45 protein-coding genes and 8 pseudogenes (2 of these 53 running past the window's edge) are annotated in these 57098 nt (G+C 73.7%); 25 read left to right on the top strand and 28 right to left on the bottom strand.

Annotation, left to right across the window (positions count from 1 at the left end; all coding sequences use genetic code 11):
• A protein-coding gene (locus KIF24_RS07885; protein WP_221083474.1) for a leucyl aminopeptidase crosses the window boundary here: on the bottom strand, positions 1 to 916 show its 5' portion. The gene continues 656 nt to the left of window position 1, outside the view; the window shows 916 of its 1572 coding nt (coding positions 1-916); the start codon lies at positions 914 to 916; its stop codon lies beyond the left edge, outside the window.
• A 161-nt stretch (positions 917 to 1077) separates the two neighbouring features.
• Here KIF24_RS07885 and gcvT point away from each other — a divergent pair, with 161 nt between their 5' ends.
• Positions 1078 to 2202, top strand: a complete 1125-nt coding sequence (gcvT, locus tag KIF24_RS07890) for a glycine cleavage system aminomethyltransferase GcvT (protein WP_221083475.1) — start codon at positions 1078 to 1080, stop codon at positions 2200 to 2202.
• 4 nt (positions 2203 to 2206) lie between these two features.
• Here gcvT and KIF24_RS07895 read toward each other — a convergent pair whose 3' ends face one another.
• The 4 genes and pseudogenes from KIF24_RS07895 to KIF24_RS07910 form a co-directional block, all read right to left on the bottom strand.
• Entirely contained in the window at positions 2207 to 3496 is a 1290-nt protein-coding gene (locus tag KIF24_RS07895) for a DUF2314 domain-containing protein (RefSeq protein ID WP_221083476.1), read from the bottom strand.
• Between the two features lie 65 nt (positions 3497 to 3561).
• On the bottom strand, positions 3562 to 4335 hold the full coding sequence (locus KIF24_RS07900; protein ID WP_221083477.1) for an adenosylcobinamide-GDP ribazoletransferase: 774 nt from the start codon (positions 4333 to 4335) through the stop codon (positions 3562 to 3564).
• Positions 4325 to 6326, bottom strand: a pseudogene (gene cobU, locus KIF24_RS07905) (bifunctional adenosylcobinamide kinase/adenosylcobinamide-phosphate guanylyltransferase). Before cobU ends, KIF24_RS07900 begins: the two are co-directional and overlap by 11 nt.
• A gap of 75 nt (positions 6327 to 6401) precedes the next feature.
• Entirely contained in the window at positions 6402 to 6608 is a 207-nt protein-coding gene (locus tag KIF24_RS07910) for a hypothetical protein (protein ID WP_221083478.1), read from the bottom strand.
• 164 nt (positions 6609 to 6772) lie between these two features.
• Between KIF24_RS07910 and KIF24_RS07915 the strand changes: the two genes are divergently transcribed.
• Complete coding sequence (locus KIF24_RS07915) at positions 6773 to 6973, top strand: hypothetical protein (RefSeq protein ID WP_221083479.1); 201 nt, start codon at positions 6773 to 6775, stop codon at positions 6971 to 6973.
• The gene (locus tag KIF24_RS07920; RefSeq protein ID WP_221083480.1) at positions 6973 to 7764 is read left to right on the top strand and encodes a site-2 protease family protein; all 792 of its coding nucleotides are present in this window, start codon (positions 6973 to 6975) and stop codon (positions 7762 to 7764) included. Before KIF24_RS07915 ends, KIF24_RS07920 begins: the two co-directional genes overlap by 1 nt.
• A 75-nt stretch (positions 7765 to 7839) precedes the next feature.
• Here KIF24_RS07920 and KIF24_RS07925 read toward each other — a convergent pair whose 3' ends face one another.
• Together KIF24_RS07925 and KIF24_RS07930 are read right to left on the bottom strand one after the other, a co-directional pair.
• The gene (locus KIF24_RS07925; RefSeq protein ID WP_221083481.1) at positions 7840 to 8838 is read right to left on the bottom strand and encodes an aldo/keto reductase family protein; all 999 of its coding nucleotides are present in this window, start codon (positions 8836 to 8838) and stop codon (positions 7840 to 7842) included.
• 85 nt (positions 8839 to 8923) lie between these two features.
• A complete protein-coding gene (locus tag KIF24_RS07930) occupies positions 8924 to 9580 on the bottom strand; it encodes a TetR/AcrR family transcriptional regulator (protein ID WP_221083482.1) in 657 nt (218 codons plus the stop codon).
• 108 nt (positions 9581 to 9688) lie between these two features.
• Between KIF24_RS07930 and KIF24_RS07940 the strand changes: the two genes are divergently transcribed.
• A complete protein-coding gene (locus tag KIF24_RS07940; protein ID WP_331461038.1) occupies positions 9689 to 10582 on the top strand; it encodes a cupin domain-containing protein in 894 nt (297 codons plus the stop codon).
• A gap of 131 nt (positions 10583 to 10713) precedes the next feature.
• A complete protein-coding gene (locus KIF24_RS07945) occupies positions 10714 to 12279 on the top strand; it encodes a hypothetical protein (RefSeq protein ID WP_221083484.1) in 1566 nt (521 codons plus the stop codon).
• Between the two features lie 54 nt (positions 12280 to 12333).
• Here KIF24_RS07945 and KIF24_RS07950 read toward each other — a convergent pair whose 3' ends face one another.
• Together KIF24_RS07950 and KIF24_RS07955 are read right to left on the bottom strand one after the other, a co-directional pair.
• Positions 12334 to 14190, bottom strand: coding sequence for a WG repeat-containing protein (locus KIF24_RS07950; protein WP_230415373.1), 1857 nt, complete (start codon positions 14188 to 14190; stop codon positions 12334 to 12336).
• Between the two features lie 102 nt (positions 14191 to 14292).
• Positions 14293 to 15375 (bottom strand): hypothetical protein, encoded by a 1083-nt coding sequence (locus tag KIF24_RS07955; protein WP_221083485.1) that lies wholly within the window; start codon positions 15373 to 15375, stop codon positions 14293 to 14295.
• Between the two features lie 598 nt (positions 15376 to 15973).
• Between KIF24_RS07955 and KIF24_RS07960 the strand changes: the two genes are divergently transcribed.
• Positions 15974 to 16399, top strand: a complete 426-nt coding sequence (locus tag KIF24_RS07960) for a hypothetical protein (protein WP_221083486.1) — start codon at positions 15974 to 15976, stop codon at positions 16397 to 16399.
• A gap of 483 nt (positions 16400 to 16882) precedes the next feature.
• Here the strand turns inward: KIF24_RS07960 and KIF24_RS07965 are convergent, their stop codons facing one another.
• The 3 genes from KIF24_RS07965 to nadA all read right to left on the bottom strand — a co-directional run bounded on the left by KIF24_RS07965 (position 16883) and on the right by nadA (position 20315).
• Positions 16883 to 17479 carry a DUF3043 domain-containing protein gene (locus tag KIF24_RS07965; RefSeq protein ID WP_221083487.1) on the bottom strand — a complete coding sequence of 199 codons (597 nt, stop codon included), beginning with the start codon at positions 17477 to 17479 and terminating at the stop codon, positions 16883 to 16885.
• 78 nt (positions 17480 to 17557) lie between these two features.
• Positions 17558 to 18913 carry a UDP-N-acetylglucosamine 1-carboxyvinyltransferase gene (murA, locus tag KIF24_RS07970; protein WP_221087243.1) on the bottom strand — a complete coding sequence of 452 codons (1356 nt, stop codon included), beginning with the start codon at positions 18911 to 18913 and terminating at the stop codon, positions 17558 to 17560.
• A gap of 226 nt (positions 18914 to 19139) precedes the next feature.
• Positions 19140 to 20315 carry a quinolinate synthase NadA gene (gene nadA, locus KIF24_RS07975; RefSeq protein ID WP_221083488.1) on the bottom strand — a complete coding sequence of 392 codons (1176 nt, stop codon included), beginning with the start codon at positions 20313 to 20315 and terminating at the stop codon, positions 19140 to 19142.
• A gap of 68 nt (positions 20316 to 20383) precedes the next feature.
• Here nadA and KIF24_RS07980 point away from each other — a divergent pair, with 68 nt between their 5' ends.
• The 3 genes from KIF24_RS07980 (at position 20384) to KIF24_RS07990 (ending at position 23179) form a co-directional block, all read left to right on the top strand.
• Positions 20384 to 21523, top strand: coding sequence for a glycerate kinase family protein (locus KIF24_RS07980; protein WP_221083489.1), 1140 nt, complete (start codon positions 20384 to 20386; stop codon positions 21521 to 21523).
• Positions 21524 to 21674: 151 nt separating this feature from the next.
• Positions 21675 to 22043: an iron-sulfur cluster insertion protein ErpA gene (gene erpA / locus KIF24_RS07985; protein WP_221083490.1), complete on the top strand. Its 369-nt coding sequence runs from the start codon at positions 21675 to 21677 to the stop codon at positions 22041 to 22043.
• Between the two features lie 158 nt (positions 22044 to 22201).
• On the top strand, positions 22202 to 23179 hold the full coding sequence (locus KIF24_RS07990) for a carbohydrate kinase family protein (protein WP_221083491.1): 978 nt from the start codon (positions 22202 to 22204) through the stop codon (positions 23177 to 23179).
• A gap of 12 nt (positions 23180 to 23191) precedes the next feature.
• Here the strand turns inward: KIF24_RS07990 and KIF24_RS07995 are convergent, their stop codons facing one another.
• Positions 23192 to 23449 (bottom strand): sulfurtransferase TusA family protein, encoded by a 258-nt coding sequence (locus tag KIF24_RS07995; protein WP_221087244.1) that lies wholly within the window; start codon positions 23447 to 23449, stop codon positions 23192 to 23194.
• 2 nt (positions 23450 to 23451) lie between these two features.
• Positions 23452 to 24603, bottom strand: coding sequence for a cysteine desulfurase family protein (locus KIF24_RS08000; protein WP_221083492.1), 1152 nt, complete (start codon positions 24601 to 24603; stop codon positions 23452 to 23454).
• 195 nt (positions 24604 to 24798) lie between these two features.
• Here KIF24_RS08000 and ctaC point away from each other — a divergent pair, with 195 nt between their 5' ends.
• A complete protein-coding gene (gene ctaC / locus KIF24_RS08005; protein ID WP_221083493.1) occupies positions 24799 to 25770 on the top strand; it encodes an aa3-type cytochrome oxidase subunit II in 972 nt (323 codons plus the stop codon).
• Positions 25771 to 25780: 10 nt separating this feature from the next.
• Positions 25781 to 26209: a cytochrome c oxidase subunit 4 gene (locus tag KIF24_RS08010; RefSeq protein ID WP_221083494.1), complete on the top strand. Its 429-nt coding sequence runs from the start codon at positions 25781 to 25783 to the stop codon at positions 26207 to 26209.
• A 99-nt stretch (positions 26210 to 26308) separates the two neighbouring features.
• Here the strand turns inward: KIF24_RS08010 and trpD are convergent, their stop codons facing one another.
• From trpD to KIF24_RS08025, 3 genes are all read right to left on the bottom strand, one after another.
• Complete coding sequence (gene trpD / locus KIF24_RS08015) at positions 26309 to 27358, bottom strand: anthranilate phosphoribosyltransferase (RefSeq protein WP_221083495.1); 1050 nt, start codon at positions 27356 to 27358, stop codon at positions 26309 to 26311.
• Positions 27359 to 27442: 84 nt separating this feature from the next.
• Positions 27443 to 27838 carry a response regulator gene (locus tag KIF24_RS08020; protein WP_221083496.1) on the bottom strand — a complete coding sequence of 132 codons (396 nt, stop codon included), beginning with the start codon at positions 27836 to 27838 and terminating at the stop codon, positions 27443 to 27445.
• An 81-nt stretch (positions 27839 to 27919) separates the two neighbouring features.
• Positions 27920 to 28864: a cytochrome c oxidase assembly protein gene (locus KIF24_RS08025; protein ID WP_221083497.1), complete on the bottom strand. Its 945-nt coding sequence runs from the start codon at positions 28862 to 28864 to the stop codon at positions 27920 to 27922.
• Between the two features lie 97 nt (positions 28865 to 28961).
• Here KIF24_RS08025 and ctaE point away from each other — a divergent pair, with 97 nt between their 5' ends.
• The 5 genes and pseudogenes from ctaE to KIF24_RS08050 all read left to right on the top strand — a co-directional run bounded on the left by ctaE (position 28962) and on the right by KIF24_RS08050 (position 34028).
• Positions 28962 to 29561 carry an aa3-type cytochrome oxidase subunit III gene (gene ctaE / locus KIF24_RS08030; RefSeq protein ID WP_221083498.1) on the top strand — a complete coding sequence of 200 codons (600 nt, stop codon included), beginning with the start codon at positions 28962 to 28964 and terminating at the stop codon, positions 29559 to 29561.
• Between the two features lie 73 nt (positions 29562 to 29634).
• Positions 29635 to 30473: pseudogene (qcrC, locus tag KIF24_RS08035) on the top strand (cytochrome bc1 complex diheme cytochrome c subunit).
• 11 nt (positions 30474 to 30484) lie between these two features.
• Positions 30485 to 31567, top strand: coding sequence for a cytochrome bc1 complex Rieske iron-sulfur subunit (gene qcrA / locus KIF24_RS08040; RefSeq protein ID WP_221083500.1), 1083 nt, complete (start codon positions 30485 to 30487; stop codon positions 31565 to 31567).
• Complete coding sequence (qcrB, locus tag KIF24_RS08045; protein ID WP_221083501.1) at positions 31564 to 33183, top strand: cytochrome bc1 complex cytochrome b subunit; 1620 nt, start codon at positions 31564 to 31566, stop codon at positions 33181 to 33183. The genes qcrA and qcrB overlap by 4 nt, the downstream gene beginning before the upstream one ends.
• Before the next feature lie 167 nt (positions 33184 to 33350).
• Entirely contained in the window at positions 33351 to 34028 is a 678-nt protein-coding gene (locus KIF24_RS08050) for a DUF4142 domain-containing protein (protein ID WP_221083502.1), read from the top strand.
• A gap of 71 nt (positions 34029 to 34099) precedes the next feature.
• Here KIF24_RS08050 and KIF24_RS08055 read toward each other — a convergent pair whose 3' ends face one another.
• From KIF24_RS08055 to KIF24_RS08075, 5 genes and pseudogenes are all read right to left on the bottom strand, one after another.
• Positions 34100 to 34387 (bottom strand): Lrp/AsnC family transcriptional regulator, encoded by a 288-nt coding sequence (locus tag KIF24_RS08055; RefSeq protein ID WP_221083503.1) that lies wholly within the window; start codon positions 34385 to 34387, stop codon positions 34100 to 34102.
• A gap of 191 nt (positions 34388 to 34578) precedes the next feature.
• The gene (locus KIF24_RS08060; RefSeq protein ID WP_221083504.1) at positions 34579 to 35433 is read right to left on the bottom strand and encodes a nucleotidyltransferase family protein; all 855 of its coding nucleotides are present in this window, start codon (positions 35431 to 35433) and stop codon (positions 34579 to 34581) included.
• On the bottom strand, positions 35430 to 35972 hold the full coding sequence (locus KIF24_RS08065) for an NUDIX hydrolase (protein WP_221083505.1): 543 nt from the start codon (positions 35970 to 35972) through the stop codon (positions 35430 to 35432). Before KIF24_RS08065 ends, KIF24_RS08060 begins: the two co-directional genes overlap by 4 nt.
• Positions 35973 to 36025: 53 nt before the next feature.
• Positions 36026 to 37813, bottom strand: a complete 1788-nt coding sequence (locus KIF24_RS08070) for a RelA/SpoT family protein (RefSeq protein ID WP_221083506.1) — start codon at positions 37811 to 37813, stop codon at positions 36026 to 36028.
• A gap of 129 nt (positions 37814 to 37942) precedes the next feature.
• Positions 37943 to 39696: pseudogene (locus tag KIF24_RS08075) on the bottom strand (DEDD exonuclease domain-containing protein).
• Between the two features lie 127 nt (positions 39697 to 39823).
• On the opposite strand from KIF24_RS08075, the gene KIF24_RS08080 reads away from it, so the two are divergent.
• The 3 genes from KIF24_RS08080 (at position 39824) to KIF24_RS08090 (ending at position 43780) form a co-directional block, all read left to right on the top strand.
• Positions 39824 to 41266 (top strand): NYN domain-containing protein, encoded by a 1443-nt coding sequence (locus tag KIF24_RS08080; protein WP_221083507.1) that lies wholly within the window; start codon positions 39824 to 39826, stop codon positions 41264 to 41266.
• Positions 41267 to 41393: 127 nt separating this feature from the next.
• Positions 41394 to 42653, top strand: coding sequence for a M48 family metallopeptidase (locus tag KIF24_RS08085; RefSeq protein WP_221083508.1), 1260 nt, complete (start codon positions 41394 to 41396; stop codon positions 42651 to 42653).
• Positions 42650 to 43780 (top strand): glycosyltransferase family 4 protein, encoded by a 1131-nt coding sequence (locus KIF24_RS08090; RefSeq protein WP_221083509.1) that lies wholly within the window; start codon positions 42650 to 42652, stop codon positions 43778 to 43780. The genes KIF24_RS08085 and KIF24_RS08090 overlap by 4 nt, the downstream gene beginning before the upstream one ends.
• Before the next feature lie 18 nt (positions 43781 to 43798).
• Here the strand turns inward: KIF24_RS08090 and KIF24_RS08095 are convergent, their stop codons facing one another.
• From KIF24_RS08095 to KIF24_RS08115, 5 genes and pseudogenes are all read right to left on the bottom strand, one after another.
• Positions 43799 to 45448: a putative bifunctional diguanylate cyclase/phosphodiesterase gene (locus KIF24_RS08095; protein ID WP_221087245.1), complete on the bottom strand. Its 1650-nt coding sequence runs from the start codon at positions 45446 to 45448 to the stop codon at positions 43799 to 43801.
• Between the two features lie 79 nt (positions 45449 to 45527).
• Positions 45528 to 46337: an SAM-dependent methyltransferase gene (locus KIF24_RS08100; protein WP_221087246.1), complete on the bottom strand. Its 810-nt coding sequence runs from the start codon at positions 46335 to 46337 to the stop codon at positions 45528 to 45530.
• A gap of 201 nt (positions 46338 to 46538) precedes the next feature.
• Positions 46539 to 47206 (bottom strand): annotated as a pseudogene (locus KIF24_RS08105) (response regulator transcription factor).
• Between the two features lie 7 nt (positions 47207 to 47213).
• Positions 47214 to 48908, bottom strand: coding sequence for a sensor histidine kinase (locus KIF24_RS08110; RefSeq protein ID WP_221083510.1), 1695 nt, complete (start codon positions 48906 to 48908; stop codon positions 47214 to 47216).
• Positions 48909 to 48922: 14 nt separating this feature from the next.
• A pseudogene (locus tag KIF24_RS08115) lies at positions 48923 to 50721 on the bottom strand (AMP-dependent synthetase/ligase).
• A 146-nt stretch (positions 50722 to 50867) separates the two neighbouring features.
• Here KIF24_RS08115 and KIF24_RS08120 point away from each other — a divergent pair.
• The 6 genes and pseudogenes from KIF24_RS08120 to KIF24_RS08145 all read left to right on the top strand — a co-directional run bounded on the left by KIF24_RS08120 (position 50868) and on the right by KIF24_RS08145 (position 56098).
• A complete protein-coding gene (locus KIF24_RS08120; protein ID WP_221083511.1) occupies positions 50868 to 51323 on the top strand; it encodes an SRPBCC family protein in 456 nt (151 codons plus the stop codon).
• A gap of 40 nt (positions 51324 to 51363) precedes the next feature.
• Positions 51364 to 52039: pseudogene (locus KIF24_RS08125) on the top strand (hypothetical protein).
• A gap of 70 nt (positions 52040 to 52109) precedes the next feature.
• Positions 52110 to 53057 (top strand): ROK family glucokinase, encoded by a 948-nt coding sequence (locus KIF24_RS08130; RefSeq protein WP_221083512.1) that lies wholly within the window; start codon positions 52110 to 52112, stop codon positions 53055 to 53057.
• Positions 53058 to 53760, top strand: a pseudogene (locus KIF24_RS08135) (endonuclease/exonuclease/phosphatase family protein). It abuts the gene before it with no gap.
• 92 nt (positions 53761 to 53852) lie between these two features.
• Complete coding sequence (locus tag KIF24_RS08140) at positions 53853 to 55259, top strand: flavin-containing monooxygenase (protein WP_221083513.1); 1407 nt, start codon at positions 53853 to 53855, stop codon at positions 55257 to 55259.
• Positions 55256 to 56098: an alpha/beta hydrolase gene (locus tag KIF24_RS08145; protein ID WP_221083514.1), complete on the top strand. Its 843-nt coding sequence runs from the start codon at positions 55256 to 55258 to the stop codon at positions 56096 to 56098. Before KIF24_RS08140 ends, KIF24_RS08145 begins: the two co-directional genes overlap by 4 nt.
• Before the next feature lie 17 nt (positions 56099 to 56115).
• Here the strand turns inward: KIF24_RS08145 and KIF24_RS08150 are convergent.
• Positions 56116 to 57098, bottom strand: a pseudogene (locus tag KIF24_RS08150) (alpha,alpha-trehalose-phosphate synthase (UDP-forming)) (it continues 431 nt past the right edge of the window).

The following is a 57098-nucleotide window of genomic DNA, read 5'->3' on the forward strand; positions in this document are numbered from 1 at the left end:
TCATCTCCCACATGCCCTGCGCCGGCTTGATCGAGATGCCGCCGGTGTCGAACGTGATGCCCTTGCCGACCAGGGCGACCCGCTTGCCGGTGCCGCCTCCGGCCGGGGTGTACGTCAACTTGACCAGACGCGGCGGTGCCTCCGAACCCTGCCCGACCGCGGTGATGCCGCCGTACCCGCCCTCGCGCAGCGCGACCTCGTCGAGCACCTCGACGTCGAGCCCCGCCGCCCGGCCGGCCTCGGCGACCGCGTCGGCGAAGGCCGGCGGGCGCTGCTCGTTCGGGGCGGTGTTGACCCAGTCCCGGGTGCGCCGGACGGCGTCGGTCACCGTCCGCGCCCGGGCCAGTTCGGCCTGCGCGCCCGCGTCCGCGGCGTCCGGCACGGCCACCAGCACCTCGGCCACCGGCTCACGCCGGGTCGGCTGGGGCAGGGTCTTGTACCCGGCGAAGCGGTAGCCGCCCAGCAGCGCACCCTCGGCGGCAGCGCGCAGCGCGTCGGCCGCGTCGGCGTCGTCGGGCAGCGGCAACGCGAGCGCCACGCGGGGCGCGCCGGCCAGGGCCCGGACGGCGGCTCCCGCCGCGCGGCGCAGGATCTCCGGCGCGGGCGCGGCACCGCTGGGCTCCGGGCCGAGGCCGACCGCGGCGACCACCGGAGCGGCGATCGTGCCCAACGTCGCCAACTTGATCACCTCGCCCGGGCCGCCGGTCGCGCCGAGCAGCGCCAGCGTCTCGGTCAGCTTGCCGTCGAAGGCGGCGGCGATGCTCTCGGCGCCGCTGGCGAGCAGCAGGGTGCCGGCGAGGCCGCCGGTGGCGTCCTGCTCGCCGGTCGTGCTGTGCACGCCGATCACGATGGCGTCCACGGCGAGTTCGGCGGGGTCGGTGTCGACCAGGCTCAGGATGGTGCTGGGCGATGTCACGGAGGCTGCTCCCGGGCGGGCCGGGCCGGTCGCGGGTGGCGTACCGGCGGTGGAGTTCACCGGCGGATGATTTACCCGCCGGATGTCGATGCTGTCCCGCCGGGTCGTCCGGCGGTCCCGCCGATGCTAACCAGCCCGGTGCGTCCCGGTAAGTTCCACCCATGACCGACGTGACCACAGACGCCGCCGCGACCCGGCTGCGTCGTTCCCCGCTGGGCGAGCGGCACACCGCGCTCGGCGCCAAGTTCGCCCCGTTCGGTGGCTGGGAGATGCCGCTGGAGTACGCCGGCGGCGGGGTGCTCCGGGAGCACACCGCGGTGCGCACCGACGTCGGCGTGTTCGACGTGTCGCACCTGGGCAAGGTGCGGGTGACCGGCACCGGGGCGGTGCAGTTCGTCAACGCCTGCCTCAGCAACGACCTGGACCGGATCGGGCCGGGCCGGGCGCAGTACACGCTGTGCTGCGACGACGCGACCGGCGGCGTGGTGGACGACATCATCGCCTACCGGTACGCCGACGACCACGTCTTCCTCATCCCGAACGCCGCGAACACCGCCGAGGTGGTGCGCCGGCTGCGCGCCGCCGCGCCGCCGCAGGTCACGGTCACCGACGAGCACGAGGCGTACGCCGTGCTGGCGGTGCAGGGGCCCCGCTCGGCGGAGCTGCTGGGTGGCCTGGGCCTGCCCACCGAACACGGGTACATGAGCTTCACCCCGGCCCGCCTCGCCGGCGTCGAGCTGACCGTGTGCCGGACCGGCTACACCGGTGAGCTGGGCTACGAACTGGTGGTCCCGGCCGGTGCGGCGGTCGCGGTGTGGGACGCGCTGTTCGCCGCCGAACCGGCACCGCGGGCCTGCGGGCTGGGCGCCCGGGACACGTTGCGCACCGAGATGGGGTACCCGTTGCACGGCCAGGACCTGTCGCTGGAGATCACGCCGGTGCAGGCCCGGTCGGGCTGGGCGGTCGGCTGGGACAAGCCGTCCTTCTGGGGCCGCGACGCGCTACTCGCGGAGCGGGCCGCCGGTCCCCGTCGGACGCTGCGCGGGCTGGCAGCCGTGGACCGGGCCATCCCGCGCCCCGGTATGGCGGTCTTCCACGGCGACACCCGGGTCGGCACCGTCACCAGCGGCACCTTCAGCCCGACGAGGAAGCAGGGTATCGCGCTCGCGCTTGTCGACACCGCCGCCGAGCTTCCCGACGGCGCCGAGCTGCACGTCGACGTCCGTGGCCGCCGGGGTGCCGTCCGCCTGACCCGCCCGCCCTTCGTCCACCCCTCCGTCCGGTGACCCGTCAGGTGGTGGGGGTTTCGCCGGCGTCGAGGACGGCCTGGGTCCAGCCGCCCTCGATGACGCCGGTGCCGTCGAGCACCGCCCAGTCGACCACGTCGGCGGTCTCCACCACCACGGGGGAGCCGATCCGCACCGTCGGGTCGGTGTTGGCGTCGCTGGCGCTGTCGCCGACGATCCGGTCCGGGGAGTCCCAGGAGGTCACCCCGGCCCAGACGTACTCCGGGCCGTCGTCGCCCGGCAGGCCGTACTTGACGACCAGCTGGGTCTCCGGCGGCAACTGCCCGTCCCGGAACCGGACCCGGACGTCGTCCAAACCGGCACGGGCGGTGGCGATCGCCCGGCTCATCGCGTCGCCCGGCCGGGCGTAGCGCACGTCGGGCTGGATGCCGGCGAACAGCGTGGCGCAGGCGGCGGCGAAGTAGCGCCCGGCCGGACCGGGATGCCCGGCCGGCGGACGCAGGCTGAGGAACGAGTCGGCGTCCGGGTCGGTCGCCGGGTCCAACTCCAGCCGCAGCAGCACCGGCGCCGTGGCACCGTGCTGCTCCGGATTTCCGTACGCCACCGCGATGTCGTGCCCGGTCACCGTGGCCAGCACCGGCAGCGGCACGAACGCCGGCACCTCCTCGCCGGTCAGCCCGTCGGTCCAGTCCCGCAGCAGCCGTCGCGCGGCACCGGTCATCACCGCGCCCCAGGCCCGGGTGAGATGGTCGGGCACACCCTGGGTCTGCAACTCCAGCAGGCCGAACCGGCGTAGCCCCTTCGTGGTGAACCAGAGCCCCTCGGCGTCCGACGAGTACGGCACCAGCACCCAGTCGACCAGCCGGACCCGGCCCTGGGCGTCGGGCAGCGACCGCAGCGCCGCGGCCGGGTCCAGGAACTGCAGGCCGAAGACGTCCACCACGTCGCCGCCGACCGTCTCGGCCACCGCCGCGGCCACCGCCCGGGCGGCCCACTCGTGCGCCGGCGGCCAGCCCGGCCGGTACTCGGCCTGCACCACCACCAGGTGGCTCGCCGCGGCCAGCCGGTCCAGCTGCGTCTCGCTGGCCCCGAACGCGCTGAGCAGGTCCGGCGGCAGCTTGGGGAACTCGCTTACCGGGCGGACGTCGACGCTCATCAGCGGGCTGTCCAGCATCTGCCGGGCCAGCCCGTGCACCGGCTCGGCGAGCCGGCCGGCCAGCCCGGCCACCGCCGTCCGTGCCGTCACCGACGGCAGTCCCACCGTCGGCACCAGGTACGTCGCGCTGAGCGACTCCGGAACCGGAACGGGCAGGAAGTCGTCGGTGATGAGCATGGTTCCCCCGGGTGGCCGCGCCGGTGCTGTCGTGGGAGAACGCTACCCGGCGGCGGTCGCCCGGCTCAGCCGGACAGCGCCAGTCCCAGGTAGACCAGCGTGGTGACCAGTTCCACCGTCGCGCCGAGCACGTCACCGGTGATACCGCCGAGCCGGCGTACCACGTGCCGGAGCAACCCGGCGGCGACGGCGAGCGCGACGAGCACGGCCAACGGCCCCTGCCACGGGCGCTCCGGCACCGCCGCGACCGCCGGCACCGCGACGGCGGCCGTGCCGGCGAGCAGCGCCACCGGGCCGATGGTGCCGGCCACCAGTGCGCCGAGACCCTCCGGGCGGGCCGCCGGCACACCCCGCCGGCAGGCCAGCGCGACCCCGAGCCGACCGGCCGCGGTGGCCGTCACCACGGCCGCGAACACCGCCGGCCGGGACCGGCCGGCCAGTTCCGCCAGCGCCGCCGCCTGCACCAGGAGCACGAGCACCAGCGCGACCACCCCGAACGGCCCCACGTCCGGCTTCTTCATGATCTCCAACGCGGCCGGACCGCGCCGGTACGAGCCGAGCGCGTCCACGGTGTCGGCCAGCCCGTCCAGGTGCAGCCCCCGGGTGAGCAGGGCGCCGGCGGCGACGGTGATCCCGGCGGCGACCAGCGGCGCGGTGACCGTGTCGAGCAGCAGCAGTACGCCGGCCAGCGGCACGCCGAGCAGTGCGCCGACCGCCGGGGCGAGCGCCATCGCCGTGCCCGCCGTGCCCCGGTCGATCCGGCCGGCACGCATCGGCAGGATGGTGAGGGTGGTCAGCGCCAGCCGCGCCCCGTCGCCGAGCCGGCGCTCAGCCGGCACGGTCCGCCGGCTGGGGCACCGGTTCGGCGGTCGTCGGTCCGGGCCCGTGCGGCTCCGGCTCGTGGAAGTCGGGTTCGGTCTCCTCTACCGGCCCCGGCTCGCCGTCAACGCCGCCGCCGGCGCCGTCAGCGTGGCCGCCGTCAGCGCCGTCAGCGCCGTCAGCGCCGTCAGCGCCGTCAGCGCCGTCAGCGGCGTCGGCGGCGGGCGGGTGGGTCGGGCGCTCCGGCAGCGCGGCGGCCAGCGCCAGCACCGAGCGCAACAGCGGCAGCACGGTCAGCGCGTTCGCCCCCTCGCCGAGGTCGAGCCGCAGCTCCGCCAGCGGGGTCAGGCCGAGCACGTCGGCGGCCAGCTGCACGGCGGGTGCCCGCCGTGGTCGGCCAGCAGGCACCAGTGTCGGGCCTGCCCGGCCAGGTCCCGGCTGACCATCGCGGCGGCCACGCCGACGGGCCCGTCCAGCAGCACCGGGATCCGGCGGGCGGTCGCGCCGAGCAGGATGCCGGTGGCGATGGCGATGTCCCCGCCGGCCAGCTCGGTCAACACCGCCTTGGCGTCCCGGGAGGACCGCCGGGTGCGGTGCAGGGCGTCCCGGACCGCCGCGCAGCGGGCCATCCAGGCCACGTCGTCGATCTCGCCGCCGGTGGTGACCACCCGGGCGAGCACCGCCGGGGTTCGGCGCCGGCGGTCGCGGCCAGCACCGCGGCCACCGTGGCCTCGGTGCCCGCCCCGCACGCCGCCAGCACCAGCAGCTGCGTGCCGGCGTCCGCGGCCTCCTCGGCGAGCCGCCAGCCGTAGCGCAGGGCCGACTCCACCTGCTCCCCGCTGAGCGCCGGGCCATGCTCGATGGGTGCGGCGGCCGGGGCGTCCACCACCTGGAGGCCCGCGCCGCTTCCGGCGGCCAACCGGGCGAGGACGCCCTGACCGGCACGGGCCTGGTCGGCCCGGCGGGTCGACTCGCCGGGCACCGTGCCGGCGGCGACGCCACCCGCGTGGTCGCCGCGCAGCAGCAGCACGCGCACCGACTGCCAGGATGCCGGGGTGGGCGTGCCCTGGGTGGCGGCGGCGAACGAGACCACCTGCTCCAGCACGCCGAGACCGGTGCCCGGCACGTCCAGGGTGGCCAGCCGGTCCACCGCCTGCGGCCCGGCGTACTCGTCGGGCATGGGCAGCTCCATACCGGGCTGGATGAGCAGCCCGGTGGCGGCCACCGGCAGGACCATGGTGGGCGCGGCCCAGTCGGCGCCCGGGTCGACGGAGCCGGGTGCGGCGGATACCTCCGGAGCGGTCACCGGCGGCGACTCGGGCAGCGGGAGAACGCTGCCGGTGGCCGGCCCACCGGCCGGGCCGGCCTGCGCGGGCACGGTCGCCCCGGGTGGCCGGCGGCGGGCCGGGCCGGCGGGGTCAGCGGCCGGCGTGGGGCCGGCAGGGTTCGGCGTGGGCGTCGCGGCGACCGGCTTCAGCCGGCACGGCTGGCCGGCCACCACCAGGACCACCGCGTCGCAGGCGTCCGCGACGGCGCGGTTGACCGCGCCGAGCGCGTCGGTGAACGCCCGGCCCAGCGGCGTCGTCGGCACCAGGGAGAGCCCGACCTCGGGGCTGACCAGCACCAGTCGCGCGGCGCAGGCCCGCACGGCCGCGGCCAGCTCGTCGACGGTGGCGGTGTCGTCCGCCGGCTGGTGGGCCGGGTCGAGCAGCACGGTCACCCAACCGCCGAGGTCGTCGACGAGCAGCGTCTCGTCCGGCCGGGCGGTGGCGATCACGTCGGCGAGCCGGCGCGGTTCGTCCGCGGTCTCCTCGGTGCTCCAGGTCGCCGGCCGGCGGGCCCGGTGCGCGGCGAGTCGGGCCGCCCACTCCGGGTCGTCCTCGCCCCCGGCGGCGGCCGTGGCCACATAACGGACCGTGGCGGCCTCGGCCAGCAGGGACTCGGCGAACTCCGACTTGCCGGACCGGGTTCCGCCGAGGACCAGAAGCGTGTTCCACCCGTCTAGGGACATGCTGCGTACCTTACGTCCAGCGGGGCGGGCGGGGCACCGCAGGTGCGCCGCCCGGCACCCGCCGTCCGGAGCGGCTCAGCGCTGCTCGGGAGCCTGGTAGCGGTAGTCGTTCGGGTTGACGTCCGCCGGCTTCGGATCCTCCTGCCAGGCGCCCTCGCCGGGGCGCGCCACCAGGGCGTCGACCAGTTCCTGCCGGTCCATCTCCGGCGCACCGTCGATGCCGCCGCGCGTCGCGATGTCCCGCAGCTCCTCCGTGTCCATCTCGGGTATCGGTTTCGTCATCGCCGCCTCCCGTCCGAAGAGTCCGTCCACCGGGACATACCCCGACCGGCAACGGTCACTCGCACCCACGTCCGGCGGCCGTGGCCCGGCCGCCCGACGTGCGGTGCGACTACGCTGGCGGGGGTCCGTCCCACGGGACATCAGCGGCGAGGGGAGACGCGCACATGGCGTGGAGCTGGCGGTACGAGGGCACGAACGGCGAGTCGGTCGACGGGCCGGACGAGTCGTTCGGCAGCCAGGCGGACGCCGAGTCCTGGATCGGTCAGATCTGGCGGGAGCTCGCGGCCTCCGGCGTCACCTCGGTCGCCCTCCTCGAGGACGACCGGGTGGATTACCGGATGAGCCTGCTGCCCGTGGCGGAGTGATGACACCAAGGGACGCCGAGCCGCTGCTGCTCGGGGTGCCTCGGGCCGCGTTCCGGCCCAGCCCGGTCTTCGGAGCCCTGGTCGCGCTGCTGGTGACCTGCGCCGTGCTGACCTGGCACGAGGTCGGCAACGTCCGGCTCAACGTGTTCGGCTTCGTCGTCTCCGGCTGGCTGGTCTCGCTCTGCCTGCACGAGTACGCCCACGCCGTGGTCGCGTACCGCTCCGGTGACCGTGGCGTGGCCCACCGCGGCTACCTGACGCTCAACCCGCTGAAGTACAGCCACCCGCTGCTGTCCATCGCGTTGCCGGTGGCGGTGGTGCTGCTCGGCGGCATCGGGCTGCCGGGTGGCGCCGTCTGGGTGGACCGGCACGTGATCCCGGGTCGGCTGCGGCACAGCCTGGTCAGCCTGGCCGGCCCGGCCACCAACGTGCTGTTCGCGCTGGTGCTGGTGGCGGTGCTGCGGCTCGGCGCCCCGGGCGGCGGGCCGCTGGAGTTCTGGGCCGCCGTCGCGCTGCTCGCCTTCCTCCAGCTCACCGCCAGCCTGCTCAACCTGTTGCCGGTGCCCGGCCTCGACGGCGGCAACATGCTCCAGCCGTGGCTGAACCCGCAGTGGCGGCGGATGTACGACCTGTTCGCGCCGTACGGCTTCATCCTGCTCTTCGCGTTGCTGTGGAACCCGACGATCGGCGGCTGGTTCTTCGCCGCCGTCTTCGCGATCGGCGACGCCCTCGGCCTGCCCCCGTGGCTCTACGCCACGGGTCTCGAACTGGTCCGCTTCTGGCAGGGCTGACCGGCCCGTCCGCCGGTCGACCGGTGCCACCCGAGCGCCCGGCCGGTGCACGCCGCACCGGCCGGGCGTGGTGGGTCAGGGCCGTTCGGCCGGGGACTCGGTACGCGCGGGATCGCGCTCGGCCACCGGGTCGACGATCTCGTCGATCGCCTTGAGCAGGCCGGCGTCGAGCTTGACGCCGGCCGCCTTGACGTTGTCGTGGACCTGCTCGGGGCGGGACGCCCCGATGATGGCCGAGGACACGTTGGGGTTCTGTAGCACCCAGGCGATGGCCAGCTGGGCCATGCTCAGCCCGGCCTGGTCGGCCAGCGGTCGCAACTGCTGCACCCGGGTCAGCACGTCGTCGGTCAGCCACTTGGCGATGAAGCCCGCCCCGGACTTCTCGTCGGTGGCCCGGGACCCGGCCGGCGGCGGCTGGCCGGGAAGGTACTTGCCGGAGAGCACGCCCTGCGCCATCGGCGACCAGACGATCTGGCCGATGCCCAGCTCCTCGCTGGTGGGGATCACCTCGGTCTCGATGACCCGCCAGAGCATGGAGTACTGCGGCTGGCTGGAGACCAGCGGGATGCGCAGCTCCCGGGCGAGGGCGTGGGCCTCGCGCAGCTGCGACGCCTTCCACTCCGAGACGCCGATGTAGTGCGCCTTGCCGGAGTGCACGACGTCGGCGAAGGCCTCCATCGTCTCCTCCAGCGGAGTGCTGTAGTCGTACCGGTGGGCCTGGTAGAGGTCCACGTAGTCGGTCCGCAGCCGGCGCAGCGAGCCGTCGATCGACTCCATGATGTGCTTGCGGGACAGGCCCCGGTCGTTGCGTCCCGGGCCGGTGGGCCAGTACACCTTGGTGAAGATCTCCAGACCCTCGCGCCGCTCCTGCTCCAGCGCCCGGCCGAGGACGTCCTCGGCGCGGGTGCCGGCGTAGACGTCGGCGGTGTCGAAGGTGGTGATGCCTGCGTCGAGGGCGGCTCGGACGCAGGCGAACGCCGCATCCTCCTCGACCTGCGAGCCGTGGGTGATCCAGTTGCCGTACGAGATCTCACTGACCATCAGGCCGGAGCGGCCCAGGTGTCGGAATTCCATCTCTCGACCCTAGCCCGCCGCCGACCGGCGGCGGCGACCACGACCACTGCGGTGCAGATCGCGACCGCTGCGGCACGGCAGGTGATCAGTCCGGCAGCAGGGCGTGCCGCATGCTCCGGGCCAGCCAATCCCGGTAGGTCCGCTCGTCCCAGCCGGCCCCGTGCACCAGGGCGCCGTAGTGCGCCGGGTCGTTGTGGAACCACACCTCGTCGACGGCGCGCTCCACGTCGGACCCCGCGCGCAGCGGCCCGAGGGCGGCCAGCCGGTCGACCACCGTCCGGGCGCCGATGCGCCGGTTGCGCAGCAGCGTCTGCCACACCTCGGCGGTCTCGGGTGACCCGTCGGCGGCCCGCCGTACCGTCTCGAACACGCGCGCGGTCCGGGCGCCGATCAGCGTGCAGACGTCGGCGTACGCGTCGAGCACCGCACCCTGGCTCTCGGCCTCCCAGACCGGCCGGTACCAGGGCCGTTGGGCGACCGGAATCGGTTCGTCGTCACCGGCCAGTGCCTCGTCGAGCACCTGGCGCAGCAGCGCCGCCTTCGAACCGAAGGCGGCGAAGACGGTGGGCCGGGCCACGCCGGCCGCGGCGGCGACGTCGGCCAACGAGGTGGCGGTGTAACCCCGGGCGACGAACAGCTCGGTCGCCGCGACGACCACCGCCTGGCGGGTACGCCGGGCGCTCTCCGCGCGGACCCGGGAGTGGTACGGCCGGGTCGGCTTTTCGTCCTTGACTTCACCCATGACGCAGTCATACTAACAACGCATTCACTAGACAACGGGCTATCGATTAGCAACTGACTATCCAATAGTTCCGTGTGTGCCGAAGTGGCACCGACCCTGGGGAGGTCCGTGTCGATCCGTCCGCACCTGCTCCGCCGCGACGAGGGCGAGGCGTACTGGTTCACCGGCAACCTGGTCACCGTCAAGGCCGCCGCCGGCCAGACCCGCGGGCAGCTGACCGTGGTCGAGTTCGTCAACCCGCCCGGCTTCGCGCCGCCGCTGCACCGGCACGAGTTGGAGGACGAGATGTTCTACGTGCTCTCCGGCTCCGCGGTGTTCCACTGCGCGGGCGAGGAACGGGAGGCCGGACCCGGCGCCGGTCGACCCGGCCGCGCTGGGCCATGCCGCGGCCCGGCACGGCATCGAGCTGCTCGGACCGCCGCCCGGCCACTGACCGATCCGATCCTCACCTGGGAGACGACCATCATGATCCTGTTTCGCACCACCGGTTCCCGGCGGCGTCCCGCCGGCGCGGCCTGGCCGACGGTGACCGTCGTGGCCATCACCCTCGCCGGCTCGGCCGCCTGCTCGGCCGAGCCGGCCACCCCGACCGGCCCGGACCAGGCCGCCTCCGCCTCCGCCGCGGCGCGGTCGGACGACGGCGCCGAGAAGATCGACGGCTGCACGCTGCTGACCGACGCCGAGGTCACCGAGATCATCGGAGACAACCCCGGCGGGGTGCCCGGCTCCGCCGGCTGCACCTGGGAGAACCCGGACACCTACCACTCGGTGACCCTGCACATCGGGATTCCCGGCACCGCGGTCGACGGGCAGCTGCCGCCCGCCGATCCGATCCTCGGCGAGCCCGAGGAGGGCCCCGACGGGATGCGGTTCTCCACCGGCGAGGTCGAGTTCGCCGGCGGCGACCGGTACTGCACGCTGCGGGTGGTCACCAGCGTCGTCGACGACAGCGACCGACCCACGATGATCCGGCTCGCCGGACTGGTCCGTGACCGGCTCTGAGCCCCTGACCACCGGCCGCCCGGCGGCGGTCCGACTCGGCCGGCGTGACCGGCCTGCGCTGACCCGGCCGGCGTGACCGGCCTCTGCTGACCCGGCCCGGGGGCCGTGGCCGAACGCGACGAGGTGGACAGATGCGCAGACCACTGGTGGCCGGGCTGCTCGTGGTGCTGGTCACGGTGACCGGCTGCACCCGGGGTGGAGCCGACCGGGACGGCCCGGTACAGCAGGTGGCGGGCGAGCGGCTGACCGAGGGCGAGTTCCGCTACGGCCAGGCGCCCCGCCCGCATCCGAAGGTCACGTACCAGCCGGACGTCGTCCTGATCGGGGCCGGCGCGGAGGCGGTCCGGTCGGTCACCGTGGACGGGCTGACCTGGACGTTGGACGCCGCCGCCGGTGGCGTGTCGGACCTGGGACCAGGCAAGGTCATGTTCGTCACCTCGCGCGGGGTGGGCCGGGTGGTGGAGGTGCACGACGAGGGGGACACCCGGAGGGTGACCATCGCGCCGGTCGAACTCACCGACGTGATCCGTGACGGTGAGTTCGCCAGCGACGAGCCGGTGCCGATCGACGAGCCCATCGCCTACAGCGCCGAGGGCGCGCTCTGGACCGACCACGACGCCGTCACCGCGGCGTCGCCACCCTCGCCCGGAGTACGCCCGGCGGCGTTCGGCGGCACGCCCGGCGCCCTGGTGCGCCCCGCCGCCGGTGCTGCGGGTGCCGGCCGGCACCGGCCCGCCGTGCCGGCCGCCCGCCGGGCACCCGCGCCGCCGGAACCGGAACGGGTCGACATGCCCCGACCCTCCGTCGGGTCCCGGGGCGTGACCGCGAACGGCTTCACCACCACCCCGCGGTGCTGCCGGGACGGCGTCGGCGCGGACATCAGCTACGACGACGGGGAGATCCGCTTCGTCGCCAGCGCCATGCTGGCCATGCGGAGCCCCTCGGCGCGGTTCCACCTGGCCATCTCCGGCGGCCGGGTGCGGGTGGCCGAGTTGCAGGTCCACGGTGGCGGTGGCCTCAGCGTCAGCATCAAGGGGGCCAGCAGGGTCGGCACCGACCGGCAACTGGACCGGCGCTTCACCATCCCGGTCGACTTCACCGTGCCGGTCGGGCTCGTCCTCGGGATTCCGTTCACCCTGAGCGTCACCCAGGAGCTTGTCGTCCGGACCGCCTTCAGCGCCAGGGACGGCAACCTCAGCGCCTCCGGCGCGTACGACCTGCGGGGTGTGCTCGGCTTCGGCTACCGCGACGGCGGATGGGGGGTGCACCGGCCGGAAGGCCCCTTCATGCGGTCGAGCCTGCTCGACTCGGTGAAGGGGATCTCGGTCGGTGCCAACGGAGCGGTGCTGGCCTACAAGGCGACGTTCACCCTCGGCATCGGTGCCTTCGGCTTCAAGGCGGGGCTGCACCTCGGGTTCACCGTCTCCACCGGAGTGGCCCGCGGTTCGGCCCTGGCCCAGTTCTTCCCGCTCGCGCCGGGCACCCGCGGCATCGACTGCCGCGGCGCCAGCCTGTCGATCGACCTGACGTACTCCGTGGGTTACGTCATCCCGGAGCCGGTGGTGAAGGTCGTCAACTTCTTCCTGCGGATCTTCCAGGCGAGACCCATCACCAGCTCGGGCGGCATCCCGAACCCGCCGGGCCGGGTGCACGTCTTCGACCGGAAGCAGTACGACCCGCCGGGTTGCGTGGCCTGACCGCCAGGGCACGCCGGGTGGGCCGACCGTCGGAGCCGCCGGACGCTGACCGACTCAGAGCACCGGGTTGGCGTCGGTGAGCAGACCTTCGATCTCGGCGACGACGTCGGCCGGACGGGGGAACATCGGGTCGATCAGCGGCTCGCCGCGCCGGTCGAGCGCACCCCAGTTCCCGGCGCTGTTGGTCGCCAGGAAGGCGACCGGGTGGATCAGCAACGCCGGGTGCGCCGGTGCCACGATCACCTGCCCGCTACGGTCCACCACGCCCCTGCGGCCCGCCAGGTCCACCACGGCCAGGCCCTCGTCGGTGAAACCGTCGACGTAGCGGCCGTCGGCGAGGGTGGTGTGGAAGCCGTGGTAGCGGGTCGGCACCAGGATCCGGCCGGTACGGTCGACGGCTCCCCAGCCCTCCCGGCGGACCACCGCCACGCCCTTGCGGAACGGCCGTACGTCGGCGAAGCCGGGCGGCACCACGACCTCCCCGGCGGTGTCGACGGCCAGCCAGCCGCTCTCGTCGCGGACCACCCAGGCCAGGCCGTCGGAGTACGGCCGGGCCGCCAGGTAGGTCGGCCCGATCACCGTCTCGCCGGTCAGCTCGATCAGCGACCACCGGTCGGTCTGCGACCCGCGTACCCAGGCCAGGCCGTCCCGGAACGGCTGCGCCTCGACGTACCGGGCGGGCACGACCATGTCACCCTCGGCGTCCGCGTAACCCCACAGGCCCTGGCCGCCGTCGCGCGCGGGCACCGGGCTCCGGTCGCGCTCCAACACCTCGTCCCAACTACGCGGGTACGGCCCGAAGCCGCCCTCCGCGGCGCGGGCGGCGATCGCGTCCAGCCCGATCCGGACCCGGGCCAGCAACTCGGCGTCCCCCTCGCCGCGCAGGTCGAGAGCGCGCTCGAAGTGATGGCACGCCTCGATCAGCCGGCCCTGGTCGTAACAGCAGCGGGCGGCGTGCTCGTGCAGGGCGGCCCGCAGCCGGTCGGGTAGCTCGACCGAGTTGGCCTCCGCGAACAGCCGGTCCGCCTCGGCGAACTCGCCGCGCCAGCGCAGCAGGTGGGCCAGCCGGGCCTGGGCGAGCGCGACCCGCCGCAACTCACCGGTCGCCTCGGCGTAGGTCAGCGCCATCCGGCCGTCGGCCAGCGCGTCGTCGAGGTCGCCGAGGACCCGGGAGGCCACCGCCCGCAGGCTCAGCAGGCGGGCCCGGGACCGGTTGTCGAGGGCCGAGTCGAGCTTGTCGGTGAGCCGTTGCCGGACCGTCCGCAGTTCCTCCGGGTCGTCCACAAGCTCGCGCAGGGTCGCCGGATCGAGACGCCAGCGGAAATCCGCCAACAGCTGCTCGGGATCGGCGGGCGGCTCGGGTGCCGGCTCGGCGTCGCCCGCCGTCTCGGAGGTCAGCCCGTCGTCGACCGGCAACGCGGCGTCGGGCAACGCGGCGTCCGGTGGCGCGGAGACCGGCGATACGGCCTCGGGCGGCGCGGAGACCGGCGGCGCCACGTCCGGTGGCGCGGATCTCGGCGGCGCCACGTCCGGCGGCGCCACGTCCGGCGGCGCCACGTCCGGTGGCGCGAAGACCCGGGAAACGGCGTCAGGTGGTGCGGAGACCGGCGATACGGCCTCGGGTAGCGCCGAGACCGGCGATACGGCGTCCGGTGGTGCGGCGATCGGCGGCGCCGCGTCCGGTGGCGCGGAGACCGGTTCGACGAGGTCCGCCTCCGCCGGCGGTGCGGCGGACGCCGAGCCGCGTGGCGGCGGTGCGGACCCGGGTGCGGACGGATCCGAAGCGGCCGGCCTGGGCGGTGCCGGTAGGGGCGGCCCGGACACCGGCGGCGCCAGGGGGTGGCGGCGGGTGGTCCGCCGCCGGCCGCCGGCCCTTCGGGTGCCGAGGCGGGGGCGGGTGATCCGAACCATCCCTGCGGACCGTCGGCCGCCGGTCGGGCCGGCGTGGGTGACTCGGCCGACGGAGGGACGTGCCGGGTGGGCTGCCGGGCTGCCGGGCTGTCCACCCGTACGTCAGGCTCGCTGCCCGTCCGGCCGCGAGACGGTGCCGGTGGCGGGCCGACCGGTGACGGGTCGGCGGCGGGGCGCGCGGACGGGACCGGCGGCCCGGGAACCCGAGCCGGGGTTGCCGGTGCGGAGACGGGCGGCCGGGCGGGTGGCGCGGAGACCGGCCGGTGGCTGGGTGGCGCGGAGACCGGCAGTGCGGCGGGTGGCCCGGCGGCGGGCGGCGGTGCGGCGACCGGCGGTGCGGCGGGTGGCGGTGCCGGCGGGGTGGGACCACGACCGGTTGGTCGTGCAGGGGTGCCGGACGGACCTGGTGCTCGTGCAACGGGGCCGGGCGGACCTCGTGCTGGTGGAGCGGGGCCGGCCGTACCGCGTCCCCGGTCGGATCCGCCCCCGAGGCGGCGGGCCGGCTCTGGTGCTGCTCGGGGAGGTCGGTGCCGTCCCGGCCGGGGCGCGCGGTCGCCCGGCGGTCCGGGCCCGGCGCCCGGGCGTCGGAGCGGTCCCAGGCCGTCGTGGCGGCCGGGCGGCCCCGCGGTGGTTGGTCGGCGTCGGGTTGCCGGTGCTCCGGGGCGGGGAGACGGGTCGGGCCCGCCCGGCGGCCGGCGAGACGGGCCGGTCGTGCTCGGGGGCGGGTGGGAACGGTTGGTCGGGAACCACCGACAGGTGACGTCGGGGTGGGTCGTGGCCGGGTGCGGGCGAGACGGGCCGCTCGCGGCCGGGCAACTGGGCGGCCGGCTGGTCGACGAACCGTTCCCGGTCGGGCACGTCCGGCGCGCCGGTCGGCCGCCGGTCGTCGCGCGGTGGCCGGTCGGCATCCCGCTGCGGGGTGACCGGACGCTGGTATTCGCGGTGGTCCCTCCCGCTGCTCGGGCGCAGCGGTCCGGGCGCGGGCCAGGGCAGGTCGTCGCGGGGCGGGGCGGACACCGGCTGATCCGGTGGCGGCGGCCCGGGGCGACCCCGCTCCGGCGACCAGCCGTGGCGGGCGTCCTCGTCGGGCGTTCCGCGTGCCGGCTCGTCGTCCAGGTAGCCGTCGGGGTACGGGGCGCCGTCCGGATCCCCGACACCGGACCTTTCCCGGTAACCGTCCACCATCGGGCCTTCGTGGTGCGCCGGCTGGCCGGGATGGTGGCTCCACTGGTAGCGGGGCCGCCGGGCGGCGTCGTCCGGCGGCCGGTGATCGGTCCCCTCGGCCGATCGCTGTGCGGCGGCGGGTCGCCGTGGCTCCCGTCCGCCTCCGGCGGAAACCGGGCTCCGCCCGAGCGGCCGGGGACACCGGCGCGCCGCGGCGATACGCCTCGCGGTCGGTCGGTTCGGAACGGCGTGGCCGCCGGGCGTACGGGTCGGGGTCGCGCTGGTCGCGTCGGTCGGGGTCGCGTCGTTCCGGGTCGCGCCGGGCATAGCGGTCGGGGTCGCGCTGGTCGGGGTCGCGCCGGGCGTAGCGGTCGGGGTCGCGCTGGTCGTGTTCGTGCTGGTCGGGATCGCGCCAGGGGGAGCGGTCGGGGTCGCGCCGGGCGTACCGCTCCGCAGTGCGCGGGTCGCGCCGGTCCGGAGCCCGCGGGTCGCGCCGGTCCGGCGTGCGCTGCTCGGGCCGGTCGGGATACCGGTCAGGCTCGCGCTGGTCGCGGCGGGATGCCGGGCCCATCCCCTGGGGCCCGAAATCGGACCAGGTGACGCCTTCGCGTCCCCGGCTGTGGCCGCCGTGCTGTGGCCGCCGCTCGTCCGCCCGCGGATGTTCCGGCGGCGAGCCGGGGTACTCCGGCCGGTCGTGGGGCCGGGCGCCGTTGGGGCCGTCGGCGTGTCGCGGGTCGGCAAGCCCGTGCCGGCCCGGCCGGTCGTCCGGCTCTTCGTCCCAGGACCGGCCGACGTAGGTGCCGTCGGGCCGGGTCGGCGCGAGTGGCGGCACCTCCGCCCGCCCGACGGCGCTCGCCCGACGCCGCGCCGGTGGGGGCTGGTGGTCGATGCCGATGTCGCCCGGGTAGCGCTGGCCCGGGAACTGCGGCTGCCACTCCGTGGTCGGCTCGGCGACCCAGGACGGTTCGGCGGGATCGTGCCACCGGTCGGCGTAGCCGCGACTCATCCGCCGGACCTGTCACTGCGGCCGGGCGACCGCCGGTAGGCGGCGCCGGCCGCGGCACGAGGGGCCCGGATCGGCCCGGCGGATCCGAGGAACCGGCACCCGCGGGCCGGGCCCGTGGCAGGGCCCCCGGCCGGCGTCCACTCGCTCACGGTCGCGCCCCGGTTGTCGGCTCGCGTCCGCTCGCTCACGGCGATGTCACCTCGTCGGAAATGGTCGCGCTGGGCACCCCGGAAGCCGGCAAAGTCGCTCGTCCGGGCACCGAATGGCTGCGCATGGAGGGTAGCGGCGCGGGCTCGGTCACCGCCACTGTGGCACCCTCGTCGACCCAAACATTATCCCTTTGATCCGGACATTTAGGTCTTTGGTGGAATCGGATTTCCGACGATACCGCACCCACCGTCGGAGGCCGGTCGGCGACTCCGCCGGGTAACCGGGCAACCCCCGATCCAGTTCCGCCCGGTCGTCCTCGGGCCCGCGGCACGGCCCGCTGCTGCGGGCTGTGCGTCTGTGTCGGGGCCCGGGTCAGACCGGATCGCCGAGGCCGACCTGGGGTGCCGGGGTACGCAGCTTGCGGAAGGTGATCGACCGCATGATGGCGTAGAGGTAGAGCGACCCCATCCGCTGGGTGGAGTTCGGGAAGCGGGCGCCGACCAACTTCTTGATCCTGCGCGAGATGAGCACCGAGTCGATCACCACGCCCACGGCCAGCGCGGCCCAGAGCAGGTTGGAGGCGAGCCGGATCGCCGGCGGCATCGCCTGGTTCGAGCCGATCAGCACCACCAGCGCCCCACCGAAGAACCAGGTGCCGACGGTACGCCGGGAGTCGACCACGTTGCGCGCCAGCAACCGCTCAGGTCCCCGGTCACGGGGACCACCCTCCCGCCGGAACTCCGCGGCAGCCTCGGCCCGCCGCTGCCGGCGTACCGCCTTCGCCTCCTCCTTGCTCAGCGGCGCCGTCGCGCCGGCCGGACGGCGGCCGACGGCGGGTCGCTTGGGCGTTTCCCGCCCCTTGCTCGGGGTGTAGCCACGGGGCCGGGCCGCCTCCTCCTCCGCCGGGGTCAGCGGCTCGGTGGCGGGATCGGCGAGGTCGGCGGACTTGCGGCGAAACAGCGACGGCACGCGGCAAGGGTAGCCAACGTTGCGCGTCGGGTGCACATCGCGGGTGCACCCGACGTCGGCGAGCGGACGGAGCGGGGACTACGGTCGCTCGACGTGCGCACCGAGGTCGGCGAGTTTCGCCTCGAAGTCCTCGTAGCCCCGGTTGATCAGGTCGACGCCGTAAACCCGGGAGGTGCCCTCGGCGGCCAGCGCGGCGATCAGGTGGCTGAAGCCGGCCCGCAGGTCGGGAATGACCAGCTCGGCGGCGTGCAGCTTGCTCGGCCCGGCGATCACCGCCGAGTGCTTGAAGTTGCGGCGGCCGAAGCGGCACGGGGTGCCGCCCAGGCAGTCCCGGTAGACCTGGATGTTCGCACCCATCGTGTTGAGCGCCTCGGTGTAGCCCAACCGCTGCTCGTAGACCGTCTCGTGGACGATGGACAGGCCGCGCGCCTGGGTCAGCGCCACCACCAGCGGCTGCTGCCAGTCGGTCATGAAGCCCGGGTGCACGTCGGTCTCCAGCGCCGTGGCCTGCAACTCGCCGCCGGGGTGCCAGAAGCGGATGCCACCTTCCTGGCCCGGGTGCCCCAGCCGCGGCGGCCGGGTGTCGGTCACCTCGTACTCGCCGCCCACCGAACGGAAGACGTTGAGGAAGGTCATCATGTCGGCCTGCTCGGCGCCGAGCACCTCGACGTGACCGCGGGTGGCCAGCGCCGCCGCGGCCCAGCTCGCCGCCTCGATCCGGTCCGGGATCGGCCGGTGGGTGTAGCCGTGCAGCTTCGGCACGCCGTGGATCTCGATCACCCGGTCGGTGTGCACCTTGATGATCGCACCCATCTTCTGCAGGATGCAGATCAGGTCGATGATCTCCGGCTCCACCGCGGCGTTGCGCAGCTCGGTGACGCCCTCGGCCATCACGGCGGTGAGCAGCACCTGCTCGGTCGCGCCCACGCTCGGGTAGGGCAGCGCGAACTTGGTGCCGTGCAGGCCGTTCGGCGCGGACAGGTGCAGGCCCTCGGGCGTCTTGTCGACCGTGGCGCCGAACTCGCGCAGCGCCTGCAGGTGGAAGTCGATCGGTCGCGGCCCGATGTGGCAGCCGCCCAGGTCTGGGATGAAGGCGTGCCCGAGACGGTGCAGCAGCGGCCCGCAGAACAGGATCGGGATCCGGCTGGAGCCGGCGTGCACGTTGATCTGGTCGGTGCTCGCGCTCTCCACGTTCGCCGGGTCGAAGACCAGCTCGCCGTCCTCGTCGCCGTCGGTGACCTTGACGCCGTGCAGCCCGAGCAGGCCCCGGACCACCTCGACGTCACGGATCCTCGGTACGTCGAACAGGCGGCTCGGGCTGTCGCCGAGCAGCGCGGCGACCATCGCCTTGGAGACCAGGTTCTTGGCGCCGCGCACGCGGATCCGCCCTTGCAGCGGGGTGCCTCCGTGTACGACCAGGACGTCGTCGGTCAACGCAACCTCCAGCGCGTGCGTGCTGCCGTTTCGATGTGGGGACACCACCGGTCGCTACCCGGGGCGCGGTAGCGGCCAAACGCCCGCGCCCGCGTGTGTCGTCGCCCGGCAGCATAGCCCTCCGTGATGAGAATGGATCCGGTTACTCCGCCGCGGAGGGCATTTATCGGTGATCCGGCACTTTTTTGTACCAAGGGAATCACCGAGGGTGATCGCCCGATCGGGGTCAGGCGGCGGGCAACGCGAGCATCTGGTCCAACGCCACCCGGGCGTGGTGCGCGGTGCCGACGTCGACCGTGATCTGGTTGACCACCCGGCCGGCGACCAGCTCCTCCAGCGCCCATACCAGGTGCGGAAGGTCGATCCGGTTCATCGTCGAGCAGTAGCAGACCGCCCGGTCGAGGAACGTGATCTGCTTGTCGGGGTTGGCCAGCGCGAGCCGGCGGACCAGATTCAGCTCGGTGCCGACCGCCCAGGCGGAGCCGGCCGGCGCGGCCTCGATCGTCTTGATGATGTACTCGGTCGACCCGACGAGGTCGGCGGCGTTGACCACCTCGTGTCGGCACTCCGGGTGCACCAGCACGTTCACGCCCGGCACCCGCTCCCGCACGTCGTCGACGCTGTCGAGGGTGAACCGGCCGTGCACCGAGCAGTGCCCGCGCCAGAGGATCATCCGGGCGTCGCGCAGCTGCTCCGGGGTCAGCCCGCCGCCGGGCTTGTGCGGGTCGTAGAGCACGCAGTCGTCCAGCGAGAAGCCCATCTCCAGCACCGCCGTGTTGCGGCCCAGGTGCTGGTCGGGCAGGAAGAGGACCTTCTCACCCTGCTGATATGCCCACTCCAGGGCCCGCTTCGCGTTCGACGAGGTGCACACCACGCCGCCGTTGCGCCCGACGAAGCCCTTGATGTCGGCCGAGGAGTTCATGTAGGTCACCGGCACGGTCCGCTCGGCGGCACCCAGCTCGCCGAGCACCTCCCAGGCCTTCTCGACCTGCGGCAGCGCCGCCATGTCCGCCATCGAACAGCCGGCCGCCAGGTCCGGCAGGATCACCCGCTGGGCGCCGGAGGTGAGGATGTCGGCGCTCTCGGCCATGAAGTGCACGCCGCAGAAGACGATGTACTCCGCGCTGGGCCGGGCGGCGGCCTCACGGGCCAGTTTGAACGAGTCGCCGGTCACGTCGGCGAACTGGATCACCTCGTCGCGCTGGTAGTGGTGGCCCAGCACGAAGACCTTCCCGCCCAGTGCGGCCTTGGCCGCCGCCGCGCGGGCCACCAGGTCGGGATCGCTCGGTGCCGGCAGATCACCCGGACACTCCACGCCACGTTCGGTGGCGGGGTCGCTGCCGCGACCGAGGAGCAGCAGCGCGGTGGCGGTGTTGGAGGGCTCAATCCAGGTGGACGTCACGCCCTCCATGGTTCCACAGCGCGACCGCCGCGCCGCCCCCGCCGGTGTGGGCTGCCACACTGCCAGGCATGCGCGTACTGCTCTGCCCGGACAAGTTCGCCGGCACGCTGCCCGCCCCCCAGGTCGCCGCCGCCGTGGCCGACGGCTGGCGGGAGGTTGCCCCCGGCGACGACCTGCTGGTCAGGCCGCTGGCCGACGGGGGACCGGGTTTCCTCGACGTGCTGGCCGAGGCGCTCCCCGGCCGGCGGGTGCCGGTGCCGACGGTCGACCCGCTGGGCCGGCCGGCCGCCGGTGAGATGCTGCTCACCGACGGCGGCGCGACCGCGTGGCTGGAGAGCGCGCAGGGGTGCGGGCTGCACCTGCTCGCCGCCGCCGAGTGCGACCCGAAGGTCACCACGTCGTACGGGCTCGGCCTGCTGATCGCCGCGGCGACCGAGGCCGGTGCCCGCACCGTGGTGGTCGGGCTGGGCGGTTCGGCGACCAACGACGGCGGCGCGGGCCTGCTCACCGCGCTGGGCGCGGTCCCGCTGGACGGCGCCGGTTCGGCCCTGCCGTACGGCGGCGCGGCACTGGCCGCCGTGGCGGCGCTCGACGGCGTGCCCCGGCTGCGCGAGGCCCGGCTGATCGCCGCCACCGACGTCGACAACCCGCTGCTGGGGCTGCACGGGGCGAGCAACGTCTTCGGGCCGCAGAAGGGCGCCGACCGCGGCGACGTGCTGCTGCTCGACGCCGCGCTGCAACGCTGGGCCGAGGTGCTGGAGCGCGACCTGCCCGGCTGCCCGAGCAGCCTGGGCGCGCTGCCCGGTGGCGGCGCGGCCGGCGGTGTCGGTGCCGCGCTGCTGGCACTCGGTGGCCGGTGCGAGTCGGGGATCGGGCTGGTCAGCCGGGCCGTCGGGCTGCACACCGTGCTCGACGAGGTCGATCTGGTGGTCACCGGGGAGGGTAGGTTCGACCATCAGTCGCTGCGTGGCAAGGTCGTCGCCGGAGTGGCCGGCGCGGCCCGCGACCGGGGCGTACCCTGCGTGGTACTCGCCGGCCAGGTCAGCACCGGGCGGCGGGAGGCGGCGTCGGTCGGGGTGACCGACGCGTACAGCCTGGTGGAGCACTTCGGCGGCGAGGAGCGCGGCGGCCTGGCCGCCGCGCTGGACCGCCCGGCAGAGGGACTGCGGGCGCTCGGGGCCCGCCTGGCCCGGCAGTGGAGCCGCTGACCCCCGGGTCGGCGGAGTTGCTGGTCACGCCGCCGGGTGCCCGGGTCGTGGGCGGCCTACAATCGGAAACTGGACCACTGTGGGAATCGCCGACCGGCGGCTGACGTTGGCCAGGGGAGACCACACCGAACGCGCGCAGGGAGAATTCCACGTGACCACGCCAGCGCAGACCGAGTCGACCGAGGCCAAGGCCCCCACGTCCGTCGTCCTCACCGACGTCGCGGCGCAGAAGGTCAAGGCCCTGATCGAGCAGGAGGGCCGAGACGACCTGCGGCTCCGGATCGCCGTGCAGCCGGGTGGCTGTTCCGGCCTGCGGTACCAGCTCTTCTTCGACGAGCGTTCGCTCGACGGTGACGTCGTCACCGACTACGACGGCGTCGAGGTCGTCGTCGACCGGATGAGCGCCCCCTACCTGGCCGGCGCCAGCATCGACTTCGCCGACCGGATCGACGCACAGGGCTTCACCATCGACAACCCCAACGCGGGCAGCTCCTGCGCCTGCGGCGACTCCTTCAGCTGAGTCGGTCGGTCTCCACGACGGCGGGACGGCCCACGGCCGTCCCGCCGTTCGTGTCTGCGCCGCGCCGTCGAGGGGGCGGCGAGATCGAGCCGGCCGGTGCCGCGGTGGCACCGGGCCGGTACGCTGACCGCGCCCCGCTGCCGAACCCGAGGGTTGCCATGAAGATCGCCGTGACCGGCTCGATCGCCACCGACCACCTGATGAGCTTCCCGGGCCGGTTCGCCGACCAGCTCATCGCGGATCAGCTGCACAAGGTGTCACTCTCCTTCCTGGTGGACGACCTGGTGCTGCGCCGCGGCGGGGTGGCGGCCAACATCGCGTTCGGCATGGGGCAACTCGGCCTGCGCCCGGTGCTGCTCGGCGCGGTCGGTGCCGACTTCGCGGACTACCGCTCCTGGCTGGAGCGGCACGGGGTGGACTGCGACTCGGTGCACGTGAGCGAGGTGGCGCACACCGCCCGTTTCGTCTGCACCACCGACACCGACATGTGCCAGATCGCCTCGTTCTACGCCGGCGCGATGAGCGAGGCGCGCAACATCGAGCTGCACCCCGTGGCGCAGCGCCTCGACGGGCTGGACCTGGTCGTGGTCGGCGCGAACGACCCGGAGGCGATGCTGCGCCACTCCGCCGAGTGCCGGGAGCGGGGCTACGCCTTCGCCGCCGACCCGTCGCAGCAGCTCGCCCGGATGGCCGGCGAGGACGTGGTGGCGCTGATCGACGGCGCCGAGTACCTGATGACCAACGACTACGAGAAGTCGCTGCTGCAGAGCAAGGCCGGGCTGAGCGACGGCCAGCTGCTGGACCTGGTCCGGATCCGGGTGACCACGCTGGGCAAGCACGGGGTGGAGATCGCCGGGCGGGACATCGACCCGATCCACGTGCCGATCGCCCGGGAGGCCCGGGCGGTCGACCCCACCGGTGTCGGCGACGGCTTCCGGGCGGGCTTCTTCACCGCGCTGTCCTGGGGCGTCGGGTTGGAGCGGGCCGCGCAGGTCGGCTCGCTGCTCGCCGCGCTGGTGCTGGAGACCGTCGGCACCCAGGAGTACCAGGTGCGCCGGGATCTGTTCGTCAAGCGGCTCGCCGAGTCCTACGGCGACCAGGCCGCCGACGAGGTCCGCCCTCACCTGCTGCCCTGACCGGGGGTGGGGTCAGTGGGTTCGGCGGACGTCGTAGGCGGGGCCGGGTGCGGCGCCGAGGAACTCCTGGCTGCGCATCCGGCACCAGGCCGGGATGTCGACCGCCGCGGCCGGGTCGTCGGCCAGCACCCGGATCACCGCGCCCACCGGCAGCTCGGGTAGCCGGCGGGCCAGGGCGATCACCGGCAGCGGGCAGCGCTGGCCGAGGCAGTCGAGCACCTCGTCGGGCCGGTGGCCGGGCGCGTTGCCACCGCCGGTCGGGTCGGGGATCGTCACAGCCCCGCCACCCCCGCCTGTTCCCGCAGGTCGGCGACGATTTCCGGCAGCTCGGCGAGGAAGCGTTCCACGTCGGCCTCGGTATTACCGGCGTGCAGCGAGACCCGCACGTTGCCGTGCGACAGCACCCCCATCGCCTCCAGCACGTGCGACGGGCGCAGGGTGGACGAGGTGCACGAGGAGCCCGACGAGACGGCGAAGCCCCGCCGGTCCAGCGCGTGCAGCAGCGCCTCGCCGTCGACGTACAGGCAGGAGAAGGTCACCAGGTGCGGCAGCCGGCGCTCGGGGTCACCCACCACCTCCACGTCCGGCACCTCGGCCGCCACCCGGGCCCGGATCCGGTCCACCAGCGGGGACAGCCGGGCCGCCTGCGCCGCCGCGTCGGCGGTCACCGCGCGCAGGCTCGCCGCCGCCGCCACCACCGCCGGCAGGTTCACCGCGCCGGGCGTACGCCCCGACTCGTGCTCGTCGGCCGGCCAGGGCGACTCCCAGCGGGTGCCCTTGCGGACCACGAGCAGGCCGACGCCGGGTGGACCGCCCCACTTGCGGGCGCTCGCGCTCAACACCGACCAGCCCGCCGGCACCGGCATCCGGCCCACCGCCTGGGCGGCGTCGACGTACAGCGGCACCCCCGAGTCGGCGCAGGCCGCCGCCGCGCCCTCGACCGGTTGGACGGTGCCCACCTCGTGGCTGGCCGCGATCAGGGCCGCCAGGGCCACTCCCGGACCGGCCACGGCCCTCGACCAGCCGTCCAGGTCCAGCCGGCCGAAACGGTCGACCGGCACCTCGACGGCCGTGCCGGCGCGGGCGACGTGCTGCTCGGCGGCGTGCAGCACGGCGGAGTGTTCGATCGCCGAGTGCACCAGCACCGGGCCGGTCCGCTGGCGCCCGAGCAGACCACCGAGCACGGCGGTGTGCGCCGCGCTGGTGCCGCCGGGGGTGAAGGACAGTTCGTCGGGACGTACGCCGAGGGCTTCCGCCGTGGCCTCGCGGGCGGCGTCGAGCAACTGGCGAGCCCGCCGCGCCGGCGCGTAGAGCCGGTCCGGGTCGGTCCAGCCGTCGTCGAGCGCGGCCAGCAGGGCCTGCCGGGCGACCGGATGCAGCGGCGCGGCGGTGGCCGCGTCCAGGTAGACCGGGGAAGGAATCACGTCTGCCCACGCTATCGCCTCGGTCGGGACAAGATCCCCGGTCGGGTGGGACGACGACCCCAACCGGGTCCAGCCCGTCATGGTCGAGTAATCTGCGACCGTCGGTGACGCCTTTGCCGCCGGTGTGGCGGTTCCGCTCGGCGGAGCCGGTCAGCTCGAGGAAGACACCGCGGCGCGCTAGGGAGGCAGGACCAGGTGGTCGCAAGGAGTTCGGAGGTACGGCCGACGGCCGTGCGGCGCAGCGCATCCCCAGGAGCCGGTGTGCGGCGGGGGCGTCGCGCCGGGCGTCTCGCCGGGCTCGGATTCGGTGGGGCGGCGCTGCTGATCCTGCTCACGGGCTGTGACGTCGGCGCGGCGTTCGGCGGTTTCGGCTGGCCCCAGGGCGGCATCACCCCCGAGTCCCGGCGGATGTACGACCTGTGGATCGCATCGTGCATCGCGGCCCTCGCGGTCGGCGTCCTCGTCTGGGGCCTGATCTTCTGGTGCATCGTGCGCTACCGCAAGCGCGGCAACGACCTGCCGGTGCAGACCCGCTACAACCTGCCGATGGAGTTCCTCTACACCATCGCGCCGGTGCTGATCGTCTCCGTGCTCTTCTACTACACGGCCGTCGTGCAGACCGACGTGATCAAGACCACCAACAACCCCGACGTGACCGTCGAGGTCGTCGCCTTCAAGTGGAACTGGCAGTTCAACTACCGCGACGGCCAGGGGACCGAGGCGGACACCGTCGCGTCGGTGCTGGGCACCAGTGAGGTCATCCCGATCCTGGTGCTGCCGACCGACCGGTCCATCCGGTTCGAGGAGACCAGCCGGGACGTCATCCACTCGTTCTGGGTGCCGGAGATGCTGTTCAAGCGGGACGTCATGCCCGGCATCATCCGTAACGTCTTCGAGGTCTCCAGCCTGGAGACCGAGGGGGCGTACGTGGGCCGCTGCGCCGAGCTGTGCGGCAGCTACCACGCCTTCATGAACTTCGAGCTGCGGGTGGTCTCGCCGGAGGACTTCGACCGGTTCCTCGCGGCCAAGCAGGACGGCGCCTCCACCCAGGACGCGCTGACCGCGATCGGCGAGGAGCCCTTCGCGGTGACCACGAAGCCGTTGGAGACGCGGCGTACGGAGAGCAACTTCAACCCGGACACTGCTCCGGCCGGCGCGGGAAGCTGAGGCAACCGGCATGAAGACCGAGTGGCGTATCTTCCTGGTCATCGCCGGGTTCCTGCTCTTCGCGACCGTCCTGTACGGCGGCTGGACCTGGGCCGAGTCGGATGGCCGCGTCGAGTGGATCGGCACCGTGGCGCTGCTGCTGTCCTTCCTGCTCTGCACGATGTGCGGTGGCTTCTTCTGGTTCGTGTCCCGCCGGATCGACCTGCGCCCCGAGGACCGGCCGGACGCCGAGATCGCCGACGGCGCGGGCGAGATCGGCTTCTTCAGCCCGGGCAGCTACTGGCCGTTCGGCCTGGCGCTGGCCGCCGCGGTCGCCGGCCTGGGGTTGGTGTTCTGGCAGTTCTGGCTGCTTGGCCTCGGCATGTTGCTGGTGATCCTGGCCGCCTGCGGCCTGCTGTTCGAGTACTACACCGGCACCCGGCGCACCGCCGAGCACTGATCCGCGACCCCGCTTGACGGATCCTGGTGCGAGCCGACCCGCTCGGGGAAGGCTCTCGCACCAGGATCCGTGTGGTGTCCACCCGTGGCCGCGGCGGAGTCAGGCGGCGGTGCGGGCGACCTCGATCCATCTCGCCAGGGTGCGGGCGGCGGCGCCGGAGTCGATCGACTCGGCGGCCCGGCCCAGACCGGCACCGAGCGCGTCGGTCAGGTCCCCGTCGAGCGGGCCCTGGGTGGCCAGCGCCGCCGCGGCGTTGACCAGGACGGCGTCGCGCACCGGCCCCCGCTCGCCGGCGAACAGGCGGTGGGCCACGTCGGCGTTGTAGGACGCGTCCCCGCCGCGCAGGTCGGCGATGGTGGACCGGGGTACCCCGAGGTCGGTCGCGTCCACCAGGGCCTCTCTGACGGCGCCGCCCTGGGCGATCCAGAGCCGGGTGGGCGCCGCGGTGGTGAACTCGTCCAGCCCGTCCTCACCGCGCATCACCAGCACCGAGTCGCCCCGGGCGGCGAAGACGGCCGCCATCACCGGTGCCATCGTCGCGTCGAAACAACCGACGGCACCGGAGCGGGGGCGCGCCGGATTGGTCAGCGGGCCGAGGAAGTTGAACGCGGTCGGCACGCCCAGTTCCCGCCGTACCGGGCCGGCGTGGCGCATGCCGGGGTGGAACCGGGCGGCGAAACAGAACCCGATGCCGGCCTCGGCGACGCACCGGGCCACGCCCTCGGGGCCGAGGTCCAGCGGCACACCGAGGAACTCCAGCAGGTCGGCGGTGCCGCAGGAGGAGGAGGCCGCCCGGTTGCCGTGCTTGACGACGCGTACCCCGGCGCCGGCGACCACCAGCGCGGTCATCGTGGAGATGTTCACCGTGTGGGCGAGGTCCCCGCCGGTGCCGACCACGTCCAGGGCGCTCGCGCGCACCTCCTCGGGCAGCTCCACCGGGACGGCCCGGCCGAGCATCGCCTCGACCAGCCCGCTCAGCTCGGCCGGGGTCTCGCCCTTGGCGCGCAACGCCACGGCGAAGCCGGCGATCTGGGCGGGGGCCGCCGAGCCGGACATGATCTCGCCCATCGCCCAGGCCGTGTCGGCGGTGCCGAGTTCCTCCCCCCGCAGCAGCGCGGTGAGCAGGTGCGGCCAGGTCCGATCGCCCATGGCGGGCCTCCCGAGCAGACGAGTACGGGTGGGACGGGACCGGCGCCGGCTCGCCCGGCGCCGTGGCGGTGCCGGAGTGGGACGTCAGGCGGGCGCGTGCGTGCGCAGCAGCTCGGTCACCGTGGCGGTGGTGGTCACCGGGTCGAGCGGGTGCACCAGGGTGCCGTCGACCTCGGCGTACGAGGCGAGCCATCGATCGGCGGCCCGGGCGATCACCACACAGGTCGGTGGAGCGGTCTCGTAGTCGTCCTTGATCTGCCGGGCGATGCCGATGCCGCCGCCGGGCGTGGCCTCACCGTCGAGCAGCATCAGGTCGATCTGGTAGTCGTCGACCAGCCGGACGCACTCGGCGTAGGTGGACGCCTCGACGAACTCGACGCGCAGGTCGGTCGCGGGCCGGGTGCCGACCGCGAGCCGCATCCGGTCCCGCACGTGCGGGTCGTCGCTGTAGAGCAGGACGGTGCACAGACGATCGGTCATGGTTAGGCTCGGCTCCCACCTCGTAGCTGCGGGGCCGATCGTACCGCCCGCTGTGGTGCGGGTGGCACGCCGCCCCGCGTGCTACGCCGGCGCGGCCGGGGCGGCGGACTCCGCGGCCCGCTGGCGGGCCTCCTGGCGGTCCAGTTCGCGGTCGATCCGGCGGGCCTCCCGCTCGGCCTGGCGCATCCACTGCACGACCAGCACGGCGAGCATCGTCACACTGACGAACTCGCCACCGGCCCACAGGATCCCGCCGGCGAGCACCTGGTCCTCCCGCGGGTCGGCCCAGCTCAGCCCGAGTGCGGGATACCAGTCGCCGGCGAAGAGCGTGGTGCTCTGCATGACGGTCAGCCCGAGCACGGTGTGGAACGGCACCGACAGCAGCATCAACAGCGCCCGTCCCGGGTACGGCCAGCGCCCGGGCAGCGGGTCCAGGCCGAGCAGCGGCCAGAAGAACACGCAGCCGGTCATGATGAAGTGCGCGTGCACCAGCTCGTGCGCCCAGGCGTGTTCCAGCGTGTAGCGGTACAGGTCGGTGAAGTAGAGCGCGAACGGGTTCACCACGAAGATGGCGAACGCCACCAGCGGGAAGGTGTAGACCCGCGCCAGGCGGCTGTGCACCACCGCGAGCAGCCGCCGGCGCGGGCCGATCGGCAGCGTACGCAGGGCCAGCGTCACCGGTGCGCCCAGTGCCAGGAAGATCGGCGAGATCATGGAGAGCACCATGTGCTGCACCATGTGCACCGACAGCAGCGTGGTGTCGTACGCTTCCAGCCCGCTGACCGTGACGGAGGCGATGCCGCCGAGACCGGGGCCGAGGAAGAAGATCGTCCGCGCGATCGGCCAGCGGTCGCCGCGCATCCGCAGCCGGTGCACCCCGTAGAGGTAGAGGCCGGCGGCGAGCACCAGGCCGACGGCGAGCCAGCTGTCCAGGCGGGTGCCGGTGAACACCGCGCCGACCGAGAACGGGGGTGGCGCGGCCGACGTGGCCAGGAAGATCGGATCGGCGTGCGGCACGCCAACCATCCTAGGCCAGGCGGACGGAGGGTACCGATCGGGCCATCCCTGGCCCGGTTTGGCCCCCCGCTGATCGCCGGCCGTGGTCAACGGCAATAATGACCGCGTGACTGCGGCCCCAGCCATTGACAAGAGCCGGATCCACTCCCAGACGCGGCCGAACATGGTCAGCGTCGGGACGATCGTCTGGCTCTCCAGCGAACTCATGTTCTTCGCGGCGCTGTTCGCGATGTACTTCTCCATCCGCGCGGCGGCGCCGGCGCAGTGGGCGGAGCACACCGAGTTCCTCAACATCCCGTACGCGACCACCTTCACGGTGATCCTGGTGTTGTCCTCGGTGACCTGCCAGCTCGGCGTGTTCGCCGCCGAGAAGGGCGACGTGCACGCGCTGCGCCGCTGGTTCACGATCACCTTCGTGATGGGCCTGATCTTCGTGCTCGGCCAGCTCAACGAGTACCGCGAGCTGGTGCACCACGGCATCAAGATCAACAGCGACGGATACGGGTCGATGTTCTACCTGACCACCGGCTTCCACGGCCTGCACGTGACCGGCGGGCTGATCGCCTTCGTGATCTTCATGATCCGCACCACCATGGGCCGGTTCACTCCGGCGCAGGCCACCGCGGCGATCGTGGTGTCGTACTACTGGCACTTCGTCGACGTCGTGTGGATCGCGCTCTACGGCATGATCTACTGGCTTCAGTGATCTTGGCGGGCCACACGCCTTGCCGCTGCTCCACCCCCGCAAGACAAGGTCCAACCGGTTAAGGACAAGGGTCATGACTTCTGACAACGACCGCCGACGCGGTCTGCTCGCGCGGTTGCGCGGGCGGCCCGTGGCGCCCAGCAGGGCCGCCGCCGGCTGGGTGCCGCGGTCCGGCTGGTCGCCGCGCTGATGCTGGCCGGCGGTGCCTACACCGTCCTCGCCCCCGGCGCGTCGGCGCAGGAGAATCCGCCGCTGAGCGGCGCCGCCGCGGAGGGCAAGGCGCTGTTCGACGTGAGCTGTGTGACCTGTCACGGGCGCAACGCGCAGGGGGTCGAGGGGCGCGGGCCGAGCCTCGTCGGCGTGGGCGCCGCCTCGGTCGAGTTCCAGGTGAGCACCGGCCGGATGCCGTTGGCGCGGCAGGAGGCCCAGGCGGCGCGCAAGCCCGAGGTGTTCACCCGGGACGAGATCGACCAGTTGGCCGCGTACATCCAGGAACTGGGCGGCGGCCCGATGGTGCCGGCGGGTGACGACCTCCATGCCGGCGGCAACGTGGCGATCGGCGGCGAGCTGTACCGGATCAACTGCTCGCAGTGCCACGCGTTCAGCGGTGGCGGTGGTGCCCTCTCCTCCGGCAAGTACGCCCCGAGCCTGGCGCCGGCCACCGACCGCCAGATCTACGCGGCGATGCTGAGTGGCCCGCAGAACATGCCGGTGTTCGGCGACAACCAGATCACGCCGGAGCAGAAGGCGGACATCATCGCCTACATCCAGCAGACGCTGAAGCAGGACGGCGACCCGGGCGGCTTCTTCAACCTGGGCCGGTACGGGCCGTCCACCGAGGGTGTCGCGATCTTCCTGGTCGGCATCGTCGCGCTCGTCTTCGCCAGCCTGTGGATCGCGGGCAAGTCGTGACCGGGGGGACCATGAGCAGCCGCACCGAGCAGCCGGCCCTGGCCGGCCAGGAACCGCTCGACGTGAACGACCCCCGGCTGAGCCGGTTCGACGTCGTCCGCGAGGGTGCCCGGCGGGACGACATCGAGATCGTCCACTACGAGCCGCAGGTCGTCGCGGGCAGCAAGGCCGAGCGTCGCCTGGTCCGTACGGTGGCCGGGTTCTTCCTGCTCACCGGCTTGGCGGCGACCGCCTTCCTGGTGATCTACATCTGGTGGCCCTGGGAGTACGCCCCGGGTCGAGGCGGCGACAAGCTCTACACCCCGCTGCTCGGCGTGACCCTGGGCATCGCCCTGCTCGGCATCGGCTTCGGCATCCTCACCTGGGGCAAGAAGCTGCTGCCCAAGGAGGTGTCGATCCAGGACCGGCACGAGGGCGTCTCCAGCGTGGACCAGAAGATCACCGGCGAGACCATGGCCTACATGGCCGACGAGCTGGGGGTGAAGCGTCGGCCGCTGCTCGGCGTGTCGTTGCTGGCCGGGCTGGCCCCGGTCGGCGCGGTCGTCGCGGCGCCGCTGGTGGGCGGGCTGATCTCGCAGCCGCACAAGGACAACCAGATGTTCACCACCGGGTTCGCCCCGCAGGACGGCCGGCAGGTCCGGCTGGTCCGCGAGGACGGCCGGCCGATCCGCCCGGCGGACATCAGCGCCGGTGGCCAGATCACCGTCTTCCCCGGCGTGGAGCACGGCGTGAGCAACCGGTACGCCGACTCGCCCACCCTGCTGATCCACCTGCGGGACGACGACGCCGAGGAGTCGCGCCGCAACAACGAGCGCGCGGGGCACGGCGGTTTCATGTGGGGCAACTACGCCGCGTACTCGAAGATCTGCACGCACGCCGGCTGCCCGGCGAGCCTGTACGAGCAGCAGACCAACCGCCTGCTCTGCCCGTGCCACCAGTCCCAGTTCCTGATCACCGACAACGCCAAGCCCATCTTCGGTCCGGCCAGCCGGCGGCTGCCGCAGCTGCCGATCGAGGTGGATTCCGAGGGCTACTTCGTGGCGAAGTCCGACTACACTGAAACCGTCGGGCCCGACTTCTGGGAGCGGCCGTGAAGCGGCGAAAGTTTGACATGGCAGCCGTGCCTGCCAACACCGCCCGGGCGGTCGACGACCGCTTCCAGGTGGCGACCCCCCTGCGCCGGCTGCTGAACAAGGTCTTCCCCGACCACTGGTCCTTCCTGCTCGGCGAGATCGCGCTCTTCTCGTTCATCGTCCTGCTGCTGACCGGCGTCTTCCTGACCTTCTTCTTCGAGCCGGCGCTGACCGAGGTCATCTACAACGGCAGCTACGCCCCGCTGCGGGGTACGCCGATGTCGGCCGCGTACGCCTCCACCCTGGACATCTCGTTCGACGTCCGGGGCGGCCTGATCATGCGCCAGATGCACCACTGGGCGGCGTTGCTGTTCATGGCCGCGATCGTGGTGCACATGTTGCGGATCTTCTTCACCGGCGCGTTCCGCAAGCCGCGGGAGACCAACTGGATCATCGGCTCGCTGCTGTTCTGGGTCGGCTTCCTGGCCGGCTTCACCGGCTACTCGCTGCCGGACGACGGCCTCTCCGGCACCGGCCTGCGGATCGCCTCGGCGATCATGCTCTCCATCCCGGTGATCGGTTCCTGGGTGACCGCGGCGGTCTTCAACGGTGAGTTCCCCGGCACGATCATCATCAGCCGCTTCTTCATCGCCCACGTGCTGCTCATCCCGGCCCTGCTGGTCGCGTTGATCACCGTGCACCTGGGTCTGGTCTTCAAGCAGAAGCACACCCAGTGGCCGGGTCCGGGCCGGACCAACGCCAACGTGGTCGGCGAGCGGATGTTCCCCCGCTACGCGATCAAGCAGGGCGGCTTCTTCATGGTCGTCTTCGGCGTGATCGCGCTGCTGGGCGGTCTGTTCCAGATCAACCCGGTCTGGCTGTTCGGCCCCTACGAGGCGTGGGTGGTCTCGGCCGCCAGCCAGCCCGACTGGTACGTCATGTTCCTCGACGGTTCGACCCGTCTCATGCCGGACTGGCAGATCGACATCCCGATCGGCGACGGATACGTGATCCCGCCGCTGTTCTGGCCGACGGTGGTGCTACCCGGCATCCTGGTCGGGCTCTCCCTGCTCTATCCGTTCATGGAGGCCCGCTACCTCAAGGACCACCGGAGCCACAACCTGCTCCAGCGTCCCCGCGACGTGCCGTTCCGCACCGGTCTGGGCGCCATGGCCGTCACGTTCTACGTGATCCTGACCCTCTCCGGCGCGAACGACGTGATCGCGGACAAGTTCCACATCAGCCTGAACGCGATGACCTGGGCCGGCCGGATCGGCCTGCTGCTCCTCCCGCCGCTGGCGTACTACGTCACCTACCGGATCTGTCTCGGCCTGCAGCAGCACGACCGGGAGGTGCTCGCCCACGGCGTGGAGACCGGCATCATCCGGCGGCTGCCGGACGGCCGGTTCGTCGAGGTGCACCAGCCGCTCAGCGCGGCCGACGGGCACGGCGAACTGGGCTACGCCGGCTGGGTGGTGCCGAAGAAGATGAACCGGCTCGGCGCCCTCGGCCCGGCCATCCGAGGCTTCTTCTACCCGATCGAGAGGCCGGCCGAGGCGCCGGTCTCACCGGGGCACCCGCCGGTCGAGCCTCGCCCGGAGCGGGAGGAGATCGGCAGCGGGGAGACCCGCCGCTGAGCTCCGCCACAGCGTGACGTGGCGCCCGCCGGACAGCCTCCGGCGGGCGCCACGCTCATTTCCGGCCTTCCGAACCGTCGTCGGAGCTTCCGCCCGTCGTCGGATCGCAGGAATAACCCCGGCCAGCCGGGTATCCGTGCGGTCCAACGTCTCAACGGGGAGGAAGCATGTTGGGTATCAAACGCCTCGGCCTGCTGGCCGCGCTGGTGCTGGTGGGTGTCGCACCCGCCGCGGCGGTGCAGGCGGCGGCGCAGCCGTCGGAACAGGACACCCAGTACCTGCAGGCGATCCACCAGGTCAACCTGTACGAGATCGCGGCCGGTGAGCTGGCCCAGGAGAAGGCCCAGAACGAGCAGGTCAAGGAGCTGGCGCAGCAGTTCGTCACGGACCACACCGAGCTGGACCAGTCGGTGCAGGACCTGGCCGGGCAGCTCGGCGTCGAGCTGCCGAGCGAACCCACCAGCGATCAGCAGTCCGGTCTCGACCAGCTGAACAACGCCAGTGGCGAGGAGTTCGACCGGCTCTGGGTGACCCAGGGTCTGGCCGGTCACGTCCAGGCCATCCAGGCGACCCAGACGGAGATCTCGCAGGGCGCCGAATCGCAGGTGGTGCAGCTGGCGCAGACCGCGCTGCCGGTCCTGCAGGCGCACTACGACGCCCTGGTGATGCTGGCCGAGGAACTCGGCATCCCGGTCCCGGAGACGAGCCCGTCCGGTACGGCCAGCCCGGGTGGCACCGCGCCGGCTCCGGGTGGCACCACGCCGGCGCCCGGTGAGACCTTCACCGAGGAGGCCCCGGCTCCGGGTGGCACCGTCACCGAGAGCCCGCTGCCGCAGCAGAGCTGACCCGGCGGTACGTGTCGAGCCGGTCCACCCGCACGGGTGGACCGGCTCGTGGCCGGGTGGCGGCCGGTGGCTCAGTCGGCGTCGCCCAGCCCGATGGCGAAGGCCTCCTCCAGGTCGTGCCGCGAGTAGGCGCGGAACGCGATGTGCGACTCGGTGTCCAGCACCCCGGGGACCTTGGAGATGCTGCCCGCGATCACCTGGGCGATCTCGTCGAACTCGCGGACCCGGACCATGGCGATCAGGTCGACGTGCCCGGCCACCGAGTAGACCTCGCTGACCCCGGGCAGGTCGGCCAGGGCCTCGGCCACCTCGGGAATCGAGTCGGTGGCGCAGTCGATCAGCACGATCGCGGTGATCACGGGAGGGCTCTCCGTTCGTCGGCGTTGCCGCCCATGCTAGCCACGGCCGCAGCCCGGTGTGGTGCGACCTGCGCAGGGCGACGACTCTCGGTGACCGTCGCCCAGGGTGACGCCGGCGTCCCGGCGGTAACCGGTGGACCAACCGGGTTTCACGTCCGGTGAGGGTACGGGTCGGGGTGGGTCGACGGGGGCTACCCGGCCGGGACGGTCAGGTCGGTGCCGGCCCGGATCACGTCCCGCAGGTGTTCCTCGGCACCGACCGTGGCGCCGGGCCAGACGACGCTGCGGGTCACCGCCCCCCGCACCACGGCACCCGCACCGACCACCGACCGGTGGCACGCGCCGGTGACCGTGGCGGCCGGATCGACCAGGCAGCCGGTCCCGGCGGCGTGCAGGTTGGCGGCGAGGTAGTCGGCCGGGGTGCCGGTGTCGACGAACGTCCCCCGATAGCCGACCACGGTCAACCGGCCCGCGGCCTCGGCCGGGCGCCACACCGCGCGCACCAGGTCGCCGAAGGTGGCGGGCAGGTCGCGGACCAGCCGCCACGGCAGCAGGGAGAAGCCGGTGAAGACGTGACCGTCGAAGGTGCCCGGGGCGCGCGGATCGGCGGCGGGCTGGCCGAGCAGGCGCACCGAGTCGCCGCCCCAACCGGCCAGCAGCGCGGCGATGTCCGGGCCGGCCGGCACCGCCGGGTCGGCGAGGTAGGCGTCGGCGTTGCCGACCAGTACGGCCCGTCCGGCGATCCAGTCCCGTAGCCGGCCCACGCCCCCCGCGGTGCCGAGTGGGCTGCCCGGTTCCACCGAGAGGTGGGCCCGGTCGCCCACCCGCTCGACGACCTGGTCGCCGAGGTAGCAGGCGTTGACCGCGACCGTCGCCGGCCCGGCCAGGCCGAGCCCGGCAAGCCGGGCCAGCGCCCGGTCCAGCAGCGGCACGTTGCCCACCGGGCAGAGCGCCTTGGGCAGCCGCTCGGTCAGCGGGCGCAGCCGGGTGCCCTCGCCGGCGGCGAGCACCACCGCGCAGAGCCCACCGCCGGCCGGCCCGGTCACGGCGTGGTGTCGGGCAGCGGCGGCGGGAACTGCCCGGCCAGCGGACCGATGTCGTAGTAGGCCAGCAGCCGGGCGGTGGGCCAGGTCAGCTTCGGCAGGTCGTCCAGCGGGTGCCAGGCGGCCTCGAAGACCTCCGCACCGTCGACGGTCAGCTCGGTGCTCGACGCCGGCACCTCGGCGGTGAACACCATGTCCACCCACCCCTTGGCGTGCACGATCGCGTTGGGCGCCGCTGGGACGAGCCGGGTGGGGGAGAGGCGGACCCCCGATTCCTCGTACAACTCGCGGGCCGCGCCGACCGCCGGGTTCTCACCGCGTTGCAGCAACCCCGCCGGAAGCGTCCAGCCCCGGCCCGGCGGCTGCCGCAGCAGCAGCAACCGACCCGCACCCGCCGCCTCGCTGTCGCGGACCAGGGTGACGGCGCCGACGATGTACTTCGGCACGACCATCCGCACCAGCCGGCGTCGTACCGGTATCGGTAGCCGGTAGAAGACCTGGTACGCGACGGCGCGCCCGGTGCGGCGCGTGCGGGGGATCATGGCTCCAGGCTAGTGGCCGTGAGCCGACCTCGCGCCCTGTGGAGCGCGGCGGGTCACTGTCGGTGGTCGACCAGGTCGATGAGCTGGCGTACCACGGCGTCCGGTTCGATCACCCGGTCGAAGACCGCGACCAGCAGGGTCTCCAGGTCCGGATAGCCGAGTTCCTCCGACAGGCGCAGCAGCGGCAGGTCGCTGGCCAGCCCTCGGTTGTACTGACGCAGGGCCAGCCCGATGGTGGCCCGGCCCAGCCGCACCTTGTCGCTGATCGAGATGCCCGGCTCGCTGTGGTCGGCGAACCACCGGTTGATCTGCATCTGTGCCTGCGGCGACTTGACGAATCCCAGCCACTCGCGGCGGGGCCCGCGCGGGGCGGCCTCGGCGTCGCTGTTCCCGTCGTCGGTCTCGGTGAAGATCTCGACCACGTCGCCCTCCTCCAGTTCGGAGGAGAGCGGGACCAACCGGCCGTTGATCCGCGCCGCGAGGCACCGGTCGCCCCGGTCGCTGCCCAGTTCGTACGCCAGATCGACAGGTGTGGCCCCGGCCGGCAGGACGATCTGCCGTCCGTCGGCGACCACCTGGATCTGCGCCTCCGACAGGTCGCAGCGAAGTGACTGGAGGAACTGCGCCGGGTCGGCCGCGTCCTGCTCCCAGCCCAGCACCCGGCGCAACCAGTCGAGCTGTTCGGAACGGGTCGCCGCGGATCCGCCGGAGCGGGGGAAGCGGAAGTCGGCGGCCACCCCGAACTCGGCCGCGCGGTGCATCTCCGCGGTGCGGATCAACACCTCCACCGTGCGGTTCTTCGGGCCGCAGACGCTGGTGTGCAGGGATCGGTAGAGGTTGTTCTTCGGTGAGGCGATGAAGTCCTTGAACCGGCCGGGGACCGGCCGCCAGAGCCCGTGGATCGCGCCGAGCGCCGCGTAGCAGTCGGTGGGCGGACCGTCCACCACGATCGTGATGCGGGGCAGGTCGTACGGCACGGTGTGGCCGCCGGCGACGGTGTCCTTCCAGATCGAGTAGAGATGCCGGGGCCGCGGCGACACCTCGGCGTCGACCCGCCCGCGGCGTAGCGCCACCCGCACCTGTGCGACCACGTCGGTGAGGTAGCTGTCCCAGCCGGGGCGGTCGTGCACGTGGCGGGCGATGCGGGCGTGCTCGTCCGGCTCCAGGTGCAGCAGCACCACGTCGTCCAGTTCCCGCTTGAGGCTCTGGATGCCCAGCCGGTCGCAGAGCGGTACGAGCACCTCCTGGGTCTTGCGGGCGATCCGCTCCCGGGAGGCGGCCGAGCGGACGCCCAGGGTCCGCATGTTGTGCAGCCGGTCGGCGAGCTTGATGATGAGCACCCGGACGTCCTTGCCGGCCGCGATGATCATCTTGCGGATGGTCTCCGCCTCGGCGGCCTGCCCGTAGAACGCCTTGTCGAACTTGGTCACCCCGTCGACCAGGTGCGCGACCTCGTGGCCGAAGTCCTCCGCCAGGGCCTGCAACGTGTACCGGGTGTCCTCCACGGTGTCGTGCAGCAGCGCCGCGACCAGGGTCGTGCTGTCCATGCCCAGCTCGGCGCAGATCTGGGCGACCGCGAGCGGGTGGGTGATGTACGGCTCCCCGCTCTTGCGGAACTGGCCACGGTGCATGTTCTCGGCGATGGTGTAGGCCCGCCGCAGCACCGCGGGATCCGCACCGGTGTGGATGGCACGGTGGCTGCGGACCAGCTGACCGACCGGCTCGGTCTCGGCGGTCGGCCAGGTCAGCAGCGACCGGAGCCGGCGGGCCAGCGGCAACTCGCCCGGTTGTGTCGGAAGCGCGCCTCCCAGGGCGCCGCCGTGCCCGGCGTTGACGTCCATCTGGGACACCCCCTCACGACTGCGTCACGACCGCCGCATTCCGGCAACCGGGAGCAGACCCTCGAAACGGGCAGGACTGCACTTCCTTAACAGAGTAAGTGAGTCGACGTCGTCCGATCGGACACTTGCTCATGAGCGTTCGGACCAGACTTGGTGCGAGGCGGCACCCTCGGCCTTGGTCAACAGGTCACGGAACCGGGCTGCGCCGCGCACCGGGGAGGCCCATCCGGCCGACATCTCGACCAGTCGGGTCTCCGGGCGCTCCAACCAGGACAGGATCCGCTCCGACTCCTCCGGGCTGGCGGCCGGGACCGGCCCGTGCCCGGGCGGCACCGTCTCGGCGGTGGACCGGATGGCGGCCAGCGTCGGTCGAGGGTGGACCCCCGGTGCGGAGACCCCGCCCCGGCCAGCCGGCCGTGCCGCACCAACGCCAACTCCCAGCCGCCGCCGGCGGCGGGGTGGGCGGCGGCCAACTCGGCGAGCCCGCTCAACGCGGCGAGACGCTGCATGCGTACGGCGGCCCGCAGCACCGCCACGAGACGGGACCGCAGCACGGCCGCCTCCTCGTACCGTTGGCCGGCCGAGAGCGACTCGATCCGGGCGAGCAGGGCGTCCACCACCGGCTGCGGGTCGCCGGTGGTGGCGCTGGCGAACGGCGTGACCGCTCTGGCGTCGTACTCCTGCGGGCTGATCCGGTGTTCGCAGGGCGCCGGGCAGCGACCCAGCTCGGCCAGCGCGCAGGCCGGGGTGACGGTGCGCAACGACAGGCGGTGGGTGCACTGGCGCAGCGGCACCGCGTCGTGGAAGCCGGCGGCGGCCAGCTCGGCGGCCCGCCGCGAGGAGAACGGGCCGAGGTAGGCGCGGTCGCCGGGGGAGATCTCCCGGACCACCGACAACCGGGGGAACGGCCCGTCGGTCAACTTCAACCAGACGACCCGCTCCGGGAACTTCGACCGGCGGTTGTACGGCGGTGCGTGCGCCCCGATCAGCCGCAGCTCGCGGACCTCGGCCTCCAGCGAGTGCGCGCACTCGATCGCCTCGACCCGCTCGGCGGCGGCCAGCATCTCGGAGATCCGGGCCCGCTTCTCCGCCGCGGTGAAGTAGCTGCGTACCCGGGTGGCGATGTCGCGGGACGTGCCGACATAGAGCGGCCGGTCGTCGGCGGCACGGAAGATGTAGACCCCCGGGGAACGGGGCAGTCCGTCGGCCAGGTGCCGCTTGCGGCGCTGCGTCGGGGTGACCGCGCGGGCGAACTCGATGGCGTCGCCGATGGTGTCGACCCGGTGCCCGCCGAGCCGCCCGATGAGCCCGTGCAACACGTCGACGGTTGCCCGGGCGTCGTCCAGCGCCCGGTGAGTCGGCTGGGTGGCGGCCCGGAAGTAGGCGGCGAGAGTGCCGAGCTTGCGGTTGGGCACCTCGTCGCGCGACAGCACCCGCCGGGCCAGCGCGGCGGTGTCCAGCACCCTCGGATTCGGCCAGCGGTAGCCGTGCTTCGCGCAGGCGGCCTTGAGGAACCCGACGTCGTACGGCGCGTTGTGGGCGACCAGCACGGCGTCCGAGACGAACTCGAGGAAGCTCGGCAGCACCTGCTCGATGGGGGGTGCCGGCAGCAGCATCGCCTGGGTGATGCCGGTCAGCACGGTGATGAAGGGCGGGATCGGCACGCCGGGATCGACCAGGGTGGCCAGCACCCCCAACTCCTCGCCGCCGCGCACCTTGACCGCGCCGATCTCGGTGATGCCGCCGCCGTCGGGGGCGCCGCCGGTCGTCTCCAGGTCGACCACCACGAAGGTCGTCGCGTACAGCGGCAACGCCGGGTCGATGCCCACGGTGCTCGGGTCGAGCCCGGCCAGCGCGGGTTGGAGGTACTCCTGTCCTGCCATCGCCGGCACGCTAGCGGTCCGGTCCGACACTCCTGCCCCACCGGTCCCAGAGGTCACCACCGGTCTAGGATGAGAGATCGGCTCACTCACCAGGCGGTGGGCCCGGTCGCGGTGGGAGACTTGCCACATGCCCCTCACCGAGCCGCCCGACGACAACCTCCCGCGGGAGGAGCAGGTCGTCGAGGTGTCGGCTGCCGGTGAGACGGGCGCCGTCGGCGACCGGGACACCGCCACCGCCCCCGCGGAAACGCCGGAGCCGGAGCCGGAGCCGAGCCTGCCCGAGCCGGTCCGGCAACGGATCGTCTCGCTCACCGCCACCGTGCTGCCCGGACTGCCCGCCGACGAGGTGCCGGTGCCGCTGCGCCGGGTCGCGAAGTTCGCCCCCAACCGGCGGGCCCGGCTCGGCGCGCCGGCGATCGCCGCCCAGCTCGCCGCCGACCCGCTGTTCCGGCAGCGGGTGACCGCCCGGGTCCTCGCCGACGCCGGTGACCTGGGTGCCGCCGTGCTCGAGGGAACCGCTCCCGCCGCCGCCGACCCGGTCGAGGTTGCGGCGCTGGCCTACCTGGCCCGGCCGCCCGGCTGGCGGGAGCTGATCGACGCCAGCGGTGCGGCGGTGCGCGCCGAGGCGGACACCGCCGTGGTGGCCGAGCTGGTCCGCCAGGCCGAGCACCGGGCCACCCGGGCCGAGCACGACCGGGCGGTGGCCCGGGTCGAGGCAGACAAGCTACGCGACGAACTGGCCCGGGTCCGTGAGGAGCTGGGCCAGCTGCGCGAGGAGGCCCGACAGCTGGCCCGTACGCTGCGGGAGAGCCAGGCCCGGGAACGCCGGGCGAGCGAGTTGCTGGCCACCGAGCGGGGCCGGGCCACCCGGGCCGCCGCGGAGGCGGACGCCGAGTTGCGCCGGGCCCGGGCCCGGCTGGCCGAGGCCGAGGCGGCGGCCGGGGCGGCCCGGACCAGCGCCAAGGAGGCCCGATCGGTCGACGACGCTCGGCTGTGGCTGCTGCTGGAGACCATCGGCCAGGCCGCCGTCGGGCTGCGCCGGGAGCTGGCGCTGGACCCGGTCGACAAGCTGCCCGCCGACTTCGTCGCGGACGCCTTCGCCGCCTCCCCGGCGGCCACCGCGACCGCCGGCGCCGCGGCCCGCGCCCAGGACACCGACGACCCGGGTCGGCTGGACCAACTGCTCGCCCTGCCCCGGGCCCATCTGGTGGTCGACGGCTACAACGTGACCAAACGCGGCTTCGGCGAGATGTCGCTGGAGCAGCAACGCAAGCGGCTGATCACCGGCCTCGGCGGGATCGCCGCGCAGACCGGCGACGAGGTCACCGTCGTCTTCGACGGGGCCGAACGGATGCACGGGCTGCCGCCCACCCCGCGTGGGGTGCGGGTGCTCTTCTCCCGCAAGGGGGAGACCGCCGACGAGCTGATCCGCCGGCTGGTCCGTGCCGAGCCGCCCGGCCGACCGGTGGTGGTGGTCTCCTCCGACCGCGAGGTCGCCGACGGGGTGCGCCGGCACGGCGCCTACCCGTTGGGGGCGGATTCGCTGCTGCGTCGGCTGTCGCGGTCCTGAGGCCCTCCGGCCCGTCGACACGTGCGGGGCGGACGCGGCCGGGACATAGGATGGGCGCCCATGGCGACAGGAGCGGCGGTATGAGGCGCACGGACGGCGGGTCGCCGGACCCCGGTGGGGTGCCGCGGTGAGCCCCCGCGGCTGGGCGCTGCTCACCCTGGCCGGTCTGGGCGTCGCCCTGATCGTGGCCGCGCTGGTGCTGATCCCGTGGAACCGCCCGCCGGCACCCCGGGCCGACCAGCTCGCCGCGCTGCGCGAGCTGCCCGCCGACCAGGTGGAACGGGCCCGGCAGTTCCGTGCCGCGCTGCGCCCCGGCGGATGGGCGGCGCTGGGTGTCGGGCTGCTGGTGGCGCTGGCGCTCGGGTTGACCCCGCTGGGCAGCCGCCTGATCGAGCTGGCCGGGCGCCCGTTCGGCGGCCACTGGATCGCCCAGGCGATCCTCGGTGGGCTGGCCGTGGTCCTGGTCGCCGACCTGGTGACGCTGCCGTTCTCCGCGTGGCGGCACGGTGTGCTCACCCGCTACGGGCTGGCGACCAACGGCTGGGGCGGGTGGGCGGCCGACCTGCTCAAGTCGTACGCGATCAGCGCCGTCATCGGCGCGGTGGCGTTGCTCGGCTTCTACACCGTCGTCCGGCTCGCGCCCCGGTGGTGGTGGGCGTTCGGCGCGGCCGGCGCGGCGACCCTGGTGGTGCTGCTCTCCTTCATCCTGCCGGTGCTGGTCGAGCCGGTGTTCAACCGGTTCGCCCCGATGGCACCCTCGCCGCTGCGTACCGAGCTGATGGAACTGGCCGAGCGCGACGGCGTGCCGGTACGCGACGTGCTGGTCGCCGACGCCTCCCGGCGCACCCGGGCGGTCAACGCGTACGTCTCCGGGCTCGGGCCGACCCGCCGGGTGGTGGTGTACGACAACCTGCTGCGCGAGGCGACACCCGACGAGGTGACCGCGGTGGTCGCGCACGAGTTGGGCCACGCCAGGGACCGCGACGTGCCGGTCGGCACGCTCACCGGCGCGCTCGGCGCCGCGGCGGCGGTGGTGGCCCTCTACCTGATCGGGTCCTGGCCGCCGCTGCTGCGCCTGGCCGGCGTCGACTCGGTCGCCCAGCCCCGCGCGTTCCCGTTGCTGCTCGCACTGGTCACGGTGGCCGGACTGGTCTTCGGGCCGGTGCAGGCGCTGATGTCGCGGCGGGTCGAGGCGCGCGCCGACGCGCACGCGCTGGCGTTGACCGGCGACCCGGCCGCGTTCGAGTCGATGCAGCGCCGGCTCTCCGCGATCAACCTCGCCGACCCCGATCCGCCCCGCTGGGAGTACCTCTACTCCGCCTCGCACCCGTCGACCGTGGAGCGGATCGCCGCCGCCCGCGCGTTCGCCCGGAGGTCCGGCCGATGAGCGGGCACCGCACGTTGCTGGTCACGAACGACTTCCCGCCCCGGCCGGGCGGCATCCAGTCGTTCGTGCACAACCTGGCGGTACGCCAGCCGGCCGGCTCGGTGGTGGTATACGCGTCGAGCTGGTCCGGTGCCGACAAGTTCGACGCCGACCAGCCGTTCGAGGTGGTGCGCGAACGCACCAGGGTACTGCTGCCCACCCCGCTGGTGGCTCGCCGGGCCGCCCGGCTGGCCCGGGCGTACGGCTGCGACACGGTCTGGTTCGGCGCGGCGGCCCCGCTCGGTCTGCTCGCCGCCGGGCTGCGCCGGCGGGCCGGGGTCGGGCGGGTGGTGGCCCTGACCCACGGGCACGAGGTGGGCTGGGCGGCGCTGCCGGTCGCCCGGGCCGCGCTGCGACGCATCGGCCGCGACACCGACGTGGTCACCTACCTGGGGGAGTACACCCGGACCCGGCTGGCCCGGACGCTGGACGGTCTGACCGAGCTGCGCCGGCTCGCCCCCGGCGTGGACACCGACCTGTACCACCCGTCCGTCGACGGCGGCGCGGTGCGGCACCGGCTCGGCCTGTCCGACCGGCCGGTGGTGGTCTGCGTGTCCCGGCTGGTGCCCCGCAAGGGCCAGGACATGCTGATCCGGGCGATGCCCCTGATCCGTCGCCGGGTGCCCGACGCCGCGTTGCTGGTGGTCGGCGGTGGGCCGTACCGGGCCACGCTGGCCCGGCTGGCCCGGCAGTCCGGCATGGAGCGGGACGTCGTCTTCACCGGCTCGGTGCCGTCGGCGGAACTGCCCGCCCACTACGCGGCCGGTGACGTCTACGCGATGCCGTGCCGGACCCGCAACCAGGGTCTGGACGTCGAGGGGCTCGGCATCGTCTATCTGGAGGCGTCGGCGAGCGGCCTGCCGGTGGTGGCCGGCGACTCGGGCGGCGCACCGGACGCGGTGCGCGAGGGCGAGACCGGATATGTGGTGGACGGCCGGGATCTCGCCGAACTCGCCGACCGGGTGGCCACCCTGCTCGCCGACCGGGACCTCGCTCGTCAGTTCGGTGCCGCCGGCCGCGCCTGGGTGGAGCGGGAGTGGCGCTGGGCGACCCAGGCGCAGCGGATGAGCACCCTGCTCACCGGCTGAGCCGCCCCCGCGGCCCGGTCAGCGGATGCGGGCGACGATGTGGTCGGCGGGGGCGGGGCGGCCGAAGTGCCAGCCCTGGCCGGCGTCACAGCCGATCGCCCGGAGCCGTTCGGCCTGCCCGCCGGTCTCCACACCCTCGGCGGTGACCGTCAGGTCCAGGGCGTGCGCCAGGGAGACCAGCGAGGCGAGGATGCGCTCGTCCGCGCGAGCCTCCGGCGCGCGCAGCCCGCGGACGAACTCGCCGGCCACCTTCAGCTCGGTCACCGGCAGGTCCCGCAGGTACGCCAGGTTGCTGTAGCCGGTGCCGAAGTCGTCGATGGCGATGCGGATGCCGAGGTCGGCCAGGGCCCGCAGGGCCCGTACCGGTTCCTCCGTGGTGGTCATCATGGTGCTCTCGGTGATCTCCAGCTGGAGCCGGTTCGGTGGCAGGCCGGTGTGTCGCAGCAGGGCGCACACCTCCTGCACCAGGCCGGGCCGGCGGATCTGACGCACCGCCAGGTTGACGCTGACGTACGGCGGCTCACCCGAGGCGGCCGTCCAGCCGACCGCCTCCCGGCACGCCTCGGCGAGCACCCACCCGCCGAGCTGCACGATCAGCCCGGTCTCCTCGGCCAACCCGATGAAGCTGTCCGGGTGCAGCACACCCAGGCGCGGGTGGCGCCAGCGCACCAGCGCCTCCACCCCGAGCATCGAGCCGTCGCGCAACGAGGTCAACGGCTGGTAGTCGAGGAAGAACTCGCCACGCTCCAGGCCCGCCGGGATCGCCGCGCTCAGCTCCTGTCGGGCCTGTTCCCGACCGTCGCGCTCCGCGTCGTACAGTGCCCATCCCGCGCCTCCGACGGTCTTGGCCCAGTGCAGGGTGCTGCCCGCCGCTCGCATCAGGTCGTCCGGTGAGGTGCCGGCCACCCGCCGCTCCACGATGCCCACGCTCGCCGTGACCGTCACGTCCTGCCCGTCGACCACCACCGGCTCGGACAGGGCGGCCAGCGCCGCCTCGGCGACGGCGACCACGTCCCCGGTGCCGGTGGAGCACTCGACGAGGACGACGAAGGCGTCCCCGCCGAGCCGGGCGACGAGGTGGGGCTCGACGGCCCGCCGCAGCCGCCGCGCCGCCGCGGTGAGGGCCCGGTCCCCGATCTGGTGGCCGTACGAGTCGTTGACCCGCTTGAACCGGTCCAGGTCGAGGAAGCACAGTCCGACCCGGCGGTCATCGTCGACGGCCACGGCCGCGGCGAGGCGCTCGGCGAAGAGCGTGCGATTGGGCAGGTCGGTGAGCGGATCATGGGTGGCCTGGTGCCGGAAGCGGGCCTCGCTGGCCCGCAGGGCCTGTTCCGCCTCGGCGCGGGCGGTCAGCGCGGCCCGCCGGATCGACTCCTGCTCGTCGAGCGTCCGGTCGCGCAGTGCCCGGGCGTACCCGGTGGCGACCGCGCCCAGCAGCCGGGCCATCCGGTCCTCGATGTCGTCGGCGTCCAGGTCGAGGTCGCGGACCAGCCGGAGCTGGATCACCTCCACGGTCCGGCCGAGCGCCTCGGCCGAGGCGATGTGCGCGCCGACGAGTTCGTCGGCGACCCGGTGCCCGACCCGCAGGTCGAGCGGCTCCGCCCGCAGGGCCTTGGCCAGCAGGTCGGTGAGCCGCTGCAACAGCGTTTCCAGCTGAGCCTGGGTCATCGGCAGATAGCTGGTGCCCGTAACCGCCTTGGCCCAGGCGCGGGCGAACGCCCCGGCGCCGGGCCGGCCGTCCGGAGGCTCACCCACTGAGCCGCCCGACCCCGCCGAGGAACACGGCCTGCTCGGCGTCCTCGGCGCTTTCCGGGGTCTCCGGACGCCACTGCGGCACCCACACCACCCCGGGCTCGACCAGGTCGAACCCGTCGAAGAACCCGGTCAGCTCGGCCCGAGGACGCACCCACAGCGGATTGTCGGTGCGCCGGTAGACCTCCTCGGCCTCGGCCCGCTCGGCCTCGTCCCGGCCGTCGTCGCTGGCCTGGGACAGGACCAGGTAGCTGCCCGGGGCCAGGGCCGCGCGCAGGGTCCGCAGCACCTCACCCGGCCGGTCGTCGTCGGAGACGAAGTGCAGCACCGCCACGACCAGCACGGCCACCGGTCGGGAGAAGTCGAGCAGCGCGCGGACGTCGGGGTGGGCGAGGATCCGCTCGGGGTGGCGCAGGTCCTCCTGGACCACCGCCGTGCGCTCGTCGCCGGCCAGGATCTCCCGGCTGTGTGCGACGGCGACGGGGTCGACGTCGACGTAGACCACCCGGGACTCGGGAGCGTGCCGCTGGGCGATCTCGTGCACGTTGCCGACGGTGGGGATGCCCGAGCCGATGTCCAGGAACTGCCGGACGCCGGCGGTGGTGAGGAACTGCACCGCCCGGCGCAGGAAAGCGCGGTTGGCCTGGGCCATGAGCGGTGCCTGGGGCACCGCCGCCACCATCGCCCGGGCCGCCGCCCGGTCGACCGCGAAGTTGTGCGAGCCGCCGAGGTAGTAGTCGTACATGCGGGCGACGCTCGGGCGTTCCACGTCGATCGTCTCGGGTGCCCAGTCCGGCCGCTGCAATGCCCTCACCCCTTCGCCCGTCCGTCGGGGGCGCCTGGCGCCCCGGCGGGTATTCTGCCCCGCTTTCGCCGGGGAGGCCATAGCGAGGTGACGCACGGCGGCGATCGATGCGAGAGATCCGTGCCCGCCGGGTGGCGGGACACGGATCCCCGTCGGTGCTGTGCCGGCCGGCCGGGTGAACAGCGGCGGCCGGACGACCGGCTAGAACTTCGGCGCGTCCGGCGCCTCGAGCAGGCCGAGCCGCAGCGCGGTCATCAGCGCCTGGGCCCGGTTGGCCGCGCCGAGCTTCTCGTAGAGCTTCGAGATGTGGGTCTTGGCGGTCGACTCGCTGACGAACAGTTGCTTGGCGATGCCGGCAACGCTCATTCCGTCGGCGAGCAGCCGCAGCACCTGGCCCTCTCGGGGGGACAGCTGCGGGCCGGACGGGGCGAGCCGGCGCTTCATCGCCTCGGCCAGGTCGGCGGCGGTGAAGGCGCTGGGGAGGAGGCGGCGTGCCGGGCGGCGGCGACGACCTCGTCGGCCGGCGCGGTCTTCGGCACGAACGCACTCGCCCCGGCCTCCAGGGCACCGAAGAGCTGGTCGTCGCCGGCGTACATGGTGAGCACCACGATGCCCATCGTCACGCTGGACTTGCGCAGCGCCCGGGTGGCCTCCAGGCCGCTGCCGTCGGGCAGCCGCAGATCCATGATCACGACGTCCGGCTGCAACGCGCCGGCCTGCCGGACGCCCTCCGCCGCCGTGGCCGCCTCGCCGACGACCTCGAACTGCCGGTCGCGTTCGAAGGCGTGCCGCAGGCCCTTGCGGATCAGGTCGTGATCGTCGACAAGGAGGACCTTGGTCCGGGTTGCCGGTGTCGGGCTTGTGGTCATCCTCGGCTTACTCCCCTTCTGCTGCGGCGGCGCTACCGCGAACGTTATCGCGCCGTGGTGACGAGCCGACCACCACCGCGACGGTCGTCCCGCTCGGCTGTCGCGGCCTGATCTCCAACCGGCCCCGGATACGTTCCGCTCTCTCGGCCATGATCGCAAGACCATAGTGCCCATCCGAGCGCTGGTCACCTATGCCGTGACCGTCATCCGACACTTCGATCTGCGCGTACGGTGGGTCCACCTCGCAGGTGACCCAGAGGTTGGCCGCCCCGGCGTGCTTGCGGGCGTTGGTGACCGCCTCCTGGGCGATGCGCAGCAGCTCGGCCTCGGTGGCGGCGGGCAGCCGGGCGGTGGACTCGTCCAGCGACAGGTGTACCCGCAGGCCGCCGGAGGCGCCGACGGTACGGGCGTACTCGGCGATCGCGGCGGCCAGACCACCCTGCCGGTCCACCTCGCTGCGCAACTCGAACAGGCTCAGCCGCAACTCGGTGATCACCCGGGTGACCTCCTGGCGGAGCAGGCGCAGCGACTCGGCGGTCTCCTCGGCGTCGGAGTGCACGGTGGCCAGGGCGTTGTCGATGCCGTAGCCGACCATCACCAACTCCTGGGCCACCCCGTCGTGGATCTCCCGGGCCAGCCGCTGCCGTTCCTCGTTGGTGGCCAGCGACCGGACCTCGTCGAAGAGCAGGGCGGCCTCCAGGCGCAGCGCCGCCGGCCCGGTCAGCCCGGTCACCTGGGCCACCACCGTGGGTGGGTACGCCTGCGCGACGTCGGCCTCCAGCACGACCAGACCGACCGTGCGCAGCCCGGCGACCAGCGGCACGATCAGCGCGGAGACCTCCCCGCCCCGGTGCGAGCGGGACTGCGAGCGAGCCGCGGTCTGCGCCTGCTGGCTGGCCCAGGCGTCGGCGATGGCCGAGTCCGCGTCGAGCGTGGTCTCCCAGTCGACCCGGTCCGCGCCGAGTTGGGCGAGCACCACCAGCCGGCCACCGCCGCTGGCGGACAGCACCGCCCCGCGGTCGGTGCGGGCCACCGTGCGCAACTCCTCCAGCAGGTGTTCGGAGATCCCGCCCGGGTCCAGGGTCGCCCCGGGCAACTGCCGGGCCACCGTGCGCAGCTGGGTCAGCAGCCGGGTCGCCTCCGCGTACGGCTGGGGCTTGCCGTCGTGCCGGAGCTGCATCACCCGGTGCAGGGTGCCGGCGGCGTAGAGCCCCAGCGTGGCCAGGATCAGCCACTGGGCGCAGACCGCGAGGTATCCCGGCTGGGCGAGCTGGCGGACGCCGCCGACGTCGGTGCCGGCCCCGGCGACCAGCAGGGTGCCGGCGGCCACGGCGATCAGCGCGGCGCCCTCGCGGAAGCGGCGGCGCAGCGCCGTGACGGTCACCGGCACCGCGAGGTAGGGCAGCACCGCGGAGGCGCCGAGGCCGCCGATGTGCCCGCCGACCGCGGCGACCGCGGCGACCTGGCTCGCGGCGAGGCCGAGCACCACCACCTCCGCCACCCGGCTGAGCGGTCCGACGAGCCGGTGCTGGGGGGCCAGCGACGCGGGCAGTCCCGCCAGGGCCAGCAGGACGATCCACCACAGCTGGGTCAGGTCGCGGGTGGCGAACAGGGTCAGTACGGCGACCAGCGCCAGCACGACCACGCGGGCCGCCACGGCGAGCGGATGGGAACGGGCCAGGGCGGATGTCGAGGCGGGCACGTGACGGATCGTAGTCAGCCGCGGTAGATGTCGGCGATTTCCGCGGCGTACGTCTTGTGTACGACCTGGCGTTTGACCTTGAGCGACGGGGTCAGCTCGCCGGTGGCCTCGGCGAAGTCGCGCGGCAGGATCCGGAAGACCTTGATCGCCTCGGCCTGGGAGACCGACCCGTTGGCCCGGTCCACCGCCGCCTGGATCTCCGCCCGCAGCCCCTCGTGCCGGCGCAGTGCCTCGACCTCGGTGTCGGCCGGCAGCCCGGCCGTCTCCAGCCAGGCCGGCAACGCCTCCTCGTCGAGGGTGACCAGCGCGGCGATGAACGGCTGCCGGTCGCCGACCACGACACACTGGCTGACCAGGCGGTGTGCCCGGACCTGGTCCTCCAGCACGGCGGGAGCGACGTTCTTGCCGGCCGCCGTCACGATGATCTCCTTCTTGCGGCCGGTGATGGTCAGGTAGCCGTCGCCGTCGAGCGAGCCGAGATCGCCGGTGCGGAACCAGCCGTCGGCGGTGATCGCCTCCTCGGTGGCCGACTCGTTGCGCCAGTACTCCTGGAAGATCAGATCACCCGAGATGAGGATCTCGCCGTCGTCCTCGATGCGGATGGTCACGCCGGGCAGCGGCCGGCCGACCGTGCCGATCCGGGTGGACCCGGGCAGGTTCGCCGCGGCGGCGGGAGAGGTCTCGGTGAGGCCGTACCCCTCGCAGACGGTGACGCCGACGCCCCGGAAGAAGTGGCCCAGGCGGGCGCCGAGCGGCGCACCGCCGGAGATCGCGTCGCGGCAACGTCCGCCGAGCGCGGCCCGCAGCTTGCCGTAGACCAGCCGGTCGAAGAGCGCATGCTGGGCACGCAGGGCCAGCCCCGGCCCGCCGGAGGTCTCCAACGCCTCGCTGTAGGCGATGGCCACCGCCTCGGCCCGGGCGAAGATCTTGCCCTTGCCGGCGTCCTCGGCCTTCTGCCGGGCACCGTTGTAGACCTTCTCGAAGACCCGGGGCACCGAGAGCACGAAGGTGGGCTGGAACTCCTGGAGCTCGGCGACCAGGTTCTTGGTGTCCGAGCAGTGCGCCATGGTGGCCCGGGCCTGCACCACACCGATCTGGATGAGCCGGGCGAAGGCGTGCGCCAGCGGCAGGAACAGCAGGGTCGACGCGTTCGGCCGGAACAGGTTCGGCAGCACCGGCACCGCGTTGGCGATGTCGGCGTACATGTTGCGGTGGGTCAGTACGCAGCCCTTGGGCCGGCCGGTGGTGCCGCTGGTGTAGATGATGGTCGCCACGTCGGCGGAGCGCAGGCCGGCACGCCGGCGCTCGATCTCGGCCGGTGCCACCGCCGTGCCGCCGGCCACCAGGTCGTCCACCCCGCCCAGGTCGATCTGCCAGACGTGGGTCAGGTCGGGCAGCTGGTCGCGGACGCCGGCCACCAGCATGGCGTGCGCGGTCGTCTCCACCACGCAGGCCACCGCGCCGGAGTCGGCCAGGATCCAGGACGCCTGCTCGGCGCTGGAGGTCTCGTAGATCGGCACGGTGACCGCGCCGGCCGCCCAGATGGCGTAGTCGATCAGCGTCCACTCGTAGCGGGTGCGGCTCATCAGCGCCACCCGGTCGCCCGGCTGCACGCCGGCGGCGGCGAGCCCCGGGCGACCGCCTCCACGTCGTCGCGGAACTGCCGGCAGGTCACGTCCGCCCAGCCACCCGCCGCGTCGCGGCGGACGAACTGCACCGAGTCGGGCGCGGCCTCGGCGTTCTCCCAGACCGGGCCGGTGAGGTTGGCCGCGTCGCCGACGGTGACGATCGGCGGGACGGAGAACTCGCGCACCTGCACTCCCTCGTGCTCACACTGGCCGGGTCGGGCCGCCACCACCGGGTCGGCTCTGTCGAAACCTACCCGGCCGGCGGGCCGGCGGGCACATCGCAGGTGGGCGGCGCGGCACGCGGGCACCCGCGGGCGGGTAGCCTCCCCCCATGGCGGACTCCTCCACCCAGTCGATCACCATCGGTGCCGCACCGGACCGGGTGGCGGCGGTCATCTGCGACTTTCCGAGCTACCCCGAGTGGACCGACGCGGTCCGCGAGGTCGAGGTCGTCGAGGAGTACGAGGACGGCTACGCCAGCCAGGTCCGTTTCGTCCTCGACGCCGGTGTGCTGGTCGACGAGTACGTGCTGGCGTACGCGTACGCCGAGGATCTGTCCCGCATCGAGTGGCACCTGCTCGCCCCGTCGCGGATGCAGAAGGCCCAGCGTGGCGCGTACGACCTGGTCGCCGAGGCCGATGACGTCACCACGGTGACCTACACCCTGGAGGTGGAGCTCGCGGTCGGGATGATCGGGATGTTCCGCCGCAAGGCCGAAAAAATGATCATGGATGCCGCGTTGAAGCAACTCAAGCGCCGGGTAGAAGCATCAGGTGCGGCGCAGTGACGCGTCCGGCGACCCGGCCGCCGCGGTAGAGGAGCCCAGCATGGGTGCGACAGATCCGGGCTCGGCCCGGGAAGAGGCGGAGCGGCTGGTCGCCACTCTGCTGGCCGGCGTGCGGCTGGCCGCCGCCAACCCCGCGGCGGTGCCGTGGGGCCCGCTCGGTGGGATCGTGAGCAGTGTCGTCGGTCACAGCGGCGCGCCGGGTGGTTCCGGCACCACCGGGGGTGGTTTCGCCACCGGAGCCGCCGAATGTGTTGCCTGCCCGGTCTGCCGGGGAATCGCCGCGTTGCGTGACCCGAGTCCCGAATTCGCCGAGCGATTGGCGACCGGAGCCGGCGATCTGGCCGCCGGCCTGGCCAGTTTTCTGCGGGCCTTCACCCCCGCCGAACCTCCCCGGCACCGCCGGCGCCACCGCGGCCGAATCCGACGGCGACCGCGTGTGGCGCGAGGCGACCCGTACCGGGCATGATTCTCAGCCGGCACCGGAGCGGGACGTCTGGTCCGCCGCCACCCGGGCGGAGGACGTCACCGGCCCGGCCGCCGCGCCCGCCGACGCCGCCGGGCCGGTCCCGCCGGCCGGGCGCCGAGCGTCGACCGACCGCCGCGTGGTGCCCACCTCCCGGATGCCCGGCGAGCCCGCGCCGGGCGGTGAGCCCGCACCGCGGGGCCGGGCCGGGCCGGGTGGTGGGCGGCCGGGCGCACCAGGCGACAGAGCCTGACCAGGGACGACCCGCGTCACCGGCGAGTGCAGGTGCGCGCGGGGTGGCACAGCAGAGGGGAGTGGCAGCGGTGACGCTGACCATCGGAGTCGACGTCGGTGGCACCAAGGTGGCCGGCGGTGTCGTCGATGACACCGGCACGGTCCTCGTGCAGACCCGACGGGACACCCCCGCCGACGACGTCGGTAAGACCCGCGACGTCATCATCGAGCTGGTCAGCGAACTGGCCGCCGGGCACGAGATCCAGGCGGTCGGCATCGGTGCGGCCGGATGGATCGACGCCAGCCGCTCCACCGTGCTCTTCGCCCCCAACCTGGCCTGGCGCGACGAGCCGCTGCGGGCGTACGTCAGCGCGGCGGTCGAGCTGCCGGTGATCGTGGAGAACGACGGCAACGTCGCCGCCTGGGCGGAGTTCCGCTACGGCGCCGCCCGGCACGCCGACGACTCGATGGTCATGTTCACCATCGGCACCGGTGTCGGCGGCGGCATCGTGCTCGGCGGCGACCTGGTCCGGGGGGCCAACGGCATCGCCGCCGAACTGGGCCACATGCTCACCGTCCCCGACGGGCACCAGTGCGGCTGCGGGCGGCTTGGCTGCATCGAGCAGTACGCCAGCGGCAGCGCGCTGGTCCGGTTCGCCCGCGCCGCCGCCCGGCAGGAGCCGCACCGGGCCACCGCCCTGCTGGAGCTGGCCGACGGCGAGGCCGAGGCGATCACCGGACCGATGGTCACCGCCGCGGCCAAGGGCGGCGACCCGGTGTCCGCGGAGGCGTTCGCCCAGGTCGGACGCTGGCTGGGGACAAGCCTGGCCGACATGGCGCAGATCCTCGACCCGCAGATCCTCGTCGTCGGCGGTGGCGTCATCGACGCCGGTGACCTGCTCATGGGCCCGACCCGTCGCTCGTTCACCGAGTCCCTGGCGCAGCGCAGCCGGTTGTCGGTGGCCGAGATCCGCCCGGCCGAACTGGGCAACTCCGCCGGTGTCATCGGCGCGGCCGACCTGGCCCGGCGGATCTAGGTGACCCACCCCGGCGTGCCGCTGCGCGTCGTGTCGTACAACGTCCACGGCCAGCGCGACGACACCGCCGCGCTGGCCGCGGTGATCCGCGCGACGGCACCGGACGTGGTGGTGGTCCAGGAGGGGCCGCGCCGGTTTCGATGGCGGGCGAAGTCGGCGGCGCTGGCCGGCTCGTTCGGCCTGGTGGTCGCCGCGGGCGGGCTGCCGTCGCTGGGCAACCTGCTGTTGACCAGCCTGCGGGTGCGGGTGACCGGCACCCGATGCCGGCGCTTCCCGCTGACCCCGGCCGGCACCTGCGCGGCGCCGCCTACGCCGATTGCCGGGTGGGCACGTCCGCCCGGTTCACCCTGGCCGGTTCGCACCTGTCCACCGACCCGGCCGAGCGGCCCGGGCAGGCGGAGCTGTTCAAACGGGACCTGTCGGCCGCCGGCCACCCGGTGGTCGCCGCCGCCGACCTCAACGAGGAGCCGGGCGGACCGGCGTGGACCACCGTGGCCCGGGGCTGACCGACGCGGCGGTGGCCGCCGGCCGGGACGCACGTTTCACCTACCCCTGCGCGGCTCCCCGGCGGCGCATCGACGCGCTGTTCGTGGACCCGCGGGTCACGGTGGTCGACTACGACGTGGTGGACACGCCGCTGACCCGCCGGGCCAGCGACCATTTTCCGGTCCTGGTGGACCTGCTGCTGCCAGCCGCCGGCTGACAGTCGAGCCCCCGGCGGACTGGACATCCCGCTCCGTTGTGGAGAGGATTTCGCGCGACCCGGCACTCGTGCCGAGACGAAGGAGACCTCCGGTGCCCACCCCCACCGCGCACGGCCGGCCTGATCCGGAGACGACCACGCTCGCCCGCAGCCGCGACGGCCGCCCGGTCGCCGACCGGGGCGACACCGTCTGTGTCATCGGCGCCGGTGCCAGCGGCCTGACCGCCGTGAAGAACCTCGCCGAGCATGGCTTCGGGGTCGACTGCTACGAGCGCGAGACCGGCGTCGGCGGTGCCTGGAACTGGCGACACGACCGCAGCCCGGTGTACGCCAGTACCCACCTGGTCTCGTCGCGGCCGTTCACCCAGTTCCCCGACTTCCCGATGCCCGACGACTGGCCGGACTTCCCGCATCACAGCCAGTTGCTGGCCTACTTCGAGCGCTACGCGGACCACTTCGACCTGCGGCGGTACGTCTGGTTCGGCACCGAGGTGGTGCGCGTCGAGCCGGCCGAGGACGACCGTTGGGACGTCACCACCCGCAGCACCGGCGGCTACGGGCCCGAACGCACCTCCCGCTACGCCGCCGTGCTGATCGCCAACGGGCACAACTGGTCACCCAAGCTGCCCCGGTACGAAGGGCTGGAGCAGTTCCGGGGGGAGGTCATGCACGCCTCCTCCTACAAGGACCCGGCGCAGTTGCGCGGCAAGCGGGTGCTGGTGGTGGGCGCCGGCAACACCGGCTGCGACATCGCGGTGGAGGCCGCCCAGCAGGCGTCGCGTTGCTGGCACTCGACCCGGCGGGGCTACTGGTACGCCCCGAAGTACGTCTTCGGCCGCCCGGTCGACCAGGTCAACGACACCCTGCTGGCGCTGCGGGTGCCGCTGCGCGTGCGGCAGTGGTTCTACCACCGGACGTTGCGGCTGACCGTCGGCGACCTGGCCCGCTTCGGCCTGCCGAAGCCGGACCACCGGGTGTACGAGACCCACCCGATCGCCAACAGCCAGCTCGTCTACCACGTCGGGCACGGCACGATCAGCCCGGTGCCGGACGTGGCGCGGTTCCACCCGCACTCGGTGGAGCTGACCGACGGCCGGCAGATCGACCCGGAGCTGGTCGTCTTCGCCACCGGTTACCTGCCGCGCTTCGAGTTCCTCGACGCGAAGATCCTCGGCGACGACGAGGGTGTGGGCCGGCCCCGGTTGTGGCTCAACGCCTTCGTGCCGGACCATCCGACCCTCGCGGTGGCGGGCCTGGTCCAGCCGGACTCCGGCCTGTTCACCCTGTCGCACTGGCAGGCCGTGCTGTTCGCCCGGCTGCTGCGGCTGCGCACCACCCGGCCGGAGCGGGCCGCGGCCTTCGCCGCCCGGGTCCGCTCCGGTGCCGGCGAACGCTACTCCGGGCCGGTCAAGGACTCGTCCCGGCACTGGTTCGAGGTCGGCCACGCCGACTACCTGCGCGCGCTGGAGCGCGCCCTGCGTGACCTGGAGGGCAAGTGAGCCAGCATGGTGCGGCCGGTCAGCGGGTCCGGCTCGTGCGGGACTGGGAGTGGGCTCGGCCGGTCCGCCCGGTCCGGCGCGAGGTGCTCAGCGCCACGCCCGAGCTGGAGGAGGGACGGCCGCCGCTGCTGTTCGTGCCCGGCTTCGGGCACGGCGCCTGGGCGTACGCCGAGCACTGGCTCGGGCACGCCGCCGCCCGCGGCTTCGGCGCGCACGCGGTGAGCCTGCGCGGGCACGGTGGCAGCGGCCCGGCGCCGGAGGCGACGCTGCGGGCGTACGCCCACGACGTGGTCCAGGTGGCGGCGGGGCTGCCGCGCCGGGCGGTGCTGGTGGGGCACGGCGCCGGAGCCCTGGTGGTCGCGCACGCCTTGGCCCGCTATCCGGCCCGGGCGGCGGTGCTGGTGGCGCCGGTGCTCGGCGGCTGGGCGACGTTCGGCGCCGCGGTGCGCCGCAACCCGCTCGGCACCCTGCCGGCGCTGTTCGGCGGCGGCCTGCGGCTGAGCCGCCGGCAGCTGTTCAGCCGCGAGTTGCCCGACGCCGACGCCCGGCGCTACGCCGCCCGGCTGGGCCGGGCCGCCCGGCGTGCCCAGTGGCAGCTGCTTGCCGGCGCCGACCCGGAGCCGGCGGTCGGCGGCCCGCCGGTGCTGGTGCTGGGCAGCCCGGACGACCGGGTGGTGCCCGCCTCGGTGCTGACCCGCGCGGCCCGGCGGTACGGGTCGGCTCCGCTGCTCTTCCCCGGCATGGGACACGACCTGATGCTCGACGCCCGGTGGCGGGAGCCGATCGACGCGATCCTCGACTGGCTGGTCAAGGAACCGACCCGCGACGACCGGTCCTGAGCGGCGGGCGGCCCGCCTCAGCTGCCGCTGAGGCGGGTGAGCAGCGAGCCGTTCTGGTCCAGGGTGGACAGGTAGGAGCGGGCCCAGGCCCGGATGTCGTATTCGTGCAGGTGCTCGCGCATGGCCCGCATCCGGGCCCGGACGTCGGCCGGGTCGGCGCGCAACGCCGCGAGTAGACCCTGCTTGAGCCCTTCCAGGTCGTGCGGGTTGACCAGGTACGCCTGCGGCAGCTCGGCGGCGGACCCGGCGAACTCGCTGAGCAGCAGCGCGCCCGTCTGGTCCACCCGGGCGGCGGCGTACTCCTTGGCGACGAGGTTCATCCCGTCGCGCAACGGGGTCACCGCCATCACGTCGGCGACCCGATAGAGGGCGGCCAGTTCGGCGCGGTCGAACGGCTGGGTGAGGTAGTGGATCGCGGGCTCGCCCACCCGGCCGAACTCGCCGTTGATCCGCCCCACCTCCCGCTCGACCCGATCGCGGAGGATCTGGTACTGGCTGACCCGCTCCCGGCTGGGCACCGCGACCTGCACGAGCACCGTGTCGCGGACCTTGACGTCCCCGTGGGCGAGCAGCTCGCTGTAGGCCTTGAGCCGCTGCTCGATGCCCTTGGTGTAGTCCATCCGGTCGACGCTGAGGATCACCTGGTCGGGGCTGCCAAGGTCATGGCGCAACCGGCGGGCCCGCTCGGCGACGTCCGCCCGTCCGGCCAGCGCGGCCATCTCGACGGTGTCGATCGAGACCGGGAAGGCGCCGATGCGCACCATCCGGTCGCCGACCGCGATCCGTCGGTCGGTGGCCGGCAGGCCCAGCACCTTCGTCACGAGCTGGGCGAAGTTGTGCGCGGCCTGGGCCCGCTGGAAGCCGACCAGGTCGGCACCGAGCATGCCGCGCAGCAACTCGGCCCGGCGGGGCAGTTGCATGAACAACTCCGGCGGCGGGAACGGCACGTGCAGGAAGAACCCGATGCGCAGGTCGGGCCGCAGGGCGCGGAGCAGCCCGG

The organism is Micromonospora tarapacensis, assembly GCF_019697375.1.
Taxonomy (GTDB): domain Bacteria; phylum Actinomycetota; class Actinomycetes; order Mycobacteriales; family Micromonosporaceae; genus Micromonospora; species Micromonospora tarapacensis.

What these genes read in the sequence shown, in the direction of transcription:
- gcvT (WP_221083475.1), top strand. Translation starts at nt 1,078, where the DNA reads ATGACCGACGTGACCACAGACGCCGCCGCGACCCGGCTGCGTCGTTCC.
- KIF24_RS07895 (WP_221083476.1), bottom strand. Translation starts at nt 3,496, where the DNA reads ATGCTCATCACCGACGACTTCCTGCCCGTTCCGGTTCCGGAGTCGCTC.
- KIF24_RS07910 (WP_221083478.1), bottom strand. Translation starts at nt 6,608, where the DNA reads ATGACGAAACCGATACCCGAGATGGACACGGAGGAGCTGCGGGACATC.
- KIF24_RS07915 (WP_221083479.1), top strand. Translation starts at nt 6,773, where the DNA reads ATGGCGTGGAGCTGGCGGTACGAGGGCACGAACGGCGAGTCGGTCGAC.
- KIF24_RS07920 (WP_221083480.1), top strand. Translation starts at nt 6,973, where the DNA reads ATGACACCAAGGGACGCCGAGCCGCTGCTGCTCGGGGTGCCTCGGGCC.
- KIF24_RS07925 (WP_221083481.1), bottom strand. Translation starts at nt 8,838, where the DNA reads ATGGAATTCCGACACCTGGGCCGCTCCGGCCTGATGGTCAGTGAGATC.
- KIF24_RS07930 (WP_221083482.1), bottom strand. Translation starts at nt 9,580, where the DNA reads ATGGGTGAAGTCAAGGACGAAAAGCCGACCCGGCCGTACCACTCCCGG.
- KIF24_RS07945 (WP_221083484.1), top strand. Translation starts at nt 10,714, where the DNA reads ATGCGCAGACCACTGGTGGCCGGGCTGCTCGTGGTGCTGGTCACGGTG.
- KIF24_RS07950 (WP_230415373.1), bottom strand. Translation starts at nt 14,190, where the DNA reads ATGGTTCGGATCACCCGCCCCCGCCTCGGCACCCGAAGGGCCGGCGGC.
- KIF24_RS07955 (WP_221083485.1), bottom strand. Translation starts at nt 15,375, where the DNA reads ATGGTGGACGGTTACCGGGAAAGGTCCGGTGTCGGGGATCCGGACGGC.
- KIF24_RS07980 (WP_221083489.1), top strand. Translation starts at nt 20,384, where the DNA reads ATGCGCGTACTGCTCTGCCCGGACAAGTTCGCCGGCACGCTGCCCGCC.
- KIF24_RS07990 (WP_221083491.1), top strand. Translation starts at nt 22,202, where the DNA reads ATGAAGATCGCCGTGACCGGCTCGATCGCCACCGACCACCTGATGAGC.
- KIF24_RS08010 (WP_221083494.1), top strand. Translation starts at nt 25,781, where the DNA reads ATGAAGACCGAGTGGCGTATCTTCCTGGTCATCGCCGGGTTCCTGCTC.
- trpD (WP_221083495.1), bottom strand. Translation starts at nt 27,358, where the DNA reads ATGGGCGATCGGACCTGGCCGCACCTGCTCACCGCGCTGCTGCGGGGG.
- KIF24_RS08020 (WP_221083496.1), bottom strand. Translation starts at nt 27,838, where the DNA reads ATGACCGATCGTCTGTGCACCGTCCTGCTCTACAGCGACGACCCGCAC.
- KIF24_RS08025 (WP_221083497.1), bottom strand. Translation starts at nt 28,864, where the DNA reads ATGGTTGGCGTGCCGCACGCCGATCCGATCTTCCTGGCCACGTCGGCC.
- qcrA (WP_221083500.1), top strand. Translation starts at nt 30,485, where the DNA reads ATGAGCAGCCGCACCGAGCAGCCGGCCCTGGCCGGCCAGGAACCGCTC.
- KIF24_RS08050 (WP_221083502.1), top strand. Translation starts at nt 33,351, where the DNA reads ATGTTGGGTATCAAACGCCTCGGCCTGCTGGCCGCGCTGGTGCTGGTG.
- KIF24_RS08065 (WP_221083505.1), bottom strand. Translation starts at nt 35,972, where the DNA reads ATGATCCCCCGCACGCGCCGCACCGGGCGCGCCGTCGCGTACCAGGTC.
- KIF24_RS08070 (WP_221083506.1), bottom strand. Translation starts at nt 37,813, where the DNA reads ATGGACGTCAACGCCGGGCACGGCGGCGCCCTGGGAGGCGCGCTTCCG.
- KIF24_RS08080 (WP_221083507.1), top strand. Translation starts at nt 39,824, where the DNA reads ATGCCCCTCACCGAGCCGCCCGACGACAACCTCCCGCGGGAGGAGCAG.
- KIF24_RS08090 (WP_221083509.1), top strand. Translation starts at nt 42,650, where the DNA reads ATGAGCGGGCACCGCACGTTGCTGGTCACGAACGACTTCCCGCCCCGG.
- KIF24_RS08095 (WP_221087245.1), bottom strand. Translation starts at nt 45,448, where the DNA reads ATGACCCAGGCTCAGCTGGAAACGCTGTTGCAGCGGCTCACCGACCTG.
- KIF24_RS08120 (WP_221083511.1), top strand. Translation starts at nt 50,868, where the DNA reads ATGGCGGACTCCTCCACCCAGTCGATCACCATCGGTGCCGCACCGGAC.